We start from the raw sequence: 57,115 nt of genomic DNA on the forward strand, positions 1-57,115 counted from the left end.
CAGGCTGTTGACAGGCTGTTGAAAAAGTCTGTAGCGGGGCGGCGTTTGGCGTGATTCACTCGGCTTGAGGAGTTGGCTGGGGGCATTTGATGCGCGGGTCGGATGAGCGCTCTGGATCGCTGTTTTCCTATGTGGATCTGGAGGCTCGGGTCGGAGTGGGCCATCCGTTGCGGCCGATCCGGGAAATCGCCAATGCAGCCTTGGCGGAGCTGACGGGGGATTTTAGCGCGCTCTATGCGCAGCGGCTGGGGCGGCCGTCGATTGCGCCGGAGAAGCTGTTGCGGGCGATGCTGCTTCAGGCGTTCTACGGGCTGCGTTCGGAGCGTCAGTTGATGGACCGGCTGGAGTTCGACCTGTTGTTCCGTTGGTTCGTTGGTCTTGGGGTGGATGACCCGACCTGGGACCATTCGAGCTTCTCGAAGAACCGGGACCGGCTGCTGGCCGGAGAGATCGCAGCCAAGTTCCTGTCGGCGGTACTGGCTCAGCCGAAGGTCAAGCGGCTGTTGTCGAGCGACCATTTCTCGGTGGATGGCACGCTGATCGAGGCCTGGGCCTCGACCAAGAGCTTCCGGCGCAAGGACGGCAGCGACGGCGATGATGGCTCCAGGACGGGGCGCAACGCCGAGCGCGACTTTCATGGCAAGAAGCGATCCAACGAGACTCACCAGAGCACCACCGACCYCGAGGCCAGGCTCTATCGCAAGAGCGACGGCCAACCGGCCAGGCTCTGTTACCTCGGCCACGCCTTGATGGAGAACCGCCACGGCCTTGCGGTCGGCGGCGGAGTGACCTTGGCTACCGGCACGGCGGAACGCGAAGCGGCGCTCGCCCTGCTGGATGCGAGGCCAGGTCGCGCACGGCGGATCACACTCGGCGCCGACAAGGCCTATGACGTGAAGCAGTTCGTGGCCGATCTCAGAGCCCGATCGATCACCCCGCATATCGCCAGCAATGAACATGTCACCAAGACCGGCAAGCGGCGCCGGAGCGCCCTCGACCGGCGCGTCCAGCGCCACCCCGGCTATGAGATCAGCCAGCGCTGCCGCAAGCGGATCGAGGAGGTGTTCGGCTGGATCAAAAGCTCGGCGGGACTGGCCAAGGTGAAGGTGCGCGGCCGCCCCAAGGTCGATGCCGCGTTCACTCTGGCGCTGGCCGCCTACAACCTGATCCGTCTGCCCAAGCTTCTGGCGGCCCCGGCATGATCAAGGGCAAGTGGCGGATCGTCGAGATGGCTGTGTGGGATACCGACTTCCTCGACATGATGGAGCCGGCCTACATCCTTTTCGAGGGCAAGACAGGCGGCGAGTTCGCCTTCGGCTGCGTCACCGGCCAGTTGCACTGCCGCGAGACCGACAACGGCATCGACTTCACCTGGCAAGGCAATGATGAGATGGACGAGGTCTCGGGCGACGGATGGGCCAAACTTCAAACGGACGGCTCCCTCAAGGGCGAAATCCGCGTCCACAACGGTGACGATTCCACCTTCATCGCCCGCCCTAGGACGACTTCTTCAACAGCCTGGTCCTGCTTGCCGCCCTCGGGTTCGCCAGCGTTGCCGTTGCCCAGCCGGCTCCCGAACCTCCGGCTGCTGTTGCGGTCCCGTCGAGTCCGGCGCCCTTCGTTCTGAAGGACACCGAGGTCCGGACGATCCATGCCAAGACGCTGCAGCGCGACTACGAGATCTATGTCAGCCTGCCGGTCTCCTATCACTCCTCGCCACGCCGGCGCTTTCCCGTGCTGTTCGTCACCGATGCCGATTACGCCTTCCCGCTGGTGCGCAGCATTGCCCGCCGGGTCGGCAATCGCGGCCAGGGGCTGGAAGAGTTCATTCTGGTCGGTCTCTCCTACGCGCTCGGCGACACGCCGCAGTTCAGCCGCCGCCGGGACTACACGCCGACGCCCAATGGCGAAAAGACGAAGGATGAATCCGGCCGGACACCGATCTTCGGCGAAGCAGAGCCCTATCGCCGCTTTCTTGCCGACGAGGTGATGCCCTTCGTCGCCTCGACCTATCGCACCGACACCAATCGCACCATCTTTGCCGGCCATTCCTATGGCGGGCTGCTCGGCGTCCACATCCTGCTGACCGAGCCGAAGATGTTCTCGCATTATATCATCGGCAGCCCTTCGCTCTGGTACGACCAGAAGGTGATGCTTGCGCGCGAGCGCACCTATGCCGAGACGAACAAGGACCTGAAGGCCGATGTGCTGATGGCGATCGCTTCCTTCGAGACGATCAGCAAGGCCTCGCCGCGCTATAGCGGCAAGCTCGACATGATCGCCGACCTGCAGGAATTCGAGAAGGCGCTCCGCTCGCACAACTATCCCGGCCTGAAGCTGACCACGGAGATCATCCAGGACGAGGATCATCTCACTGTCTTCCCCGCGATCATCACGCGTGGGCTGATGTGGGCGCTGCCGGCAAAGCGGAGCTGAGCGGTCAGCCCTTCTTGTCGTCGGCCTTTCCATTCTTGGCCTTGCCGCGGCCCTTCGGCTTCGTCCGGTTCTGGTAGCTTGCATTGCCAAGGCCGGTGCCGATGGTCAGCACCGCCCAATGCTCGACATCCTGCATTGACGGCATCTCGCTCAGTCCCTGGATGACGGCGTCGTTATGCATCACGACCGTCGTCTCGTGTCCGCCGATCTCGGGGACCATCTCGCGGATGCTCTCGACCAGGTTGAACCGGCTGCTTTGCCAGTTGCCAGGCAGGTTCTGCGCGCCGCGGTCGATCGAGCCGTCCCGTTCGATCAGGCCGGGGCAGCCGACGCCGATGAAGGGAGCAACGCGGAGGCCCGCCTTGCCGGCCTGCTTGATCTGGGCATCGAGCATCTTGCCGAGCCGCTTGATTGCGTCGTCGCGATTGGTCTCCTCGTCGGCGTGGCGCCAGAGTTCGGATTGCCAGACCTTGGCCTTGGCGAGGTCAGGCGCCTTGTCCTGGCGCAGCTCGACGATGCCGGCGCGAATATTCGAGCCGCCGATATCGACGGCGACGAGGCTGTCATAGGCCTCGAAGATCCATTTCGGCGCAAGATGGGCGCTACCGACCAGCCCGGCCTCGTCGGGATGATGGCGGATCGGCACAAGGTCGATACTATGTCCGTCGGTCTGCAGGATGATGCCGGCACGCGCGATCGCAAGCTCGCCGACCCTGCTCTGGCGGAATCCGCCGCCGACCACGATACGCTCGACGGTGCTCCAGGGCTTCAGCCTGGCGAAGCGGCGAATGACGAAGGCCAGCGACTGGGCGTAGCGTTCGATGGCGCTGAGGATGAGAGCCGCCTCGCGCGGCTCGCCTTCCCCCAGCAGCGCATCGAGCTCCTTCTTGCCGATCTTGTCGGAGTCGACCGTGATGGGGTCTTCGCCGGTCCGGCGCAGGTGCTCGCGAAGGGCGTCGAGATGCTCGAGAAATGCGCCACGTTTGGCCTTGTCGCCAACGAAGCCGTCCTCGTCGCGAACCTCCAGATTATAGCTGGTGACGACAACCGAAGGCAGGTCATCCACTCCGTGAGGACCGCCCGCGCGTGCTTTCGTCGTCATTTCGGCTGCCATGTTCCGCTATCCCCCGTGTGGACTCCCGAAGGGAACGGCCTCGGTGCTCCCAGGGTTCCGTAAGCTGGCGGCATATCGCCTCCTGGGATGAACAGCGCATGGCGCCCCTGCGCGGCGCGCGCGGGGAAGACCGCCCCCTGCGATTGACCTCGCGGGGCCTCTTCCCTTCCATGGCGGCCAAGGCGCGACGGTCGATGCGCCATGGCTGGTTTCCGGGGATAGGCGATGCTTGAGTTTCTTCTGCGCGCGGTGCTGATCGGTGTCGGCGCGACAATCCTGTTCGATCTCTGGGCCCAGTTCCTGAACCGCGCCTTCGGCCTGCCGACTCCGAACTGGGCCATGACCGGGCGCTGGTTCGGCCATCTGGCGCAAGGTCGACTGGAGCATGAGGATATTGGACGCTCCGAGCCGGTGGCGAACGAACGCGCCCTCGGCTGGATCGCGCATTACCTGATCGGCATCCTGTTCGCGGCGGTCCTGCTGGCGATCTGGGGGCTCGACTGGGCCCGCAATCCGAGCCTCGCGCCTGCTCTGATCGTCGGTCTCGTCACGGTCGGCTGCGGCTGGTTCATCCTGCAGCCGGGAATGGGCGCCGGCATCGCGGCGTCGAAGAAGCCGAATGCCGGCCAGATCCGTGCCATGAACATCGCGGGCCATATCGTCTTTGGCGTGGGGCTCTATTGCTCGGCGCTCCTGCTGCGCTGAGCATGCCGGCGGCAGCTCCCCGGTTCAGGACCTTCCCCGGTTCAGGACCTGGCGAGAAGGGCCGTAAGCGCGGGCGACAGGCCGACGCTCCCGACCGGCGCCGGGAAGGCGAGATCGCCGCTCGCCGGTTTCGCCGTACCACCATTGAGAGCGGCCAAGACTGCTTTCATGCCGGTCTGGACCGAGCAGATCACCGGAATATCGAGATGTGGCTGGACGCGTGCGGCGAGGCCGGCAAGTCCGGCGCCGCCGAGAATGACGGCTCCGGCGCCGTCGCGTTCCGCCGTCTTGCGGCAGGCTGCGGCGAGCAGTGCAATCGAGCCATCCGGGTCACGGGCGATATCGGCCCCCGTCGGAGTGACTGTTTCAACCGAGGCAAGCCGGCCGTCGAGGCCGATCATCGCGACGAATTCATGCAGGATCGGTCCCCAGCGCTCGCCGCCGGTGACGATCGAGAACTGCCGCGCCATCGCCGCGGCGGCCAGGCAACTCGCCTCCGCCATGCCGACGACCGGAACGGGAGAGACCTCCTTCAGGGCGTGAAGCCCTGGGTCGCCAAAGCAGGCGAGATAGACCGCGTCGCAGCCGGCGCCATGCTCGGCATAGGCCTCGAGGGCGGCATGGGCCGCAATCACCCCCGCGCTGCGGCTCGAAATATACCGCGCGCCGAAGCGGCCTGTCACCGGATGCAGGGCGACATTGGACGGAGCATGCGGCGCCACGACCTGCATGACGAGATCCGTCATCGCCTGGGTCGTGTTGGGGTTGATCAGCAGGATACGCAAGAGAGCCTCGGGCAGGGTGCAGGCTTCAGGCTTAGCGAGCTCGAGGCCCCAGGCCAAGCGACCAGCGCGCACAAGGTCCAAGTCATGAATGTATACGGGGCGCCTCGCAGAGGCGCGGTGTGGGCGCTGCGAAGCGCCCCGATGCCTCTGGCGGGCGACCGCCACGGCCGAGAGCGCCGTTCGATGGGCCTGAGGGCGGAGGCGATGCTTGGACAAGGTGCTCAAAGTGGCGCGTTGCGATCTAAGCACGAATAGCGCTGACCAATGGGCGATGAGAGGCGTTTGTGGGTTGATAGTGGGAGAGCCCCCCTACCGTAAGGAGCGGTCGGCTTCCGGTCTGTGGCGGGGCGCGCGGACCGAAGGCGAGGATGCTGTGCGGGGCCTTTCCTTGCGCGGCACAAAACGGCTACATTCCGCGCTCATAATGCCGCAACTTTGCCACATGTCTGACAAGGGGCCAGCATGGTGAACTTAGTCTGTCGCGTGAGCCTTGCCGGCTTGCTGGTTGCTGGCTGCTCGCCACAAGCGATGCCAACGGTCGAAGCGATCACAAAGCCGACGGTCGAGACTTTTGCTCGGCTGGGGAGTTGGCGACCTTGGCAGTCTGCTCAAGCGGAGAAGCCGCAGACTGCGCCTCTCGTTCTCTCTGATCCCGCGCCGGAGGCGAACAAGCCAGATTCGATCGTGCGTGAGTCGGTAACGGTGACCAGGCCAGCGCCCAAGCTGACAGCGGTCGCTGTACGGGCCCCGAAGCCGGTCGCTCGGCCCGTTCAACCTATTGTGCCCGCTTCGATGCCCGAGGAACCCAGTAAGACCCCGCCGGCCCTCGTCTCTTGCCGCACGCATAACGAACCCGGCCAGCGCGTACACATGGAGTGTAGTCCTGTCGATTGATAGAAGGCGGTGAACAGGTAACTGGAGCTCGAGCAAATCGCGGGCTATCAAGGTCCACGAGGCATTGATTGCATTGCTGTGCGGGGCACAAACCTGAAGAAGGAGTGTCCGGTATCTCGGGTTCGGTAGGACCAATACCGGGTCATAACCATGTTTGTTCTGTTCAACCCGGTTGCCGGAAGGGCTCGTGGGTTCTCGGCTTGCGATCTCGCAAAACTCTTTCCCAACTCGACTGTCGTCGAGACCAGGATGGCAGGAGACGCGGAAAGGCTGGCGCGGCAAGCTGCCGACGATGGGCATGACTGCATCGTGGCAGTCGGCGGCGATGGCACGATATCGGAGGCCGCGTCGGGAATGATCGGATCGCGTGCCGAACTCGGTGTGTTGCCACTCGGCACTGCGAATTTGTTCGCGCAGGAACTCGGGATCCCGCTTGATATCGTGGAAGCCGCTCGCCTCATCAATGAGGGATACTCAGTGCCGGTCTATCCGGGACTGTACTCTGCTGTGGGGCGTCGAGAACGAGTATTCGTCCAAACTCTAGGAGTTGGATTCGATGGTTCGGTTGTTCGCCGCCTGAACAAAGATGCGAAGAAGATAATTGGTAAACTCGCATACGTCATCGCGGCCATACAGTGCCTGCTGGTGCATCGAGACCAAAAATTCTCCGTGCGCATTGATGGAGGCCCCGATGAACTTGTTTCGGGACTGCTGGTGATGAAGGGCCGGTTCTACGCAGGGCCCTTCATTATAAGCGAAATTGCCACGCCAAAGGCATCAGGTTTCATTGTCGCACTTCAACGTGAAGGAAGCCGTTTCGCGCAGTTGAAGTCCGCATTCTGTATCGCCACAAATAGGTTTTCGTCGCTTTCGTTCATTGAAATGAGACGCGCCGACCATGTCTCCATTCGTGGTACATCGGATGTACAAATCGATGGCGATCTGGCGCCGCCGCCCCCGGCGGACATTCGTGCCGCAGGCTCATGTGTCCATGTTCGCGTGGCCCGATCGACAGCAGCGAACAGCGTCCGTGTGTCGCGATCAGCTTCTGTGCGTTGATCTTGCGCGGTTTCAGGCCAGGGGCCTCGTTCCTGCCCAGCGATGTCACAGTCCGTGGGGACAACCGATCTGCACAGGACCATAGCTCGCGCTTTCAACACGATCGAGGCCCGCCTACTGCCTTCGCAGTGGCGGGCCAATAATGAAACGCGTGGGGGCTGCCTTGGTTATGGGGGAGTGGGCGAGCGGTGCTCGCGATCAACAAGTCGCCTGAGCTTCCTGGCGCCCTGGCGATAAGAGACCGCCGAGTTGGAGCAGTTAGGGGGGCGTTGGGATTGGTCGACGCCGCACTTGGATTAACGCGCGGAAGCCCGCGAGCATCGGCGTTTCGATGAAGCGAAAAACGACATAGGCCAGCAATACGCTCATGCCGACAGACGCGAGCATGATCGGAATGCTCTGCGCCTGATCGAGCCAGGGCAGCTTGGTGGCTACGATCCGCATTGGCTCGATCACCATCAGGTGGGTCAGGTAGAGCGAATAGGACATGCCGCCGAGCGCAAGCAGGGCTCGATTCCGACAGGCGAGGCCGGATGCTTCGGCCAAGAGTGCGGTCAAGAGAACTGCTGTGACGATGATGAGCGCCACAGCCGCTGGCGGCTCGTGCCACGCCACGCAGATCGTGACGACGCCGCCGGCAACGATCGCGGACACGACCTTCATTGTCCTGCGCAACGGAGGCATCCAGAGGCGGGCGGCAAGCCAAACATAGTAGAGAGCAATGCCGATCACGAAGAAGCCGGTCACCCTCCCCCCATAGGTCGAGCAGACCCGCCCGCATGGGGCAAAATGCTGAACCGCCTGTAAGAGCAGTAGCACAACCGCAGCGATCAGTGGCGCCCACCTCTTACTTATCGCGAGCGCGACACCAAACAGCACGTAGAAAAACATTTCATAGTTGAGGGTCCAACCGACGCGCAGCACCGGCGGCTTGTCGGCCGGAACGAACAGAAGGCTCTCGAGCAAGTGCGGCCACGTATAGGGTGTAAAAATGAAGAAAACCGCAGTTGCGATCCAGTAGAGAGGCACCACTCGGACAAGGCGCTTGAGCAGGAACCCGGTGCTATCCTGGCGTGTCACATGGGTGATGATGAAACCGCTGATCGCGAAGAAGATGGACACGCCATAGAATTCAGTTGAGATGCCGCGGACGATCTGAAAATCGCTGTGGTAGAAACTCACTCCAAGCGCCGCCAAGCCTCTGAGCAATTGCAGATTGTAGATCATCCCGGCGCAGCCCCCGATGCGCCGAATGACGCGTTGAAATTGTTCCGCGTCGCAGTTTCGACAGCCTGTGCAGATACCCTCTTCCTTCATGATGCATGACAACGCGGATCGCAATATCGCGGCCGATCGGGGCACTTGTCAGTGCAGGCCAACGCGACGCTCGGGCTTCGCCGACTCTGGATGCCGCGCGCAGGCGATCGCTGACAGAAGAGCCTCCGTGGCGATGCAGTGCTGATGGGAGGTCGTCCGCAAGAAGCGCGCGACATGGCCAGGGCGCGCCACAAGGCGGGAATACCGGGCTTGAAAGCCTTCCGAAAACGCCAGTGAGCAGGCGTATCGAGAATGAATGGTGCCCCTGGCCGGGATCGAACCAGCACTCCTTGCGGAACTCGATTTTGAGTCGAGCGCGTCTACCAATTCCGCCACAGGGGCCCAAGCACGAGGCCGCCGGTCCTTCGACCGCGGTACATGCCCTCAACGGGCCGGCGGACTATAGCGATGGCGCGCGCGCGGTCAACGGATCGTGAGCAGGCATTGTGCAGAGCTGTGAATGATGGACAGCCTGACGCCATCGGGGCTAGACAGCCTCGATAGCGAAGCCAGCCCGGTGGGTAGGCAACGCTCGCCGGAAGATGGTCTTTGCTCGCTCAGGCGCGCGGAACGGCTATCGCCCGCTCCTGAGGACTGAACAGCCGCATGTCGGCCCTCATCGGGCGGCGCGCACCGGTGCATGAGCATGTTTCGACGCCTCTATGAATGGACCATGGCGCTCGCCGCCAGCCCGCGCGCACCCTATGCGCTGGGTGCCGTCTCCTTCGCGGAAAGTTCCTTCTTCCCGATTCCGCCCGACGTGATGCTGGTGCCGATGGCGCTCGCCAAGCCCCAGAAAGCCTGGTTCTATGCCGGGATCTGCACAGTGACCTCGGTGCTCGGGGGACTGCTCGGTTACGCGATCGGTGCGTTGCTCTATGATTCGCTCGGTCAGTGGATCATCAAGCTCTACGGCCATGGCGACGGGGTCGAGGCCTTTCGGGCGGCCTATGCGCAGTATGGTGCCTGGATCATCCTGCTGAAGGGGCTGACGCCGATTCCCTACAAGCTGGTGACGATCACATCGGGCTTTGCCGGATACGATCTGCTCTGGTTTGTCGTGCTCTCGATCATCACGCGCGGGGCACGGTTCTATCTTCTGGCCGGGTTGCTCAATCGGTTCGGCGGCCCGATCCGGCGCATTCTCGACGAGCATTTCACCACGGCGATGATCGTCCTGGTCGTTGGGATCGTGGGCGGATTCTTCGCCTTCAAACATCTGTTCCCGGCGGTATGATGCAATGCCCGGCAGCGATTCCCGGCTCGATATGCTGATGCGCCCGATGCGGTTGATCCTGCTCCTCGGTCTCGGTTCGACGGCCCTGATCGCCGGAGCATGGTGGTCGCAGCTCGTCTGGCATCTCGTGCCCTGCAAGCTCTGCCTCGAGCAGCGCATTCCGCATTACGCCGCCATGGCGCTTGCCGTCGCGGCGCTGGTGGTCGCTCGTTCGCGTGCCTTGCAAATGGCGGTGCTCGCGGGCTTCGCCGTGCTGATGCTCTGGAGCGCCGGGCTCGGCGCCTATCATTCCGGTGTGGAATGGGGCTGGTTCCTCGGGCCGAATGATTGCGGCGGCGGTGCCCCGGCGGCTGCCGCAGGCGTCCAGGATTTCATGAAGCAGCTTCAGACCACGCGTGTGGTGTCCTGCGGCGAAGCAGCGTGGCGGTTTCTCGGATTGTCCCTGGCGGGCTGGAATGCTCTGGCTTCGCTGGGGCTTGCTGCCCTGGCCCTGCTGGGCCTGCTCAAGGCCTCGAAACAAGGCGGATAATCCGCACCGAGCATCTCAGGGTTCGAGTTCGGAATCCCAGTAGAGATAGTCGAGCCAGCTTTCGTGCAGGTAGTTCGGCGGGAAGAGCTTGCCGTTGCGGTGCAGGTCGTTGACCGTCGGCGCGAAGGGCCTTTGCAGCGGCAACATGCCGACGACGGTCGGCATCTTGTCGCCCTTGCGCAGATTGCAGGGCGAGCAGGCCGCGACCACATTGTCCCAGGTCGTCAGGCCGCCCTTCGAGCGCGGCACGACATGGTCGAAGGTGAGTTCGTCGCGCGTGCCGCAGTACTGGCAGGAGAAGCGGTCGCGCAGGAAGACGTTGAAGCGGGTGAAGGCAGGGGTGCGGGACGGCTTGATATAGGTCTTCAGCGAGACGACCGACGGGAGCTTCATGTTGAAGCTCGGGCTGTGCACGATCGTGTCGTATTCCGAGACGATGTTCACCCGGTCCATGAAGACCGCCTTGATGGCGTCCTGCCAGCTCCAGAGCGAGAGAGGGTAGTAGCTCAGCGGCCGAAAATCGGCATTGAGCACCAGAGCCGGACAGCCATCCGGAGAGGCCATCGGATGCATCACATGCGCCGTCAAACCCGTCGCACCTCCGCTGATCGAAGCAGGACGAATCCTGCTCACAGCTCAATGTACGCGCGAGACGACAGGAATGTGAAGATGCCGCAGTGCGAAGTTGATGTGCGTCATAGTGGCCGGCCCTGAGCCGGCCGACGCCATCCATTCCGAATTCTGGGGCGATACCGGGCTTAATGCCCGGGTCGGGATGCTGGTCAGCGGGTAGGGACCGGCTTTTCCCCGCGATAATCGTAGAAACCGCGCTTGGTCTTGCGGCCGAGCCAGCCGGCTTCGACATATTTTACCAGCAGCGGGCAGGGGCGATATTTCGAATCCGCCAGGCCATCATGGAGCACCTGCATCACGGAGAGGCAGGTATCGAGGCCGATAAAGTCGGCAAGCTGGAGCGGGCCCATCGGATGATTGGCGCCGAGCTTCATGGCGGTGTCGATCGCCTCGACCGAGCCGACGCCCTCATAGAGCGTATAGACCGCCTCGTTGATCATCGGCAGCAGGATGCGGTTGACGATGAAGGCCGGGAAATCCTCCGAGACCGTCACCGTCTTGTGCAGCTTGCTGATGAAGCTGCGGGCCGCCTCGAAGGTGTGGTCGTCGGTGGCGATGCCGCGAATCAGCTCGACGAGCTGCATCAGCGGCACGGGGTTCATGAAATGGATACCGATGAAGCGCTCCGGCCGGTCGGTCGCCGCGGCAAGCCGGGTGATCGAGATCGACGAGGTGTTGGACGCAAGCATCGTCTCCGGCTTGATATGCGGGCAGACGGCGGTGAAGATCTTGCGCTTGACCTCCTCGCTTTCGGTCGCGGCCTCGATGATCAGGTCGCAGTCGCCAAGCCCTTCCAGGGTCGGCGTCGCGACGATCTTGGCCATGGCTTCGCGCCGTAGCGAGTCATCCATGGCGCCTTTGCTGACCTGACGCGCCATATTGCCGTCGATCGTCGCCAGAGCGGCCTTGATGCGGTCCTCGGCGAGGTCGTGCAGCCGGATGTCGAAGCCAGCGACGGCCGCGACATGGGCAATGCCGTTGCCCATCTGCCCCGCGCCAATGATGCCGATCGTCTTGATCGCCTCGTCCGACATGTCCTGATCCATCTTTCGTCTGATCGCCTTCATCGTGAAAGCGACGCGGGCCGCCCAGAGCAAGCGGCCCGGATATCACATTCGTGCCGCTGGCGTCAGCGGCCGATCGGTCAGCGCCCAATCTTGGCGAGTTCGGCCGCAAGCTCGGGCATGATGGTGAAGAGGTCACCGACGAGGCCGTAATCGGCGATCTGGAAGATCGGGGCTTCCTCGTCCTTGTTGATGGCGACGATGACCTTCGAATCCTTCATGCCGGCGAGATGCTGGATCGCGCCCGAGATGCCGACGGCGATATAGAGGTCGGGCGCCACGACCTTGCCGGTCTGGCCGACCTGCCAGTCATTCGGGGCATAGCCGGCATCCACCGCGGCGCGCGAGGCGCCCATGGCGGCTCCGAGCTTGTCGGCGACGGGTTCGATCACCTTGCCGAAATTCTCGGCCGAGGCGAGCGCGCGGCCGCCCGAGATGATGATCTTGGCCGACGCGAGCTCCGGACGATCGGACTTGGCGACTTCCTCGCCCTTGAAGCTCGAGGTGCCGGCGTGCTCGGCAGCGGCAACCGCTTCGATCGGCGCGGTCGCGCTGCCGTCGCCGGTCGCCGCGAAGGACGCGCCGCGCACGGTGAGCACCTTCTTGGCCTCGCCGCTCTGCACGGTCTGGATCGCGTTGCCGGCATAGATCGGACGTTCGAAGGTGTCGGGCGAGACGACCTTGGTGATTTCCGAGATCTGCATCACATCGAGCAGGGCAGCGACGCGCGGCATCACATTCTTGCCGGTCGTGGTGCCCGGCGCGACGATCGCGTCGTAGGGGCCGGCCAGCGAGACGATGAGGGCAGACAGCGGTTCGGCAAGCCGGTGCTCGTAGGCAGCATCGTCGGCCAGCAGCACTTTCTCGACGCCGTCGAGCTTGGCTGCGGCCTCGGCAACCGCCTTGCAGCCCGTACCGGCGACCAGGATATGCACAGGCGCGCCGAGCGCCTTGGCGGCGGTCAGGGCCTTGCGGGTGGCCTCGTTGAGGCTCTTGTTGTCGTGCTTGGCGAGAAGCAGCGTCGTCATGATTCAGATAACTCCTGCTTCATTCTTCAGCTTGGAAACCAGCTCGGCGACCGAGCCGACCTTGACGCCGGCCGATCGGCTTGGCGGTTCGGTGGTCTTCAGGACCTTGAGGCGCGGCGCGATGTCGACGCCGAGCGCTTCGGCGGTGGTCTCATCAAGCGGCTTCTTCTTGGCCTTCATGATGTTGGGCAGGGAGGCGTAGCGCGGCTCGTTCAGTCGCAGATCGGTGGTCACGATCGCCGGCAGCTTGAGCCCCACGGTCTGCAGGCCGCCATCGACCTCGCGGGTGACATCGACCGAGCCATCGCCGATCACCACCTTGGAGGCGAAGGTGCCCTGCGGCCAGCCGAGCAGGGCGGCCAGCATCTGGCCGGTCTGGTTGCAGTCGTCGTCGATCGCCTGCTTGCCGAGAATGACGAGCTGAGGGCTCTCCTGCTCGACGATCTTCTTCAGGAGCTTGGCGACGGCGAGCGGCTCGACCGTGCCCTCGGCCTTCACCAGGATGCCGCGATCGGCACCCATGGCGAGACCCGTGCGGATGGTTTCCGCGGCCTGCACCGGGCCGATCGAGACGACGATGACCTCGGTCGCCTTGCCGGCCTCCTTCAGCCGCAACGCTTCCTCGACGGCGATCTCATCGAACGGATTCATCGACATCTTGACATTGGCAAGCTCGACGCCCGAGCCGTCCGCCTTCACGCGGATCTTCACATTGTAGTCGACAACCCGCTTGACGGGCACAAGGATCTTCATCGTCGCTTCACCGTTCGGGAGAGATACGATCGAGGCCGCGCCGCGCGACGCGGCAGGATGACGGCATCGTGGCTCTCGGCTGGAATGCCGGGGGACCGTAGCGATGGCTGTTTAGGCTTGTCAACGCCGCCAAAGTCGCGGGCGTCACCCTCTTGCAGCGCGCCCGAACAGCCCAACGCCGCGATGGATGAAGATCGGGGTCAGCGCCGCGCCGGTCGCAAGCCCGCCCAGATGCGCCCACCAGCCGACATTGCCCTGCGGGTCGACGAAGGCTGACATGAACTGGAAGAGGATCCAGGCGCCGAGCGCGTACATCGCCGGGACGTGCAGCGGGATCCATTTGAAGGCGAGGCCCCAGATCCGGACCTGCGGATAGAGCATCAGATAGGAGGCGATGACGCCCGAGATCGCGCCCGATGCGCCGATCAGCGGCTGCTCCGACTCAGGATTCATGATGGCATGCGCCAGCGACCCGGCCAGGCCGCAAAGAAAGAAGAAGGCCAGAAAGCGGAAATGGCCCATCGCGTCCTCGACATTGTCGCCGAAGACCCAGAGGAACAGCATGTTGCCGACGAGATGGGCGAAGCTCGCATGCAGCAGCACATTGCTGAACAGCGTCAGCCAGGCCGGAGCCTGCATGATCTCGATGGGCAGTTGCGCGGTGCCGAAGAAGACGGAAGGGATCAGGCCGAAGCCGGCCATGACGGCGATCTCGCCCGGCGGTTCGTGCAGGATCCAGATCGCGAGATGGATGCCGATGCAGGCACTGATCAGGGCATAGGTCACATAGGGCGCGCGCATGAAGCGCAGCGGAACGCCGTCATGCAGCGGTACGAACATATCCGGCCCTAGCGGTTCTGCCCGGGAACCCAGAGCACATCGCCCCCGGCCCTGGCATTGAGGAAACGTGAGGCAACGAAGAGGAAGTCCGAAAGCCGGTTGATGTATTTCAGCGCCGGCGCGGAGACGCGCTCCCCCTCGGTCTGGGCGAGCTCGACCATCAGGCGTTCGGCCCTCCGGCTGACCGTGCGGGCGAGGTGGAGATGGGCGGCTGCCGGTGTTCCGCCGGGCAGGACGAAGGAGCGCAACGGGGCGAGCGCCGCGTTCAGCTGATCGATTTCCGCTTCGAGGCGGTCGACCTGGGCCTGGACGATGCGCAGCGGCTCATAGGCGAGCGTCTCGCCGGTGTCGGGCGTCGAGAGATCGGCTCCGAGGTCGAAAAGATCGTTGGCGATCCGTCCGAGCATGGCATCGACCTCGCCATCCTCGGTTGCGGCATGCAGCCGTGCCAGTCCGACGCAGGCATTGGTCTCGTCGACGGTGCCATAGGCTGCGACGCGCAAGTCGTATTTCGGCCGGCGTGGGCCGGTTGCGAGCCCGGTCGTGCCGTTATCCCCGGTGCGCGTATAGATGCGATTCAGCTTGACCATGACGCGTTATAGCGCGTCGCGTCCGCAACGAAAGGCTTGGAGCGCCACAGCCCGCGCCCTGCCGAGATGCTTTCGATCATCGGACCGAAACTCGTATCCGGTCGCCAACCTTCTGTGTCCGCGTCGGCAGTCCCGAAAGCCGCAATCCGCTCTTCGGGCCGATGCTCCAGCGAAGGGTCAGAAGGTGTAGCCGAGCTTGGCGCCGAAATTGGCCGGGCCGCGTGGCTTGTCCTTGTCGGAGCAGCCGGTGGTGCCGAATTGCTCGAGCGTCGCGATCAGGCTCCAGCGATCACTGAGGCGAACGCCGAGCGCCGCAGCACCGCGCGTGCCGGTATCGCAGCCGACGACGAGTCGGTTCTCCGGGACGACCGCACCGGTCTTGCCGTCATTGACGGCGGCGCCGAAGCTGGCTTCGACGAAGACATTCTTCGAGAGATCGACGGTCCAGGTCGCGCCCGCATAGGCATAGCGCGTGCCATTGAAATTGATGCTGGAGCCAAGATGGAAGCGCGGCACGAAGGCCGAGGCGATGCGGTCATTAAGCGGGATGACGCGCGGCGTCACCACCTCGCCATTGAAGTTCAGCAGTCCGCTTTCGCGGCCGCCCGGATTCGCGGGAGCGATGCCGAGGCGCGCTTCCCAGGACGGAACGGGGGTTTCGGTTGCGGGGGCGTAGCTGGAAACTCCGGGAGGCAAGGCCTGCGACTGCGACAGGGCAGGCGAGGCAGCCAGGAAGCCGGCAAGGATCAGCAACGCGACGCGCGGCATGGGCTACAGGTTCTTTTTATCGTTTGAACGGACGTTAGTGAAACGCATAGACTCGTGTCCAGAATGCGGCAAGCGCGGTTGAGACCCCTGGCGGGTTTTCCAGAATATCTGATTTATCAACAGCTTACGCATCGTCAGTCAGAGATGTCGCGCCCGCTGAAAAGTGAGGCGGGCTCAGCCTCCGCGCCACCAGAGCACGCCGATGATCACTAGGATCGCGACGAATTGCAGCACCACGCGCAGTCGCATCAGGTTCTGCGATGTGTTGGCGCTGCCGCCGCGCAGCATGTTGGCGAGACCCAGCAGCAGCACCAGGGCGACGGCGCCGACTGCGATGGGGACGAGCGATCCGGAAATGGTCATGCGCGAGATTTAGAGTGCCGCCGCGCGCTTGACCAGTGGAAGCGCCACTGAGACCGGCGGCAACATGCCGCTGCGGCCGGCGGCGCCCTCAGCGATAACGCCTCTGCACGATCAGGTGGGCCGCCACGGTCAGCAGGAGCGTCGCCGTCATCAGGATGAAGGAAATCGCACCGCCGAAGGGCCAGTTGTTCTGTTGCGCGAACTGGCCATAGACGAGCGGCCCCATCGTCTGGAACTTCGGGCCTCCGAGCAGAACTGGGGTCGCATAGGCATTCATCGCCAGGATGAAGGTCAGGATCGTGCCAGCGAGAATCCCCGGGAGTGCCAGGGGCCAGAGGACGCGGCGGAACATTGCGACGGGGCCAGCGCCCAGGCTGAACGCTGCCTCCTCGACATTGCGGTTGATACCTTCGATGACGCTCTGCAGGGTCAGCACCATGAAGGGCAGGTTGACCGCGACGATGCCGATGATCACGGCCGTCTCGGTGAACATGATCTCGATCGGCTGATTGATCAGGCCGAGCCCCATCAGGGAGGCGTTGAGCGCGCCTTTGTTGCCAAAAGCGGTCATCCAGCCGGCGGCACGAACCGCGTTGCCGACGAACAGGGGGAGCACGACGGCCATGATCAGCAGGTTCTTGAACCGGCTTTCGGTGCGCGCCAGCACATAGGCCAGGGGGAAGCCCATGATCAGGCAAGCGATGGTGCAGATTACCGCGACGCGCACGGTGCGCATGAGCACGTTGAGATAATAGGTGTCGGTGAAGAACTTGACGTAGTTCTCGATGGTCAGTCCGTCGACCATGAACTGGCCCGGAATGAACTGGTTCAGCGAATAGCGGAACAGGATCGCGACCGGGCCGATCAGCCCGATCGCGACGAAGATGGTCGCCGGCACGACGAGCGCCCCGGCAAGTCCGGTGCGGCCGCCCGCAACAGCTTCGGGGGCAGTCGTGCTCATGGCCGCATCACGCCTTGAAGACCTTGTCCCACCACTCCTTCATCGCCGAATCGTTCTTGGCGAGGAAGCCGTAGTCGAGATCCTTGAGGCGCTTTTCCTCTTCGGGCGTGAAGCCGATGCGCTTCTGCAGGGCGGCCGCGACATTGAGACCGGTCACAGTGCCGTTATAGCCCATATCGACCGCGAAGGCCTCCTGAGGCGCCTTCTCGAGCATGGCGTTCATATAGGCGTAGGCATTCTCCTTGTTCGGAGCATTCTTCGGGATGACGAAACCGGAGACATAGGCCGGGATGCCTTCAACCGGGGAAACCGCCTCGCAGGGAATGCCGGCATCCTGCCACTGGACGACGCGCGCTTTCCAGATCGCGCTGATGCCAACCTCCTCGTTCTTCATCGCCTGGGCGAATGCCTCGTTCGTCGGGTAGACGCGCGCGCCCGTCTTCTTGACGGCGAGCAGAACCTCCTTCGCCTTGTCGAGGTCGTTCATGCTGGCGCCGTTCGTTGCGGCCATCGAGGCGGCGACCATGATCGACTGATACTGAATGTCGATGAAGCCGATCTTGTTGCCCCATTTCGGGTCGAGCCAATCCTTGAAACCGGTCGGCGCGGGGCTGATCAGCTTGGGATTGTAGATGACGACGTTGCCGGAATAGATGTGCCCGATGCCATAGGGGTACTTCATCGTCGGCAGCAGGTTCTTGGCGTTCGGGATCTTGGAGAAGTCGAGCTGCTCCACGACGCCGGCCTCGTTCATCTCGTACATGTTCGCGGCCGAGAGCCCGTGGATGTCGACCGTGCCGCGCGGCAGGCGACGCTCGGCGACCATCTTGGCGCGGCGTGGGGCGTCGCCGGCCTGGTCCTGCAGGACCTCGATGCCCTTGGGCTTGAGGATCGGGTCCTCGATGTTCTTGGTGAGGAGGCGGGCATAGTCGCCGCCCCAGGTTCCGACCACGACCTTGCCGCCTGACTGGGCCAAGGCCGGACCGCCCAGCGCAGCGGCGCTTGCTCCCGCCGCGAGACCTTGCAGGACATGGCGCCTGTTCATCGAGTTCATATGAGTTCTCCCCTGTTGGACGCCTGTCGAGCTAGAGACCGTGATCGAGCCATGTTCGGACGGAGAGCCGCAATGCGCCTTTCCCGATCATGGCCTTACGGCTCGCGCGGATAGACGAGCCCGGCGTCTTCGGCCCAGCCTATCGTGATAGTGTCGCCCGGCTTCGGCTCGATGCTGCCTTGGCGGTTCGGGAGCTGCAGCAGCATCCGGTCGTGCTCGGAGAGACGGACATCGATATCGAGCAGCGCGCCGAGATAGGAGACGTGCTCGACACGGGCCTCGAAGCGATTGACGCACGCTCCGGCCTCGGCTGCCACCGAGATGCGCTCTGGTCGAAGCGCGAGTGTCGCCGCTCCCGTGCCACTCGCCGCGCCGACAGTGATGTCGAGCCCGCCGAGGCTGCGGAAGCGGCCAGGCGTTGTGGTTTCCCCGTCGAGGAAGGCGCTGCGGCCAATGAAGCCCGCGACGAAGCGGTCCGCCGGCTTCTCGTAGAGTTCGCGCTGGTTGCCGATCTGCCGGACCTTGCCCTTCTCCATCACCACCAGCCGGTCAGCCATGGTGAGCGCCTCCTCCTGGTCGTGAGTGACCATGATCGTGGTGAGGCCGAGCTTGCGCTGCAGGTCGCGGATCTCGACCCGGACCTCCTGCCGGAGTTTCGCGTCGAGATTGGAGAGAGGCTCGTCGAGCAGCAGCACGTCGGGTTGCATCGCAAGCGCGCGGGCGAGCGCCACGCGCTGCTGCTGCCCCCCCGAGAGCTGGCGCGGGTAACGCTCGTCGAAGCCTGAAAGCTGCACGAGACGGAGCGCCTCCGCGACGCGCGGGGCGCGGTCGGCGGGAGGGACCTTGCGCATCTCGAGGCTGAAGGCGACGTTCTCGGCGACGGTCAGATGGGGGAACAATGCGTAGCTCTGGAAGACCAGGCCGCAATTGCGCTTCCAGGGCGGCAGCACGGTGACGTCGCGCTCGCCGATGGTGATCGTGCCGGCGCTCGGCGGCACAAAACCGGCGACCATGCGCAAGGTCGTGGTCTTGCCGCAGCCGGACGGACCGAGCAGGACCAGGAACTCGCCATCGGCGATGTCGATGGTGACGTCGTCGACGGCGTTGAAGTCGCCATAGACCTTCTGGAGATGGGTGAGCGAGAGCCGTGCCATGGGTCAGACCACCCGGCTCAGCTTGACGTAACGGTCGGTGATGATCATCGCGGTGCCGATCAGAACGATCTGGATGACGGAGGCGGCAGCAACCGTCGGATCGATCTTCCATTCGAGATATTGCAGGATCGCGATCGGCAGGGTCGTGCGGCCCGGTCCGACGAGGAACAGGCTCATTTCGAGATTGCCGAAAGAGGTGACGAAGCCGAACAGGCCGGCTGCCACGATACCCGGCCGGATGCTTGGCAAGGTGACGCGCCAGAAGGTCTTCCAGGGACCGGCGCCCAAATTCTGAGCAGCTTCCTCGATGGTGCGGTCGAAGCCGGCAAGGCTTGCCGTGACCAGCCTGACGACCCAGGGCACGACCACGAGCGTATGGGCCGCGATGAGGCCGCCCGCCGAGCCCAGGACCGGCCAGCCGGTCGCGATCTCGGTTTCGATCTGGAAGACATAGAGTGCGGTGCCGAGCACGATGCCCGGCATCACCAGCGGCAGCAGCAACAGGGTATTCACCAGCGGGCCTAGAGGGATGCGGTGGCGGACGAGCGCCAGGCTCGCCGGGACCCCGAGCGCAAGCCCGATCAAGGTCGCCAGCACGCCGACCTGCAGACTGAGAATGAAGCCGTCGACAAAGGCCTTCTGCCCGGGAACGGCCGCAAACCATTTCAGGGAGTAGCCTTCGGGCGGGAAGGACGGAATCTCCTGCCGGAAGAAGGCGAGCCAGATCACGAAGACCAGCGGCAGCAGGATGAAGCCTAACGACAGGCCGGCAGCGCCATTCAGCGCGATTCGGCCGAAGCTTGGGCGCTGGGCGGCGCTCAAGCGGCGAATCCAGCCCGGCCATCGGCCAGCCGCGATGACCACGCCGGGCGTGTTGTGTTGTGGTCGCTCTGCGATTGCCGCCGGCTCGTCACTGCCATGCCCTCCGCCCTTCGATCCGCTCCGACAGCAGGCTGCGGTTCAACTTACAAACAATCAAGCCGGTTTTTGTCGACCCATTGTCGCCGCCCGATTCTCACTGCAGGCGGTTCTTGTGGAAGTTCCCGCCCTTCATGATCGCCGACAGAGCCGCGCCCTGGTTCTGGAAGAGGCCGAGATCCTTCAACGGGTCACCATCGACCAGGATGATGTCGGCAAAGGCGCCTGCACACAGCGTGCCAAGCTTGCCCTCCATCCGCAGCAGATGGGCGCCGACGGTCGTCGCGGAGCGAATGATCTCGATCGGCGAGAGAACCTCGCTGCGCAGCAGGAACTCGCGGGATTGATCGACCTGGAGCTGGCCGAGCAGATCGCTGCCATAGGCGACGGGAACCCCGGCGCGCTTGCAGATCTCGAGCGAACGCAGGCCGCCATCGATGACCAGATCGTTCTTGGCCAGCATATCCCCCGTCATGCCGAACTCGGCGGCACGCTCCTTCATGGCGTAATAGGCGACGAGATTGGCGGTGAGCACCATATTGTTCTCCGCCATCAGTTTGGCGGAGGCCTCGTCGATCAGATTGCCGTGCTCGATGGCACGAACGCCACATTGCGCGGCACGGGTGATCGCTTCAGGCGTGTAGGCATGGGCACAGACATAGCGGCCAAATGCCTTGGCCTCCTCGACGGCCGCCTTCACCTCGTCGACGCTGAACTGCATCGAATCCAGTGGATCATAGGGCGACGCGACTCCGCCCGACATCATGATCTTGATGTGGTCGGCACCGAGCCGCATCTGCTCGCGCGCGGACTTCTTCACTGCGGAAACGCCGTCGGAGACGTTCATCGTATAGGCCATGGCGTTGCAGCAATGGCAGCGGGCGCCGAAATCCGTGCGCCGGCGCGGGTCGCTGTGGCCTCCGGTCGGGCCGATCGCCTGGCCGGCGATGAACAGGCGCGGAGCCGAGATATCGCCCTTTTCGACGGCTTCCTTGATGCCCCAATCGGCGCCGCCGGTGTCGCGCACCGAGGTGAAGCCGCGATCGATCATGCCCTTCATCAGCCGGACAGAGCGGGCCGTCATCAGGGTCAGCGGCATGCTTTCCATGGCGCGGATATAGACTTCCGAGAGGAAGACATGGACATGGCTGTCGATCAGGCCGGGCATCAGGGTACGCCCGCCACAATCGATCACATCAGCCTTGGCCGTCTTGATCGGCTTGTCGGAGACCTCGCGGATCGTATCGCCTTCGACCAGCAATTCGTAGCCGCGGCGCAATTCGCCATGGTCGGGCTCGAGCATGGCGAAATTCTTGAACAGCAGCTGCGCCATCGAGAACGATCTCCCATGAAGAGGCGCCGGTGCGGCACCGTCATTCTCCCTGGCTGATATATTACGAAGTTTCCGCAGCCTTGTCAGCCCATTTTCTCAAGCGAATTCGGGCGCTCTTTGCGGCCGTGGAGCACGGCCCGCGCAAGCTCAGCTGACCGCCGCGCTGTTCTGGGCCAGCGCCCGGCCGCGGATCGGCATCGAGAGATCGTCGGCAAGCGCGCGGTTGATGGCGGGCAGGCCGTCGAGCAGGCTCGGGACGAAGGCCTGAGACGGCGGCATGCGCTTGGGCAGGGCGTGAAGGGCGGCAGCCATGATCGCCGGATCGCGCGTAGCCTGACCATCCTGAAGCGGGTCGTGCAGCATGGTGGCAAGCTTGAGGCTGTCGGCGCGTTCGGCGCGGATGCTCTGCTCCCGCCGTGGCCGGACGCGTGGCACGATCAGCGCCGGCTTGTCGAAGGAGAGGATCTCGCAAAAGGTGTTGTAGCCGCCCATGGCGACCACGCAGTGAGCGCGATTCATCAGGAGTTCGAGGCGCGGCTCGAAACCGAGGCTTTCGAGCTTCGGGATGCGAGCGATCCGCTCGGCGAAATCCTTGCGCTTCTCGCGCGACATGAACGGGCCGAACACGATCAGCGCCGGCAGCTCGATCGTCGGGTCGGATTCGTAGGCCGAAATCACCCAGTCGGTCAGGCCCATGCCGTCCCCGCCGCCGCCGGGGGTGACCAGGATGAAAGGGCCCTTGGTGATCTTCGGGTGACGGGTCGGCGGCATCGGGCTTGGCACGGCGCGCTTGAGATAGCCGGTATAGCGGATCTTGTCGGCGAAGAGATGCTGGTCGGGCAGGCCCTGAAGCGGCTGATAGACGCTTTCCAGCCCATAGACGAAGATATCGTCATAGACCGAACCCAGTGCCTCGAGCGCGCCGCTATGTCGCCACTCCTCGAGGACCTTGCTCGGCTCGTCGAGCACGTCGCGCAGACCGAGCACGATGCGGGCACCGCGCCGGCGCAGGATCTCGAGTGAAGACAAGAGTTCGCCGCGCAAGCCCACGGGCTCCTTGTCGACGATCACGACGTCCGGATCGAAGGACAGCACGGTCTGTCTGATCAGGTCGGCGCGCAGGCGCAGCGTGTCGCCGAGATCGAGATTGAGATGATGCGGGGCGTAGCCCCCGTCATCCTGTTTCTCGACGCCGGGAACGCGGACATAGTCGACGCCGTCGCCGAACTGAAAGCTCGAGATCATCGACGAGCCCGAGACGATGATCACTGATATATGAGAATAGCTGGCGACCAGGGAATTGGCGATCGCGCGGCAGCGGCGGATATGGCCGAGCCCGAAGGTGTCGTGGCTGTAGATCAGCACCCTCGGGGCCTGAGGGCTGCGCGGCGCGCGGTCGGCACCGCCGATGTCGATGACGTTATACGGCATAGACGGCTCGCCCTCCGCGAAACGGCCAAACGACCTCGAGCGAGGGCGAACGCACCTAGAATTGTTCGGATTCGGATATAGCGCCACACGCGCGTCCATCCAAGTCCGGCTTCGCTAGGTGGCGGACGCTCACCCAGCGTCGCAGCTTCACTCTAGGCAGTGTTCGAGCCTGAAAACAACTGTCGAGGGCCGACCAACTCCACGGCGGGGTGATGGACCATTGAGCCGAGCAAGGCATCGAGAACGGCCCAGGCCCCGTCATCATGGTCGCGGTGATGCAGCAACAGGCCAAGTGGGCTGTTGCCTATTCCAGCCTCACGTCTTCGTGTGAGTTCCGTGACGATCTCCTCGGAAATGGCGGGGGCCGGGCGACCGATGCGCCCGCCATGCCAGTCGATGATGTCGATCTGGGTGTTGACGACGGAAAAACCGCGGGGCGCCGCGAAGCCGAAATGGCGGAAGCAGGAGAGCCCGCTGAAGCCGAGCTCCGGCAAGCCTGCCGCGATATCGCTGTCGATCCGGTTCCACGGGGGGACGAAGACCGGCAGCAGGGTCGGGCCAAACAGATCCATAAGCCGGCGTCGCCCAGCCGCGATCTCTGCGCCAATGATGTCCCGAGACCGGTGGCTTCCGAACTCCGACTTCTTCTCGCCCTGGGGAGCGTGATTGCGATGCCATACGCCATGCTGGCAGGGCTGCAGGAGCGGGGCGCTCCGCAAGCGCTCGCAGAGAGCGGGTTGCGCCAGGAAGGGGATGACCGCGAGTAGCACGGGCGCATCGAAATGTTCGGCCAGGGCTGCCAGCCTGTCGAGCTGCGGGCTTGGGGCGATCGCGTCGTCATCGCGAAGCCAGAGCTGCAGGCGCCGGCCCTGCGTGCTCCAGCGGTCGAGTTCGGCGAGAAGCAGAGCCCAGAGCGGGTTGCTCATGGCCCGGTCGATTCCGCGCGCGCGACCCGATGTGCGGCGCGAGCCGCCTGCGCCAATGCGAGACCGTGCGAGATGATCTCGCTCGTCCGGTTGAGCGTCCGTTCCCGCAGGACGAAGTTTCGCGCGGCGCGACCCATATCTTCGCGCCGGTTCGTGTTCTCGACGAGCTCCACCAACGCTGTTGCCAAAGCCGCGAGATCGCCATCCTGCACCAGGATCGCGGTCTCTCCATTCCGGACGGTGGCTGCAACGCCGCCGCTGTCGAAGGCGACGACCGGGAGACCCGCAGCCTGGGCCTCGAGATAGACCAGGCCATAGGCTTCGCCGATGCCGGGCCACACGAATATGTCATGCTCCGCCAGCGCCGCGCCGACGGCAGGGCGATCCAGCGCACCGCGCCATTCGATGCGCTCGCGCGGGAGAGGCGCGAAGGCCGCTTCGACCTGATCGCGCACGGGTCCATCGCCAATGATGGTGAGCGTCCAGGGACGATCGATCAGGCGGGCGAGGCTGGCGGCAAGCGCTTGATAGCTTTCGAGCTTAACGCCTGGGCGCATCATCGCGACGGTGATCAGGCGCGTGGCCGCGGCACCGGATCGGCGGTGGGGAGTGGAGGGCTCCAACGCGACGAAGGGGGGCAGCTCGAGGAATTGCGTGCTGTCCGAGGAGCGGGCCTCGACGCCACCACGATCACGCTCGGTGAAACAAAAATGCAGATCGGCGGCGCGGAAGCCGCGCCTTGCAAGTGCGACATGCCGGGCCCATTCCCCTTCGGAGCGCCGGCCGGAATCGCTTGCCTCGGCGACGACATAGGGAATGTCGAGCCGCTTCGTGATCTCGGGCCCCAGGAGGTCGGGGGCCTTGTAATAGCTGTGATAGGTGAACCAGAGCCCCGGCCGGTTGCCATTGGTCTCCCAGGCGGCCAGCAAGGCATCGCGCCGGCCGGCCGCCTCGGCGAGGCGCTGATCCAGGAGCGCGGGCTCCGCGCTGCGCATATAGGAGCGCGCATCCGCTATCGGGGCGACGGCATGGCCGAGGCGCGTCATCGCCTCGACGAGCTGGTGCGCCATGCGCCGGTCACCGGAAATCCTGCCGTCCTCATACGCATTGAGCGGCGTGTGAAATGCGATCCGCACAGGATGTCAGGTCCGCGAGCAGGAGGTGGCGGCGCGCTCAGCGGTAGGGATCGGCCGCATCGCGCAAGCCGTCGCCAAGGAAGTTGAAGGCCAGGATGATCAGGATCACCGGAACGACCGGATAGAGCAACCAGGGATAGAGCGCCACCACATTGACGTTCTGCGCCTCGTTCAGCATCACGCCCCAACTGGTGATCGGTGGCCTGAGTCCAAGTCCGAGGAAGCTGAGCGCCGTCTCGCCCAGGATCGTTTTCGGCACGGTGATGGTGGCCGAGGCGATGAGATGGCTCATGAAGCCCGGCACGAGGTGCAGGCCGATGATCCGCGCAGGCTTGGCGCCCATCAGCTGGGCGGCAACGACATAGTCTTCCTCGCGCAGCGAGAGCAGTTTCGAGCGGACCGCGCGGGCAAGGCCGGTCCAGTCCATCAGGCCGAGAATCATCGTGATGCCGAAATAGACGAGCAGCGGGCTCCAGGATGGCGGCATGATCGAGGCCAGCGCGAGCCAGAGCGGGATATGCGGCAGGGACTGCACGATTTCGATCACGCGCTGGATGAAGAGATCTATCTTGCCGCCGTAATAGCCGGCGATACCGCCGATGATGACGCCGAGTATGAAGCTGACACCGACCCCGAGCAGGCCGATGCTGAGCGAGATCCGGCCGCCATAGATGATGCGCGAGAGCATGTCGCGCCCGAGCCGATCGGTGCCGAGGAGAAACAGGGTGCCGTCCTTGGGAGGGCAGACGAGGTGAAGGCTGCCCGGTACCAGGCGCCAGAAATCGTAGTCGTCGCCCCGGCAGAAGAAGCGTATCGGCTGCGGCCGGCTGCGGTCGACATCGTATTCGCGCTTCAGGTTCTCCATGTTGAGGCGCTGCGTGTAGGGATAGACGAAGGGGCCGAGGAAGCGACCTTCGTGGAAGAGATGCACCTCCTGCCGCGGGGCGCGGATGAATTCGGTATTGCGGGTGGTGTAATGGTAGGGCGCCAGGAACTCGGCGAATATCACCGTCAGATACATGAGGATGATGAAGACGCCGGAGATCACCGCGAGCCGATGCTTGCGGAATTTCCACCACATCAACTGCCATTGTGACGCGAGATAGACGCGCTCCTGCTCAGGCGTCATGCGTTCGACGGCGTAGGGTTCGAACGGCGCGGTCGAGGCCGTATGCAGCAGCGGCGCGCCGTCTGGCGGGAGAGCGGGCTTCACTTGGTGGCCGCTCCCTGGAGGCGGATGCGCGGATCGAGGATCGCCAGCGCGATGTCCGAGATCAGCACCCCGATCACGGTGAGGAACGAGAGGAACATCAGGAAGGAACCAGCGAGGTACATGTCCTGCGCCTGCAGGGCGCGGATCAGCAGCGGACCGGTCGTCTGAAGCGAGAGCACGATCGCGACGATCTCCGCGCCGGAGACGATCGAGGGCAGAATGTCGCCGATATCGGAAATGAAGAAATTCAGCGACATGCGCAGCGGATATTTGCGCAACGCCTTGCCGGGCGGCAGCCCCTTGGCGCGGGCGGTGACGTAGTACTGCTTCTGGAGTTCGTCGAGCAGGTTGGCGCGCACGGCGCGGATCATGCCGGCGGTGCCGCCGGCGCCGATGATGATGACGGGAATCCAGAGATGCTCCAGCACCGAGCGGAGCTTTGCCCAGCTCATCGGCTGGTTGAGATATTGTGGATCGACGAGCCCCCCGATCGAGGTGCCGAACCAGACATTGGCGAAATACATGAAGACCAGCGCCAGCAGGAAATGCGGCACGGCAAGCCCGATCAGCCCGAGGAATGTGAGGCCGTAGTCACCCCAGCTGTATTGATGGGTGGCGGAATAGATGCCGATCGGGAAGGCGACGACCCAGGTGAAGATGATGGTGACGAAGGAGACGATCATCGTCAGCAGCAATCGATCCCCGACGATCTCGCTTACCGGGCGCTGATATTCGAAGGAATAGCCCATGTCGCCGCGCATGAGCCCGGTGACCCAGTGGAAATAGCGCTCGATCGGCGGCTTGTCGAAGCCATACTCCGTCTTCAGGAACTCGATGCGGCTGAGGTCGGCCTTTTCGCCCTGGGCCTGCATCTCGGCGGCAAGCGTCTCGAAATAGTCGCCCTCGGGCAGGTTGATGACGGTGAAGATCAACGCGCTGGTTACCAGCAGCGTCGGTATCATCAGCAGGATGCGCTTGAGGATGTATTTCAGCAGCATCGGTCAGCTCTTCACCTGAGCATCGTCGAACCAGAAGGTATCGGGCAGGTAGCGACCGAAAAAGGCACCCGGCTCGAAGCTGTAAAGGCCCTTTTCGGGAACATTGCGCAGATTGCGCGAGACCACGACCGGCTGGAGCGTGCCATTGACCACGCCGATGGTGAAGAGCTGCTCGGCATTGATCCTCAGCATCGCGCGCCAGATCGCTCTGCGCTCGTCATGGGTCACGCTTACGCGCCAGGCCTGGTAGAGCCTGACCAGTTCCTGCGCTTCGGCCAGGTCAGGCTCTTCGCCTTCGCGGCCGCCGCTTTCCAGGAACTGGCCCCAACGCGGCCAGTTGAACTGCATCGACGACGTTGGGGCGAGCGCATCGGGTTCCATCTCGGCCGCGACCAGCGCGTTATCCATGCCCGCCCAGGCCGACATCACGGTCTGGCCGGCCAGGATGCGGCGGCGAAAGACGTCGCGCTGGGTCGAGCGGGGATAGATCTTGATCCCGACCTCCTGCAGATCCTGTTTGATCAGGTCGAGGATGTCCGTCTCTTCGGTGCTCTCGCCTGCGGTTTCCACGGTAAATTCGAGGCGCTGGCCATTGGGAAGGAGCCGTATGCCGTCCGGGGCACGTTTGGTCAGCCCGATCTCGTCGAGCAGGCGGTTGGCCAGCGCCCGGTCAGCCTGCATCCACATATTGGCGTTGGCGGCGTCATAAAGTGGGCTCTCGGGCAGCGCCGTATTGCCGCTTTCCTTGGCAAGGCCAAAGAAGATCACCTGGTTGATGTCCTTGCGATTGATCGCGACGGAGAGGGCGCGGCGGTAACGGACATCGCGATTGAGATCGCGCCAGATCGGATCGATGGCATTCAGGTTCGGCATCAGCGCAAACCAGGAGCCTTCGGCCCGCTTCCAGAGCCTGACGTCGAAATTCATCCGCTTCGAGGCGTCCTTCAGGAAGGTGTAGTTGTCGAAACGGAGATAGCGCGCCTGGAGGTCGCTCTCGCCGGCTGCGGTCTTCGCGGGGATCAGCGAATTCGTGCCAATCGTGATTGTCACTTCGTCGGCATAGGGCAACTGCCGCCCGGCCTGGTCGACGCGGTGGAAATAGGGGTTGCGCTGGAAAGCGAACTGCTCGGCGGGGAGCGATGTCAGATTGCGCCAGGGGTCGAGCGTCGGCAGATCGGGGTTCTCGGGCCTGTACATGCGCGAGAACCGCTCGTGCAGCGAGCCCCAGTCCTTGACGCGCGCCGTCTTGACGCGGGCATAGAGCGTGACCTTGTCGGCGTAGCGCTCGTGGAACTGCTTCAGGTAGCCCGAAGGCATGTAGATATAGGTCGGTTGGGCGTCGGCGAGCGAGGGCAGGAAGACCGGGTTCGGCTTGCTCCAGCTGTAGCGGACCTCGGTCTCGCTCAGCACTTCGAAGACCGGCTTCTCGCCGCCCGCGAGCATCGCCTGGGGCGGCCCGCCAGGTGAGAGGCGCCGGTTATTGGCGAAATCCTCCCACCAGTAGCGGAAATCCTCCGTGGTGAAGGGGCTGCCGTCCGACCAGCGATGCCCCTTGCGCAGCTTCAGCGTGAAGACACGGCCGTCCTTGACGTCGACCGCCTCCAGGATGTCCGGCGCGAGTTCGAGGTTGTCGTCATAGACGAGAAGCCGGGTATAGCTGTAGAGCGTCATCATCCTGATGTCGCGCTGGTCGCCCATCAGCATGCGCATCGTGCCACCATGCCGCCCGGGAACACGGTCGGGGCCGGACACTTCGATCACGCGGGGCTCTTCCGGCAGGCGAAGCGCGATCACCGGCATGGTGCCTGCCGCCACCTTCTCGGCCCAGAATGGGCTGTCGATGAAATCCATCGGGTTGGGTTCGCGTGCGAGCACGCCGCGCGGCAGGCCCTGAACGGCGAGAGCGCCGGCTCCGAGCAAGAGAGCGGTACGGCGTGTGGGATGCTGCCGGCGGGATGTCATCAGACCAACTCCCTGTGGTTTGCTTCCGGACGGGCCAGGACGTAGTGGCCTTCGCCCAGGGATAGCGGCTCGAGGCTGACGCCGGGTTCCGGTCTGAAGGCCGGCGCCCAATGGCTGTAATCGGAGGCGCCGCCGGGTGCGACGAGCTTGAAATCGAGCTTGCGGTCGAGATCGGCGAAGGGCACCGAGCGCAGCAGGGCTTTCGTATAGGGGTGAGCTGGCGAGGCAAAGAGGGCGTGGCGCGGCGCGAGTTCGACGATGTGGCCATTGGCCATGACCGCGATCCGGTCCGCCATGTAGTTCACGACGGCGAGATTGTGCGAGATGAACAGGAAGGTGAGGCCGCGCTCGGCCTGCAGGTCCTTGAGCAGGTTGAGGATCTGCGCCTGTACCGAGACATCGAGCGCCGATACCGGTTCGTCGCAAACGATCAGGTCCGGGTCGAGCGCGAGCGCGCGCGCAATGCCGATGCGCTGACGTTGGCCACCGGAGAAGGAATGCGGGTAGCGGCTGAGGAAGCGCGGATCGAGCCCGACGCTCTCCATCAGGCTGCGCACGCGGGCCGTCTGCTCGGCGCCGTCACCGCGCTCGTGAATCACCAGCGGCTCGCGCAGGATGTTCATGACGGTCATGCGCGGCGACAGAGACGAGACCGGGTCCTGGAAGATCATCTGGACTCGCTGACGGAAGCGCCGCAGCTCCTCGCCCTGCAGGGAGAGGACGTCTGTCGGGCCGAAACCGTCATTGAAGGTCACCGCCCCGGCATCGGGCGTGATCGCGCGCATGATGATCTTGCTGACGGTGGTCTTGCCGCAGCCGCTCTCGCCGACAAGACCGAGACATTCGCCGCGTGCGATGTCGAACCCGACATCGTCGACCGCAAGCACCGTAGCCTGGGTGCCCTTGCCGAAGAAACCGCGTGACCCGGTCGTGTAGGTCTTGCGCAGGTGGCGCACGCTCAGCAATGGCGGCGCATTGGCAGGCCGGGAGATGAGCGGGGCGGCACGCGGCGTTGCCACAGGCTGGGCACGTGCCTCGCGCAATGCGACCAGCCGCTCGCCCTCCTGCATGTCGAAATGCGGCGAGGCTTTCAGCAGCGCTTTGAGATAGGGGTGTCGCGGACGTCGGAAGATATCCTCGACAGGACCGCTTTCCATGATCTCGCCGTGATAGATCACCACAACCTCGTCGGCCATGTTGGCAACGACGCCGAGATCATGGGTGATGAGCAGGATCGCCATGCCCATCTCGGCCTGGAGATCTCGCATCAGGTCGAGCACCTGGGCCTGGATGGTGACGTCAAGAGCAGTGGTCGGCTCGTCCGCGATGAGCAGGGCGGGCTGGCAGATCAGGGCCATGGCGAGCATGGCGCGCTGACGCAGACCGCCGGAAAGCTCGAACGGGTAATAGCCGTAGGCGCGCACCGGGTCCTTGAAGCCGACGCGCCGAAGCATCGTCTCGATCTGCCGGCGTGCCGAAGCATCATCGGTCGGGCGATGCAGTTGCAGGGCTTCCTCGATCTGGTTGCCGATGGTGTGCACCGGTGAGAGCGAGGACATCGGCTCCTGGAAGATCATGCCGATACGGCCGCCGCGCAGCGCGCGTATCGCTTCGCCTTCGGCGGTCAGGCCCGCAATGTCGATCACGGTGCTCCGGTCGAGCGGATCGCGAAACAGGATCTCTCCGCCGGTGACGGCGCCCGCGCGAGGCAGGAGCCCCATGATCGCCTGCGAGATCACCGATTTGCCGGATCCGGACTCGCCGACAAGGGCAACTGTCTTCCCCGCGGGGACACGCAGACTGACCCCCTTCACGACATCCCGGGCGAACCCGTGCACCGTGAAGCCGATCCGCAAATCGCTGATCCGCAAGATATCCATGAGCTGCTAGCGCCTGAACCCCGTATTCACTCCCGGGTCACCGGGTCCCCTGGCACTAGACGTGGAAAGTTGCGTCTTGCCAATCTCTGTCTTGCGCGCGCTCATTCCGGCGGACATTGCCCACTCCGGATGACATCCGCGCAACGCGGCCCGCGCCGGAAATCGTCGTAACTTACGCTCCACGAGCCTGTGTTGGCGGCGCGGTAAGGTCCGAACTTGAAATACTGCTTCTTTCCGAGGCCCGGGCCGCGATGGCCGATCGGGCCCTTGATCGTGGCGACGTGTCGGCCGTTCGCCACGATCTCGACATGGCCGTTGCCCTGCGGGCCGGGGCTCGAGCGAAAAACGAAGTCGATCCAGCCCGCGCGAGCAGGCGGCAGTCCGGCGTGATGGGTCACCTGGATTCCTGGCGCGCAGGCATTGAAATAGGCGGGGTAGTCGGCCCGCGTGCTGCCGGTCTCAAGCGCCACCAGAGCGCGGGTCTGCCGCGCGACACGACGGTTCACGGCCAGGGCCTCTCCGGGGAGGCAGCCGTCTGGGCGTTCTGCACCGCCGATCGGAAAGACCTCGATCATGTCGGTCTCTACGGTGACACCAAGCCGCCCCTGAAACAGCCTGAGCGCCAGAAAGGGCGAATAATCTCCCTCTGCTCCGGGCGTGATCTGGCGCTTCCACTGCGCCATGACATAGCGGGCATCGTCCTGCGGCACGGGATCGTCGAGGCGCATGGCGAAGCCGTGCCAGACCGTCTGATCGTAGCTTGCCAGGACCTCGGGCTTCTCCCAGACCTCGGCCCTTTCGCTGCAATTGCGCGCGCCCTTCGCGCAGAGCGGCTTGACCGACAGGGTGAGCGCGCCCCTGCCATCCAGGGCGCCTTTCTCCTGAAATGTCACCTGTCCGGCGCGCTGTTCGGCATTGTCCTTATAATAGAGCCCGCCTTCGAGGGCGAAGCGCCCGGCATCGAACGCATCCCTCAGGAGCAGCGAAGATCCGTCCTGTGCCGCAGCCAATGACGGCGGTGTCAGCGCGAGCAGGGCAATCCCTGACATCCCTGCCAACCGCCGTCCGACACCTCTCAGCCGCATCGTCGTTCCTCCGCGCATTGTGATCGAAACATGCGGCCGGGCGCCAAGCAAGCCGTGGGCATGCCGCATTGCGACATTGCGCAAGGGCCGTGACTGACACACATATGACGCGAAACTCAATAAGCGGTGCACCATCCGGTTCGCCAGACAGGACGTCCCTTGGAGACGAACCTCTTTCGTTACATCTGGCAGAAGAGCCGTGGCGAACAGATCGTCGTCCTGCTGATCATCCTTGCCTCAATTCCATTCAACTGGGCCTCGTTCGTCGTGCCGAAGCGCATCGTCAACGATGCGATCCAGGGCGGAGCCTTCAAGGACGGCCAGACCAGCGCGACGCTGATGGACATCACGCTGCATTGGCCGGACATCTTCGGCGGCGGCAGCGTCCACCTGTTCGACGGCTTCCAGGTCGGCCAGCTCGGGCTGCTCTTCGGGCTGAGCTTCTATTTCCTTGTGCTGGTGCTGATCAACGGCGTCTTCAAATACGTGATCAACGTGCGCAAGGGCATCCTCGGCGAGCGGATGCTGAGGCGCATGCGCTACGACCTGTTCAGCCAGCTCATGCGCTTCCAGCCGGAGGATATCAGGGCGGTCAAGCCGGCCGAAGTGGCAAGCATGATCAAGGACGAGGTCGAGCCGATCGGCGGTTTCGTCGGTGATGCCTTCATCCAGCCGGTCTTCCTGCTTAGCCAGGCGTTGACGGCGCTGGTTTTCATCATGGTGCAAAGCGTCTGGCTGGGCTCGATCGCACTGTTCATCGTGATCGCCCAGGCGATCATCATCCCGATCCTGCGGCGGGAGCAGTTACGGCTTGGCCGCGAAAGGCAGATCGCATCGCGCCTGCTCGCGGGGAGGATCGGCGAGATCGTGGATGCCGGTCCGACCATTCAGGGGCATGGCGTCACCAACTATATGCAGTCGGATATTGCCGGGCGTCTCGGCAACCTTTTCGACATCCGCTACGCGCTCTACAAGCGCAAATTCGCGGTCAAGTTCCTCAACAACCTGCTGGCCCAGATCACGCCATTCTTCTTCTACGCAGTCGGGGGCTATTTTGCCCTGCAGGGCCGGCTCGATATCGGCCAGCTCGTTGCCGTGATCGCGGCCTATCGCGATCTGCCGCCGCCGATCAAGGAACTGATCGACTGGGATCAGCAGCGCAACGACGTCACCATCAAGTACGAACAGGTCGTCGGCCAGTTCAACCCTGACGAGACAATGGTGCTCGACGAGGAGGAGGATTGTTCGAACCTGCCCGACAAGGGCGAGATCAGGCTCGACAGCGTCCAGATGCTCGATAACCGCGGCCAGCCGCTGCTGTCGCCCTTGTCGTTTCAGGTGCCCCGTCCCAGCGTCGTTGCCGTCATCGGGCCGCCGGGGGGAGCGCGCGACGTCTTCGGCCGCATCCTCGGCCGCCAGATCATGTCCTATTCGGGACGGGTCCTGATCGACAGGGCCAGCCTCGCGCGATTTTCGGTCGAGAAGGCAAGCCATCTGATCGGTTATGCCGGCCAGGAGGTCGAGATCATCAACGGCACGCTGCGCGACAACATCCTGCTGCCCCTCAGGCGCCGGCGGCCGAGCCTGAAGCCAAAGGAACCGATCACGCCGCAAGAGCACAGGCGGCTGATCGAAGCGGTCCGCTCCGGCAATACGCCCTTCTCGTTTGCGGCCGACTGGACCGACTATGAAGGGGTGGGGCTCGCCGACGCCGCCGAGCTTGAAGCGCATGTCCAGCGGATTCTGGAGGTCCTTGGCTGCGACGAGGACGTCTACGAGCTCGGACTGGACGGCAAGGTCGTCCTGCCGCTCGACCAGTCGATCATCGACAGGATCACCGAAGCCCGCAAGGTCGTGGCGGCGGAACTGTCCAAGAGCAAGCTTGCCGGACTGGTCGAGACATTCGATCCCAAACGCTACAATGCCAACGCGACCATTGCGGAGAACCTGATCTTCGGGGCGCGCAAGGGGGCGCGTTTCGCCAATGATACCCTGCTGGCGGAGCCCTATGCGCGCGCCCTGATGCAGGCCGAAGCGCTGATCGAGCCGCTCGTCGAAGTGGGTGCGCGCATCGTCTCGACGGTGGTCGAGATCTTCGAGGGACTGCCGGCCGGCCATGCCTTGTTCGAAAGGTATTCCTTTGGCACGAACTTCGACCTCGAGATACTGAAGAGCCTGGCCTCGGTTCTTGCCAAGCACGATATGCGCAGCCCGCTCGATCCGGAAACGGAGCGAAACCTGATGGCGCTCGCGCTCGGCTATATCGAACCGAAGCACCGCCTCAACTTGCTGGACGATGCCCTGCGGCGGCGGATTTTGCGTGCGCGGGCAAGTTTCAAGGCCCATTTGCCGGCGGATGCTGCCAGTTCGGTCGATTTCTATGACCCGGACCGCGTCATGGATGGGGCCAGCATCCGCGACAATCTTCTGTTCGGGCGCATCGGCTTCGGCATCAGCGATGCCGGCCGCAAGGTTGCCGACATCATGCGAACGGCGCTGTCTCGCGCAGGTCTGGACGGCTCGCTCTATCGCGTCGGACTCAACACCGATTGCGGGCTGCGCGGCCGCTATCTGCCGGCCCGGATCCGGCTCGCGATCCCGCTCGCCCAAGCCTTGATCAAGACGCCGCAGATCGCGATTCTCGATCCGAGTGCGCTGCTTGCCACGACAAACAAGGGTGGTGAAATCATCAGCCGCCTGCGCAAGCATTGTGCCGGCATGACACTGTTTCTACTTCTTGGTGATGGTAGTCTCGCCAGGGACATTTCGCCGAGGCTCGTGTTCAACGGATCCTTCGGCGTGATTGAAGACGGCGACAGCGATGGCGAGGACGAAACGGAACATCGGGCCGTTTCATCTCCGTTGCGGGTCGCCGAGGGGGTAGAGGTGCGACAATGACGCTCGAAAGCGATATCGCCTGCCTGCGGAGCATACCGCTCTTTCGCAGCCTGCCGGCGCCACGGCTCAAGCTTGTGGCCTTGATGGGTGAACGCCTGCATTTCGAGCCGGGGACCGTCATCATCCGGGAAGGAGAGAGGCCGCAAGGCGTCTACTTCATCCTGGAGGGAGAGGTGGAGCTCCTCCACATGGAAGGTGAACGCCCCGCCAAGCGCTTCCAGTTCGAGACGGGAAGTATCTTCGGAGACGTGCCGATGCTGAGCGACCAGGCCTATCTCGGCGAAGCTGTCGCCAAGACCGAGGTCTGCGCGCTCCGCCTGCCGAAGGATCTGTTCTTCGAACTGCTCGGCACCGTTCCCGATTTCAGCGTTGCGCTGTCACGTGATCTGGCCTCGCGCCTGTACCGATTGGCCAATTACGTCCTGCATAGCGAGAAGGTCCATTGAGGACACGGGAAAACTCATGAGTCTGCCGCAGACCGGCACGAAGCGTTCGCCTGGATTCGATGCCGGCATGAGCCAGGTTTCGTCCTGGAGCCGGGATATCCGCCTGGTGTCAGGGTTCGTCCTGCTCGTCTTCGCGACGACCCATTTCCTCAACCATGCCGTTGGGATCGCCGGTGTTGCGGCGATGGAGCAGGTGCAGGAATGGCGCTACGCTGTCTGGCATTCCTGGCCGGGAACCGTCGCGCTCTATGGCGCTCTGATCGTTCACCCGCTCTTTGCCCTGGTGCGAGTCGCCCAGCGCCGGACCTTCCGCATGCCGGTGCGCGAAATCCTGCAGATCGCGCTGGGCCTCGCCATCCCCCTGCTGCTCGTCGACCATATCGTCAGCACCCGGATCATCGGGCATTATTTCCATATCGACGAGAGCTACCACGCGGTGCTGCGACGGCTCTGGCCCGGGCACGCCTTGGCGCAGTCGCTGCTCCTGCTCCTGGTCTGGACGCATGGCATGATCGGCCTGCACTTCATCCTGCGCAGCCGGGATAGCTATGCGCGGTGGCGCGATCCCTTTCTTCTGGTCGCGATCCTCATTCCGGTTCTTGCCCTGATCGGCTTCTCCGTCGCCGCGCGCGAGGCCGTGCAAATGGCCCTGCCGCCGGAGGCGCGCAACGACGCCCGTTCGGCGATGTCCAACTGGCATGAGATGTGGGTGAAGAGTGGCTTCTTCGGGCTCGTCGGCGCCTTCGCGATCTTCGTTGCGTTTCGCGAGTTCCGGGTGCGGACGACCCGTGCGATCACGGTGCGCTTCGTCGGCCATGGCGTGCGCAAGGTCGTGCCCGGCCCGACCGTGCTTGAGCTGTTCCGGCGCTTCAATATTCCGCATGCGGCGCTTTGCGGTGGGCGGGCGCGCTGTGCCACCTGCCGCGTGCTGGTCCTCGATGGTGCGGATGGGCTTCCGGCGCCAGGGCCGAACGAGGCGAAGCTGCTGCGTCGGATTTCGGCGCCGCCGCGTGTCCGCCTCGCCTGCCAGATCCGACCGCGCGACGACCTGCAGGTGCAGTTGTTGCTCGCATCCAAACTGGGATCGGCCATACGAGCCGTCGAACTGGATAGTTCCATTGCCCGGCGCGGCCTGACCGTGATGGTGGCCGATCTGCGCGCTTTCTCGGCGCTGTCGGAGCGTCAACTGCCGCATGAGCTGATCGGATTGCTCAATCGCTTCTTCGACGAGATGGCGCAGGCGATCATCGCTCATGGCGGGCGCATCGATGCTCTCTATGGCGATGGCTTCATGGCGGTGTTCGGCCTGGAAGCCAGCCCGGCCAAGGCGGCACTGGCTTCGATCGCGGCCGCTGGCGACATCGTGCGGGCGGTCGACGCCCTGAATCGTGAGTTCAGCGCGGCCCTGCCGCTGCCGCTGCGGATCGGCATCGGCATCCATACCGGCCAGGCTGTCGTCGGCGCGGTCGAGAATGACAGCCTCGGCCGGCATGAGATCACGGTCGGCGAGACGGTGGCGATCGCGAGCCAGTTCGAGGCCGCGACACGGCGTGTTCTCGCCGATATCGTGGTTTCGGAGACGACTGTTGCAGTGACCGGCCGGAGCTTTGCCGAAGCCGTTCCGCTGAAGGTGATGATCAAGGGCCGGGATGCGCCGATGGCGGCCTATGGCTTCGCCAGGACGCCACGCATCGACGCTGCGGATGAGGCTGACGCGGTGGACGCCAGCGCAGTGGCGACGCAAGGCGCGACGCAGGATGCTGGCAATGGCGAGCAGCGGGCTCCCACCGCGACGCCCACCCCCGCGAATCCGGCTGGACGGCGCTCCAAGACGCAGGCTGACCAGAAGCCCGAAAATCAGGACGTCTGAGGCTCAGGGCGGGCCATAGACCAGGAAGCGGCGGCGGTCGTATCCGGCGCTGCGCAATGCCGGATCGTCGATCGTCATGGCGAGATCGATAAGCGGCGGAGCCGGCCGCGTCGCCGTGATCGCGCCGATCTGGCCGCAGGCGCGTTCCAGATCGAGCGCGTAGTCGATCACAAGGGTCTCGGCTGCTTCCGCAAGGGCGAGCAGTTCGGGCGGGGTCGCCGCGGTTCCCCCGAAGGGCTTGAGCGACAGGCCGAGCAGCACCAATGCATAGGGCTTCGGCGGGGCAAGCGCGATGGCCTGAAGCTTGGCGGCCCGATGCAGGACCGTGCAGGGCTTTCCGTTCAGTATATCTGCTTTGAAAGCCGGTATTTTCGGGTCGATCACCGTCACCGATTGCGGGGAATGGGTGAGAAAGCCGGTGATCGGCAGCCCGGCGCCCCCGATCTCCACGATATGCGGGCAGTGCCGCACCGCGTGCGCGGCGAGCACCTGTCTCAAGCAGGCGCCGGGGCCGGCGAGATGGGGCAACAAGGTTCCCGAAGGGGCCATTGCGCCGTCATTCTCGTGACTGGCCTTTATATCCGGGCTTGCATATGGTCCGGCCGAATTCATCCCATCCCTTCGCGATATGGCATGACCACGGACACGCCTTCGGACGCCTTCTACGACATTCTGCGCGGTGTCGCAGCCCTGACCGGAAACAGGGTCGTGGCCGATCTCGCGCGGCTGATCGGCCAGGGGATGCCGCCGGAACTCTGGATCGCCTTCAACCACAAGCAGATCGCGTCCAAGCGCTGGCTGGTCGATGCGCTGGCCGAGACTTTGCCGCGACCGGAGGGGCCGGTCTGGGTGCTCGGGGCGTGGTATGGCGTGCTCGGCGCTTTGTTGCTGGATGATCCGCGGCTCGACCTCGGCAGGGTGGTCAGCCTCGACCGCGATCCCGCGTGTGCGGAGATCGCCGAACGCCTGAATCGCCGCCATGTTGCGGAAGAGCGCTTCGGCGCTGTCACTGCCGATATGATGCAGCTTGATTTCACGAGGGAGCCGGAGCGGCCCGGCCTAGTGATCAACACGAGCTGCGAGCATCTTGCCGATGTGCCCGGCTGGGTCGCATCGCTGCCGCCCGGTCTGCCGGTGCTGTTGCAGTCGAACGATTATTATCGCGAGCCGGACCACAAAAGCTGCGTCGCCAGTCTTGAAGCGTTCAAGGAGCAGGTCGGACTGTCCGAGATCCATTTCTCCGGCGCGCTGCCGGGCAGGAACTATACGCGCTTCATGCTGATCGGCCGGCGATGAACGAGGCGAAGGAGCCGCGGATCGCGATTGCGATGAAGGGCTATCCGCGCCTGTCGGAGACGTTCATCGCGCAGGAATTGCTGGGCCTGCAGCAGCGCGCACTGCCCTTTTCGATCTGGTCGCTGCGTCAGCCGACGGATGGCGCACGCCACCTCATGCACAAGCAGATCACGGCAACCGTGACATACCTGCCGGAGTATCTGCACGAGGAGCCGGGGCGTGTGCTGCGCGGCATCGGGCGGGCTCTGTTCCGGCCAGGATTCCTTCGGCTCCTGCCGGTTTTCCTGCGCGATCTTGCCCGTGATCCGACGCGCAACAGGGTGCGCCGCTTCGGCCAGGCCTGCGTGATGGCGCGGGAACTTCCGGGGAGTATCGACCATCTGCACGTTCACTATCTGCACACGCCGGCCTCGGTGATCCGTTACGCGGCGCTGCTGCGTGGCTTGAGCTGGTCCTTTTCGGCCCATGCCAAGGATATCTGGACGACCCCGGACTGGGAGAAGCGCGAAAAGATCGCCGACGCGGCATGGGGCGTCACCTGCACTCGTGATGGACATGCGGAGCTGACGCGGCTTGCGGATCGCACCGACAAGGTCGCTCTGCTCTATCATGGGCTCGACCTGGCGCGGTTTCCCGCGCCTCCGGTCGCGCGGATCATGCGCGATGGTCGCGACCCTGCCGATCCGGTTCGTTTCATCACCATTGGTCGGGCGGTGGAGAAGAAGGGCTTCGACGATCTGCTCGCAGCTCTGGCGGCGCTGCCGGCTGAGCTTCACTGGCGGCTGACCCATATCGGCGGCGGCGAGAAGCTCTCTGCGCTGAAGGCGTTGTCCGCGGATCTCGGACTGGCGGAGCGGGTCACCTGGTCGGGGCCGAAGGCGCAGCAGGACGTGATTGCGGCCCTGCGCGATGCGGATCTCTTCGTATTGCCCTCGAAGCAGGCGGGCGATGGCGATCGCGATGGCCTGCCCAATGTCGTGATGGAGGCCGCAAGCCAAGCCCTGCCGATCGTTGCGACCGATTTCGCGGGCATTCCCGAATTCGTACGCGAAGGCGTCGAAGGTGTGCTCGTGGCGCCGGGCGATCGGGAGGCCCTGGCGCGGCAATTGGCCGATCTGGCGTCGTCCCCGACACGGCGCGTCGCCCTTGGGGAGGCCGCCTTCCAGAGATTGGCGCAGGCGTTTTCGGCAGCGGCGGGACTCGACCGGGTCCAGGCGATGCTGTTGGACGCGGCGAACCGGCGGCGATCATGACGCCCCGCGTCCTGATCGCCGTCACGCACCTCCTCGGCAGCGGCCATCTTGTCAGGGCCGCTCATCTTGCGCGCGCCCTTGGGGCCGCCGGATTCGAAACCGTGCTGGTCAGTGGCGGGGCCGCGCCGCGATCCGTCCCGGACGGTTCGTTCACCTTTGCCCAGTTGCCGCCGGTCAAGGTCGAGGGTGTTGACTTCCGGAACCTGCTCGACCCGGAGGGGAGACCGGTTTCGCAGGACTATCGCGCCTTGCGCCGGAAGATGCTCTGCGATCTCACGGCGCAGCACCGGCCCGATGTCGTCATCACCGAGCATTTTCCGTTCGGACGCCGACAATTGGGCGATGAGTTTCTGGGCCTCATCAGCGTGGCGGCGGCGGCCAATCCACGGGCACTGGTCCTGTCCTCGGTGCGCGATGTCCTGGTGACGCCGCGCGCCGATCGCATCCGTGAGGCCGAAGCGCGCATCGCGGCACATTTCGACGCGGTCCTCGTCCATGGCGACAGAGCCTTCCTGCCGCTGGAGCGGTCCTGGCCGGTTGCGCCAGAGCTGGCGCGAAAGCTGCGCTATACCGGTTACCTGACTGGCCCCGAGGAGTGCGCCGCTCCCTTGGAGCCTGGCGAGATCGTGGTGTCCGGAGGCGGTTCGGCTGCTGGCTTGCCGCTGTTCGAGCTTGCCATCGCGACCGCGACCCTGATGGGCAATCGCAGGCGTTGGCGTATCCTTGGCGGTCAGGGCATCGGCGCAGAGGAATTCGCCGACCTGGAGGGCAAGGCGCCGGCGCATGTCTGCGTCGAACGTGCGAGACCGGATTTCCCCGGACTGCTTGCAGGCTGTGCGCTTTCGATCAGCCAGGCCGGCTACAACACGGTGCTCGACCTGGTCCGCGCCGGGCGGCCGGCGATCGTGGTGCCCTTCGATGCCGGAAACGAGACCGAGCAGGCGATCCGCGCCGAGGCGATGGAGCATGCAGGCCTCGCACGTTGTCTGCGCCTGACCGGACCTGATTCGCTGACACCGAGCAGGTTGGAGAAAGCGGTGACGGAGATGCTGGGGGCAGATGCGCCCCCACCGCTCACGATCGACAGGGCAGGGGCCGAAACCTCCGTCGCGATCATTGCGAAGCTGCTGGCCGAACGCGCCTGAACGCTCGGCATGTCTTTTGCGACATGCCTCCTGCGTATTGCCGTTGCGGCGGTTTGCGAATTGCCGCTCCGACGCTTTCGCACTAATTAGGTTTCGTACGCCTCCCCTTTCGGTCGGCAGTGGGACAACCGGTGGTTCGCCCGGCACTGTTCTGCGCCCGGAGACAAGACAATGACGACGACGATTGCCCAGGGCCTTCCCGATATGAAGCTGTCGGTGCGCCAGACTTTTGGGATCGACTCCGATCTCGAAGTGCCGGCCTACTCGCAGGCCGACGCCCATGTGCCCGATCTCGACGTCGACTACCGATTTGACCGTGACACCACGATCGCGATTCTCGCGGGCTTCGCGCATAATCGACGCGTCATGATCTCGGGCTATCACGGCACAGGCAAATCGACCCATATCGAACAGGTCGCGGCCCGCCTGAACTGGCCTTGCGTGCGCGTCAACCTCGACAGCCACGTCTCGCGCCTCGATCTCGTCGGCAAGGACGCGATCGTGCTGAAGGAAGGCAAGCAGATCACCGAGTTCCAGGACGGCATCCTGCCCTGGGCGCTGCAGAACAACATCGCGCTCGTCTTCGACGAGTACGACGCCGGTCGCCCGGACGTGATGTTCGTGATCCAGCGCGTGCTCGAGCAGTCCGGCAAGCTGACGCTGCTCGATCAGAAGCGCGTCATCCGCCCTCACCCTGCCTTCCGCATGTTCGCCACGGCGAACACGGTCGGCCTCGGCGACACGTCGGGCCTCTATCACGGCACCCAGCAGATCAACCAGGGCCAGATGGACCGCTGGTCGATCGTGACGACGCTGAACTACCTGCCGCACGACAACGAAGTCGCGATCGTGCTCGCCAAGTCGAAGCATTATCAGGCCTCGCCCGAGGGCAAGGACATCGTCAACAAGATGGTCCGCGTCGCCGACCTGACACGCAACGCCTTCATGAACGGCGATCTCTCGACCGTCATGAGCCCGCGCACGGTCATCACCTGGGCCGAGAATGCCGCGATCTTCGGCGATATCGGCTTCGCTTTCCGGGTGACGTTCCTGAACAAGTGCGACGAGATGGAGCGCACGCTCGTGGCGGAGTTCTTCCAGCGCTCCTTCGGCAAGGAATTGCCGGAGAGCGCGGTCAACGTCGTTCTGAGCTGAGGGGAAACGGGTCATGGCGAGCGCGCGCTATCAAGGGAGCTGCCATTGCGGGCGGATCGGGTTCACGGTCGAGGCCAGCCTCGAGCGGACGATCACCTGCAACTGTTCCTATTGCCAGCGTCGCGGCTCGATCCTGACCTTTTCGCCAGCGACGGCCTTTACCCTTGAAAAGGGGGAGGATGCGCTGACCGAATACCGTTTCCACACGCAGAAGATCCAGCACCTGTTCTGCGAAACCTGCGGCATCGAATCCTTCGCTCGCGGCTCGATGCCGGACGGCACGCCGATGGTCGCGGTGAATGTACGCTGCCTCGAGGGTGTCGAGCCCGCCGAACTCGATTCGACGATGTTCGACGGGCGCTCGCGCTAGCATCAAGTCAAAGGACGGCTCCGCCTTGTCCATCTCCAATCGTAAGCCGGGTCAGCCCAAGGAAGCACCAGCCGAGCCGCTGAAGCGCGCCATTTCCGGTGCGATGAAGGCGATCGCGCGCAAGCCCGAGATGGAAATCGTCTTCGCGGCGGACAAGCCATCGCTCGTTGGCGAACGGGCCCGTCTGCCCGAACCGCCGCGCAAGCTGACGGTCCAGGATGTCGCGATCCTGCGCGGCCACTCGGATTCGATGGCACTCAGGCTCGCCTGCCATGACGCCTCGATTCACCGCCGCGCCGCGCCGGAGGGCGATGCGGCGCGCGCTGTCTTCGACGCCGTCGAGCAGGCCCGGGTCGAATGCGTCGGCTCGCGCCGGATGAGCGGCATGGCCGGCAACATCACCGCCATGCTGGAAGACCGCTATCATCGCGGTGGCCGCTACGAGGAAATCTCCGATCGGGCCGACGCCCCACTGGAAGACGCACTCGCGTTGATGGTGCGTGAGCGCCTGACGGGGCTGAAGCCGCCGCAGGCCGCGACCAAGATCGTCGATCTCTGGCGCGACGTGATCGAGGCGAAGGCCGGTGCCGATCTCGACCGGCTGTCGCAGTCGGTCGAGGATCAGCGCGCCTTTTCGCGGACGGTTCGCGATATGCTGGCTTCACTCGACATGGCCGAGCAGAGTTCGCAGGGCCAGGACGAGGAAGAGGACGAGGACAACCAGGACCAGTCCTCCGAGGATCAGCAGCAGCAGGATGGCGAGGCCGAGCAGGAAAGCGGCGGCGAGCGCTCGGAGGTCGAGGTCAGCGAGGATGCGACCGACGAGTTGCAGGAGGGTGCGTCGGAAGCGACCGATGCTCCGGCCGGCGACTGGGACGAGGAGGACGATTCCTCTGAATCCGAGGAGGCGGGCGAGGCGCCGCGCCCCCGCGAGGGGCGCCAGAACGACCGGCCGCAAACGGACTACAAGCCCTACACCGTCAAGTTCGACGAGACGGTCACGGCCGAGGAGCTCTGCGACGCCGAGGAGTTGACCCGGCTGCGGGCCTATCTCGACAAGCAGCTCGCCCATCTCCAGGGCGTGGTGGCACGGCTTGCCAACCGGTTGCAGCGCCGCCTGATGGCGCAGCAGAACCGGTCCTGGCAGTTCGATCTCGAAGAGGGTTCGCTCGATCCTTCGCGCCTGCCGCGGATCATCATCGACCCGTTCCAGCCGCTCTCCTTCCGGCAGGAATCGGACACGAATTTCCGCGATACGGTCGTGACGCTGCTGATCGACAATTCCGGCTCGATGCGCGGCCGGCCGATCACGGTTGCCGCGACCTGCGCGGACATCCTGGCGCGGACGCTGGAGCGCTGCGGCGTCAAGGTCGAGCTGCTCGGCTTCACCACGCGTGCCTGGAAGGGCGGGCTGTCGCGCGAGGCCTGGCTGCAATCCGGCAAGCCGGCCAATCCGGGCCGGCTGAACGATCTCAGGCACATCATCTACAAGGCGGCGGACGCTCCTTGGCGCCGGGCTCGCAAGAATCTCGGGTTGATGATGCGCGAAGGCCTGCTCAAGGAGAATATCGACGGCGAGGCGCTCGACTGGGCCCATAAGCGGCTGCTCGCGCGGCCCGAGCAGCGCAAGATCCTCATGGTGATCTCCGATGGCGCGCCGGTCGACGATTCGACGCTGTCGGTCAATGCCGGCAACTACCTCGAGCGGCATCTGCGCCATATCATCGCCGAGATCGAGACGCGCTCGCCGGTCGAACTGATCGCCATCGGCATCGGCCATGACGTGACGCGCTACTATCGCCGCGCCGTCACCATCGTCGATGCGGAGGAACTCGGCGGGGTGATGACGGAGAAGCTGGCCGAGCTCTTCGAGGAGGATGGCCCCACCGGCAAGGCTCCGGTTTCTCGTCGCATGCAATGAGGCTGACCAGACGCGGCGTCCTCCAGGGGCTGGGCGCCGCTAGCTTGGGCTTGCCTGCCGCTCAGGCTCAGAGCATCGAGCCGGGCCGCATACCGCTCACCATCAGCGTGCGCGGCTTCGATGCCTTCGAGCCGCGCAATCCCGGCAAGACACACTTCGGCCAGCTCAGCTTCCGGGGCGGGCTGGTGTTGCGCGGCGACCATCCGCGCTTCGGCGGGTTTTCCGGCCTCTGGCGCTCGCGCAACGGCGTCGATCTGGTTGCGATCACCGATAACGGCTTCTGGTTGACGGCGAAGACTGTCTTCGAGAAGGGGCGGATCGTTCGCTTCGAGCAGGCCGAACTCGCACCGATCCTCGGCGCCTCCGGGCGGCCGCTGCATCGTTCGCGCTATTTCGACACGGAGAGCCTGACGATCGCCGATGGCGTCGCCTATATCGGCGTCGAGCGGACGCATGACGTCCTGCGTTTCGAATGGGCGCGGTATGGAGTCGAAGCGCGTGCCCGCATCGTCCCGGTACCGCGCGAGGTGAAGCGCCTGCCGAGCAATCGCGGGCTGGAGGCGATTGGTGTCGTTCCTGCCGGGCAGCCGCTTGCGGGCGCGCTCGTCGCCATTGCCGAGCGCTCGGGCGGGGAAGACGAACCGACGCTCGGCGTGATCATCGGGGGGCGGCAGCCCGGCCTGTTTCAGGTGCGGCACCATGGCGGCTTCGATATCACCGATCTGGCCTTCCTGCCCGGCGGAGACATGCTTCTGCTGGAGCGCTGGTACAAGCCTCTGCGTGGTGTCGGCATGCGGATTCGCCGCGTTCCCGGCGCAAGCCTCCGGCCGGGTGCGATGCTTGACGGCCCCTCCCTGATCGAGGCCGATCTCGGCCAGGAGATCGACAATATGGAAGGGCTTTGCGTCCATCAGGATCATGGCAGGACGATCCTGACCCTGATCTCGGACGACAACTTCTCTTTCCTGCAGCGCACCGTGCTGCTGGAATTCGAGTTGGGATAAGGGGACGAGCGTGACTTCAAGCTCGCTCTTGCGGCGAGCACAAGTCCTGAATGTGCCGGCGATCAAGCACCGAGAACGGATGATACGGGGCTGGCCACTGCGTCCTATGCAAACGAAAAAAGCGGCCTTGCGGCCGCTTCATTCATTCCGTGAAGGAGCCGCGCGATCAGTTGGTCGCGAGCTTCTTCTCGATGTCACGCTTCAGCGTGAGTGCGCCGGTCGAGAGGTTGCCTGCCGGCTCCTTGACCAGGAAGGCGTCAAGTCCGCCACGGTGATCGACCGTACGCAGGGCGTTCGCCGAGACACGCAGGCGCACGGAGCGGCCGAGCGCGTCCGAACGGAGCGTAACATTGACGAGATTCGGCCGGAAGACGGTCTTCGTCTTGCGGTTCGAGTGGCTGACGAGGTGCCCGGTGAGGGTGGCTTTCCCGGTCAGTTCGCAACGGCGAGCCATGATATCGTTCCCTTGGAACCGGTTGTCTCAAACAAAAATGCCGACACGCGACGTGCCGGCCCACGAGCACCGGAAGTCAAATTGAAGTCGCGGGTCTATAGCCAAGGCCGGCTGCTGCGTCAAGGACCGCGACTGATTCCATAGCACGATCGGGGCGGCCGCAGCGTGGCGGCATTGCCACTCGCCAAATTCGGTAAAAGGGGTCACGATTCGGACCGATTCGCAGTGCATGCCGGTGCGAAGCATGCCGTCCGGAGGAGTTGGATGAAGCCCGCCATCGCGTCGTCCCTGGCCGGACGTGGTCTCGCTGCGCTGGCCCTGGCCTCCGGCTTTGGAGCGTCTTCGGCCGCGGCGGCCTCGTTGGAGGCCAAATATGATGTCTCCCTGCTCGGCCTGACGCTCGGCACCGCCCATCTCAGTGGCGGCATCGACGGCAGCAGCTACAAGCTCGATATCGTCGCCAAGATGACGGGCCTGGTCGGCAGCTTCACGGGCGGACGCGGCTCAGGTGCCGCAACCGGCAATCTTCATGGCGGGCGCCTGTCGCCTGCGACCTTCGCGGTTTCGTCGGCGAACTCAAGCGAGAGTCGCACTGTGCGCATGGCGCTCGACGGCGGCACGGTGCAGGCCGTGGATATTGCGCCGCCGATCGACGACAAGCCCGATCGCGTGCCGCTCAACGAGAGCCACAAGCGCAATGTGGTCGATCCGATCAGCGCCTTCCTGATGCCCGTGGAGGGCAAGGGCGGGAATGGTGCCGCCTGCAACCGGACGCTGCCAATCTTCGACGGCGCTGCGCGCTATGATATCAAGTTGAGCTATTCCGGTTCGCGGCAGGTGAAGCTCGAGGGCTATAGCGGCCCGGTCACGATCTGCCAGGCGCGGTATGTGCCGATCGCAGGGCATCGGGCCCTGCGGCCGAGCACCAAGTTCATGACCGAGAATCGCGAGATCAACACCTGGCTCGCCCCCGTCAACGGCACCAATGTGATGGTGCCGATCCGCATCTCGGTGAAGACCATGATCGGGACGGCGGTCATCGAGGCCTCGAGCTTCAGGGTCGATCCGACCACCACCACGGCCGCGCGGCAGAACTAAGCCGCAGCGCGTTCACTCGCTTTTGTCGTTGCAGTAATCTCACCCAGCCAGTCACGGATCGCCGTCCCGATTGCACTGGGGTGATCCTCCTGCAGGTAATGCGCGCCGGGGCCGAGATTGATCAGGCGGCAATCATGCAGCCCCGCCGCGAACCGATCCGCCTCGGCCGGAGAGATCAGCGCCCCCGGATCGCCGCAGAACAATAGCTTCGGATAGGTGGACGCACGTAATGCTGCGTGGTCGCGCTCGCTGACGGCATGGACATCGGCCGGGGCGCCCGCAATGGGGAGCTCGTTGGGCAGTCGGAGGATCGGCCTGCGCGATTCGGGTGTTGGAAACGGCGCTCGATAGGCATCCAGCTCTTCATCGCTCAAGGCCCGCAGGACGGCAGCGGGCAGGACCCTCTCGATAAAGACATTGTCCTCGAGAATCAGCTTCTCGCCCTGTCCCGGCGTCCGGAACGCCCTGAACAGCTCACGCGCCTGCGGCCGCTGATGGAATGCATCCCAGCTTGCAAAGGGCTGGATGAATTCCATGAAGGCCAGGCCGATCATGTCGCTGGGGTTACGGGAGGCATGGTGGAAGGCGAGTGCCGTGCCCCAGTCCTGGGCGACGATGACCATCCGTTCTAGGCCCAGTTCTGCGATGAAGGCGTCGAGATAGCGGACCTGGTCGGTGAAGCGATAGGCGATGTCTGGCTTGCCGGACTGACCGTAGCCGATCAGGTCGGGGGCAATGCAGCGCGCCAGCGGCGCGACGTGCGGAATGATATGGCGCCAGATATAGGAGGAGGTCGGGTTGCCGTGCAGGAAGAGTACGGTCGGCCCCGCAGAGCCGGCCTCGACATAGGACATGGTCGAGCCGAGGACGGGAATCTCCCGGCGCAGCCATTCGGATGCGAGTCCAGGTGACTGGGTCATGGCGATGCCCTTCTTCCAAACAGCGTTGCGAAAAGGATGGCCTTGAAGCGTTCGAGCGGAACCGGGCTGCGATCGACCTTCATGCGCAGGATCGCGCCCTGCCAGGCGGTGAGCAGGAAATCAGCGAGGTCGTCGGCGCTGAAATCCGTCGCGATCTCGCCGGTGGCCTGGCCTTCGGCAATGCATGCCGCAAAGGGCTCTCGCCAAAGGACGAAGATCTCCGAGAGTCGCTGCCGCAACCGTTCGCTATTGGGAGAGGTCTCGACGCTGAAATTGCCGATCATGCAGCCGCGCGACCAATCGCCGGCTTCGAGCTTGGTCGTGATCGCGTCCAGATAGCGCCGCAACCGCGCGGCTGCGGGCAGGGAGCGGTCGGCTAGGGCTTCATCGACGAGGCCGCCGACATAGGCGAAATAGCGATCGAGCACTTCCTCGGCGAATTCCTCCTTCGATCCGAAATGATTGGTGAATGAGCCAGGGCTCGCTCCGGCTGCAGCGACGATCTCGCGTATGCCGGTGGCGGAATAGCCGCTTCTCCAGAGTAGATCGCGGCCAGCGGCGAGGAGATTTTCACGAAGGGATGGCTTGCTCATGAAGATAAAATACGTACGTACGTATTATTGTCAACGCTCCGGGAAACGCCCGATCGCCAAGGTGTCGGACGGGAGGCGGGTCTCGTCCGAACGGCCCGCTGAGGCGATGGCTCAGGCTGGTTCCGCGCCGTTGCGTACGCAGAAATCACACGGCGGCCCCTCGTTTCGCCGTGAGCACGACATAAATAGCGCGGAGGACTGTCGGCGCCCGGCTGTTTACGCTGGTCGCGAAAATGAGTGGATCAAGCTCGTGTCACGATTCCAGATATGGTGGTGCGTGCGGCCGTCCCCGCGATATCTTGCCGTGAACGAATCCCGATTCTGCCGGAGTCAGCGATTCGGGCTTGCTTCGTTCAGGACTCGTTCCGCAGCTTAATTTCGGCGCTCCAGCTTGTGCCAAGGTAGGACGCTTTCCCCGGCGTCTGCTGCCGGCAAGGGCCCAAAGGAAACGATCGGTCGCGTCTTGATTTCAGCACGCTCTCTTCCGCCCTCGGTTCGTGCGCAGGGTGTCACAGCAGTTCTCGGGCCCACCAATACCGGCAAGACGCATCTGGCGATCGAGCGGATGGTGGCGCACCCGACCGGAATGATCGGCCTGCCGTTGCGCCTGCTGGCGCGCGAGGTCTATGGCCGCGTGGTCGAGAAGGTCGGCCCCGAGGCGGTGGCGCTGGTCACCGGCGAGGAAAAGATCAAGCCGCAGCGGCCCCGCTTCTGGGTCTGCACCGTCGAGGCCATGCCGCGCGATCTCGCCGTCGATTTCGTCGCGATCGACGAGATTCAACTCGCGGCCGACCTCGACCGCGGTCACGTCTTCACCGACCGCCTGCTGAACCGGCGCGGACGGGCCGAGACGATGCTGATCGGCGCGGGCACCATGAAGCCGCTGATCGAGCAGCTCATTCCCGGGGTGAACGTCGTCACGCGTCCACGCCTGTCGCAGCTCACATTTGCCGGCGACAAGAAGATCACCCGCCTGCCACGACGCAGCGCGATCGTCGCCTTCTCCGTCGAGGAGGTTTATGCGATCGCTGAACTGATCCGTCGGCAGAAGGGGGGAGCCGCCGTCGTGCTCGGCGCGCTCTCGCCGCGCACGCGCAATGCCCAGGTCGAGATCTACCAGTCGGGCGACGTTGACTATCTCGTCGCGACGGACGCCATCGGCATGGGGCTCAATCTCGATGTCGATCACATCGCCTTCGCGTCGGACCGGAAATTCGACGGCCATCATTTCCGCAAGCTGAACCCCGCGGAGTTCGGCCAGGTCGCCGGGCGCGCCGGCCGCCATCTGCGCGACGGCACCTTTGGCACGAGCGGGCGTTGCCCGCCCTTCGACGCCGAACTGGTTGAGGCGATCGAGAATCATCGTTTTGAATCGGTGCGGCAGCTGCAATGGCGCAATTCCGATCTCGATCTGCGCTCCGTCGACGGGCTGATCGCCAGCCTGAACGTCCAGCCAACCGAGCAGGGGCTGACCCGTGCGCTGATCGCAGAGGACATGACGACGCTGGAGGTTCTGGCCCGCGATGCCGATGTCAGGCCGCTGGCGCAGGGCCGTGCAGCAGTCGAGCGGCTCTGGGAGGTGTGTGGCCTACCTGATTATCGCAAGATCGCGCCGATGCAGCACGCTGATCTCGCCACCACGCTGTATCTGCGCCTGATGCGCCACGGACGGCTCGATCCGGCCTGGTATCGCGCCCAACTCGATGCGCTTGACCGGACCGATGGCGAGATCGACACGCTGTCTGCCCGCATTGCGCAGGTCCGAACTTGGACCTATGTCGCAAACCGTCCTGACTGGTTACCTGATCCAGAGCATTGGCAGGGGGTGGCGCGTCTTGTAGAGGACAAGCTGTCGGACGCTTTGCACGAGCGGCTAGCCAGCCGTTTCGTCGATCGGCGCACGAGCGTGCTGATGCGTCGTTTGCGGGAGAATGCAATGTTGGAGGCTGAGGTCACCACGACGGGCGATGTGCTCGTCGAGGGACAGCATGTCGGGATGCTTCAGGGATTTCGCTTCACGGCGGATCCCAAGGCTGGCGGGCCCGAGGCGAAAGCCTTGAACATGGCCGCGATGAAGGCGCTTGCCAGCGAGATCGAAGCGCGCGCCGCGCGTGTCGTGCTCGCGGCTGATGATGCCTTCGTGCTTTCGCATGACGGGCTGGTGCGCTGGATCGGTGAGCCGGTCGCGCGGCTTGTCGCCGGCGACAAGGTTCTGGAGCCGCGCCTGCGCCTGCTGGTCGAGGAGCACCTGACCGGACCGGCGCGCGAGCAGGTCGACGCGCGCCTCACTCTCTGGCTCAAGAATCACATCGCCCGTCTGCTTGGTGCCTTGCAGCTGCTCGAGAATGCCGAGAATGTCACCGGTATCGCGCGCGGCATCGCCTATCAGGCCGGGGAGTCGCTGGGCGTGCTGGAGCGCGCCAAGGTCGGCGAGGAGATGAAGACGCTGGATCAGGAGGGCCGCGCGGCACTCCGTCAGCTCGGCATCCGCTTCGGAGCCTTTCATCTTTACGTCCCGGCCCTGCTGAAGCCGGCACCACGTGCGCTGGCTGCCCAGCTCTGGGCGCTGAAGCATGGCGGGCCCGATACGTCGGGCCTCGACGATATTGCCCATCTCGCAGCCTCGGGTCGGACATCCTTTGCCGTCGACAAGGCGGTGCCGAAGGGCCTTTACCGTGCTGCCGGCTATCGCGTCTGCGGCGAGCGCGCCGTGCGTGTCGATATCCTCGAGCGGCTTGCTGACCTGATCCGGCCGGCTATCGCCTATCGCCCGGGCCTGACCCAGGGCCAGCCGCCCACCGGCGCGGCCGATCAGGACGGTTTTGTCGTCACCGGTGCCATGACCTCGCTGGTCGGTTGTGCGGGCGAGGATTTCGCCTCGATCCTGCGCTCGCTCGGCTATGTCTCGGCCAAGCGTCCGGGACCGGCGATCACCGTGCCGCTGGCGCAGCCACCGGTCGCGGCTACCGCTCCGGTTGCCGACGCGCCGACCGCGAAAACTACGGACGTCCCGGCTGGGCACGAGGCCGATCCGGCGGTGGTGGCCGATGAGGTCGGCGCCGGTATTGTCGACGAGCCTTTGGCCGCCACTGACATCGAGACCGCCGAGGCTGCCTCTTCGGAGGCCGCCGCGCCTGAAACGGCCGACGCCCCGATCGCGGCGGAGACCGAGTTCGAGCAAGCCGCACATCCGGTGCCAGCCGATGCCATGTCTGCTCTGCCGGCGCCTGCCGACGAGACAGCTGTCTCCGAGACGCTTGCCGCGGAAGCTCTTGCCCCTGAGGCAGCGGTTGATGTGGTTGCTGCGGCCGAGGTGCAGGAAATCGAGGTCTGGCGGCCGCATCGTCACCAGGGTGGGCGCAGGCCGGAGCATGCCGGCCGCGGTCGCCGCGACGGCGCTCAGGGCGAGCGTCAGCCTGGCGCAGGGCGTGGTGAACGTCCGAACCGTGACAGCCGGCCCGACGAGCGTCGCCGCCAGGGCGATCGTGGCCGTCCGGCTGCCGCCAATGCGTCTCAAGGTGATGCTCCCCGACAGGATGCGCAGCCGCGCGAGGGTGATCAGAAGCGCAGCGGCCGGCCGCAGCGTAATGGCCGCCCCGAGCAGGGGCGCGGCCCGCGGCCGGACTTCAAGCGCGATGGACGCCCAGGTGGCCCACGCCGCGAGGAGCGCGGCAACGAGCGTTTCCAGCAGGCGTCAAAGCCGCGTCCGGCCGAGCGCGAGCCTGATCCGGATTCGCCCTTTGCCAAGCTTGCGGCTCTCAAGGCCCAGCTCGAGGGCGGCGGGCGCAAGACCTGACATGGGGCTCAACTGACCTGGGGCTGAGCGGAAAGGCTGTCCTTGCGGGAAGATCGCCAGCGTCTCGATAAGTGGCTCTGGTTCGCGCGTTTCGCCAAGACGCGCTCGGTCGCTGTGCGTCTGGTGGATGACGGCCATGTCCGCGTGAATGGTCGGCGTGCAGGGAATGCAGCGCTTGGGCTCAAGCTCGGCGACGTGCTGACACTGGCGCTGGTGCATGAGACCATGGTGGTGCGCCTGCTCGCCCTGGGCAGCAGGCGCGGTCCCTATGAGGAGGCGCAACTGCTCTATGAGCGCTTGGGGGAGAGCACGCGCGGCGACGCGCCGCTTGCGGAGGACGATCCGAGCGGATAGAGCGCGGGAGCGGTTCGATAGGCCTGCCTGGGCAGGCTTGGGTGCTTCAGGAGGAGTTTCCTTCCGGAGCTGGCCGGAAGAGATTTTTCTTTCTGCCGCAGCCCGGATATCGACCTTGAAATACCCGCCTTCCGGGTCTTTATGATCCGGCAGGATGGACCGGGAAGGACTGGCGACATGACCTATGTGGTCACCGAAAACTGCATCAAGTGCAAGTACATGGACTGCGTCGAGGTCTGTCCCGTCGACTGTTTCTACGAAGGCGAGAACATGCTCGTCATCCATCCCGACGAGTGCATCGATTGCGGTGTCTGCGAGCCCGAATGCCCGGCCGAGGCGATCAAGCCCGATACAGAACCCGGCCTTGAGAGCTGGTTGCAGCTCAACTCGAAATATGCGTCGAGCTGGCCGAACCTGACCCAGAAGAAGGACCCGCCGGCCGACGCCAAGGACTTTGATGGCGTGGCTGGAAAGCTCGAAGAACATTTCTCGCCGAACCCCGGCGAAGGCGACTGAATTTCACCCAAGGGGAAGAGGCTGAGCGATGAGCACACCGGCGCTGCGACATGCAGTTCCGGTGTTAATCGGCGTTTACCTTTGATTCGGCGTGTTTTTTGTGATACACCTTTTCGTGCAGTCGAATTGGTTCCGCCTGCCCCTGCGAGGATTCATAAACGGGGCACCCCCATAGATACGGGATGACCAGGGCTTCCGGCAGAAGGCCGGAGCGTGGTGATTTTCGTGTTCGGTGGTCAAGTAGCAATCGGCTGAGGGAGCGTGAGGCTGCGGGTCCGTGACCGCTCGGTCGGGATTGCAACGCATCAGGCAGAGTGTCTCCGGTCATTCCGGCCGGGGACGTGTCATCGTGGGCCGTGTCAAGCGGTCCCGTCAGGAGTCGTAACGGCATGTCCACTGCGAAGAAAGCTGTTGTGCGCCAGGGTTTCAAGACGGGCGAGTTCGTCGTCTACCCGTCCCATGGCGTCGGCCAGATCACGGCGATCGAAGAGCAGGAGGTTGCCGGCTTCAAGCTTGAACTCTTCGTCGTCAGCTTTGCCAAGGACAAGATGACGCTGCGTGTTCCCACCGCCAAGGCTGTGAGCGTCGGCCTGCGCAAGCTTGCCGATACCGATATCGTCAGCAAGGCGCTGACGACGTTGACCGGCCGGGCCCGGATCAAGCGCACCATGTGGTCGCGCCGCGCCCAGGAATATGAAGCGAAGATCAATTCGGGCGATCTTGTCGCCATCGCGGAGGTCGTCCGCGATCTCTACCGCTCCGAGGCGCAGCCCGAGCAGTCCTATTCCGAGCGTCAGCTTTACGAGGCTGCGGTTGACCGCATGACCCGTGAGATCGCGGTCGTCGACGACGTGACCGAGACCGAAGCGCTGAAGAAGATCGAGGGCCAGCTCGCCAAGTCGCCGCGTCGTGCGGCCAAGGGCACCGAGGTCGACCCGGCTGATGCCGATCTCGAAAGCGACAATGACGATCTGCAGGAAGAAGCCGCCTGAGGCGATTCCTCCGGCATGATGCCAATCAACCCGGCGGGCAACCGCCGGGTTTTTTCTTGGCCAGACGGCTCCGGTTTTTGCGCGGGAGAAGGGCGACTAAGCGCTCCCAGGCTGGCTTGGCGGCCCTGAGCGTCTTCTCGTGATCCGGCAGCTGCTGGACCGGCCGCCCATCGCGCGCGGTCCGGTGGATCAGCAGGCGGGCCTTGATCTGCGTGACCCCACGGGACCTGGGCCAGATCGGGCGAGCGCCCATGGAGAACCTTGCGGCCAGTCAGTTCGGAAGCGGCGCCGGCAAGGTTGTTGCCGGTGCAGGGGGCGCCTGCAGAAGCCGATCACGCCGGTTCCGTCGGTGGCGCCTGATGCTGTAGCAAGGAAAGCCAGGGCTGCCCGCGCGGGCAGCCCCTATTCGGCGACGATCTTGTAGCGCTGGCCGGGCGTCAGCTTGCTGTTACGATCGAGCCCGTTCAGCAGCAGGAAGAGGTCGAACGCGCGCTCATGTGTCGCCATGCGGGCGGCCAGCGTTGCAGGCGTGTCGCCTTCGGAGGCGCTGACGATCCGCAATTGCAGAGGCTTCGTGGCCTGTGCTTCCGCTGCAGTCAGGACCCGGAAGCTGCTGAGCACGGCGCGCATCGGGCGCTCCGGATCGCTGCTGCCGCGGGCCGCCAGGATGAAGCGATAGACGCGATTGCCTGCCTGGATGGCGGCGAGCCTGAAGGTCCAGTCGGTCCCCTTGCCGCTGGCCAGGACGGCGGACTGGCCCTCAAGGTCGAGCTTTTCGACGGGGCCGGTCTCGACCCCGTCGATCCAGCCGGAGGCGACATAGGATTCGAGGGTCTGGCCGGGCTTGAGCGTGACCGAATCAAAACGCAGCGCCTGGGCACCGTTGCCGCTGACACCGATGACCATGTCGCGCGCCGCCTCGAGGTCGAACCCGTCGGGGGCATCGAAGGTGATGCGCAAGGTGCTGTTGAGATAGCGCCGGCCTCGTACCACGCCATCGCTCGGGTCGTCGCCATAGGCGATGCCGTCGATCGCAGCGAGCCAGCGGGCCGCATCGCGCTCGCCAAGCCCGGGTGCACCGATCTGGCGGGCGGACGCCGTGACGGCGGCGACGCGCTCCGGGGTCGAGGGATGGCTGGAGAGAATATCGAGCCGCTTCTCGCTGCCGCTCTGGCCCTGGCCGCTGTTGCGGAAGCTGGTATTGCGGCCGAGCGCGCCCAGGAAACGGCCCGCTCCATAAGGGTCGTAGCCGGCGCGCGCGATGTTGCGGACGCTGATCTGGTCGGCAATCAGCTCCTGCTGTCGCGAGAAGCGGGCGAGCGAGATCTTGGAGCCGGCCTGAACGGAGGCACCGGCAGCCGGATCGTTGAGCACCTGTGTGACGACTTGCGTGACAAGCGCAGATTCGGCTTCGGCCTCAGCCCGCTCGACGGCGTGATGGGCGGTTACATGGGCGATCTCGTGGGCGAGCACCGAAGCGATCTCGCTGGTGTCGTTGGCGAGCGCCAGCAGCCCGCGCGTGACGTAGAGCCGGCCATTCGGCAGGGCAAACGCGTTCACCGCCGGCGAGTTCAGGATGGTGATCTCGTAGCTGCCGATCTGCCCTTCGCCAGCCTTGACCAGCCGCGCCACGACTTCGTTGAGCTGGGCCCGAGCGTTTGGCGCGCGGTACTCGCCGCCGAAGGCGGCCAGCAGCCGCAAATGCTCGCGGTCCGACGCGCGCTGGAACGTGCTCAGCCGCGGGGCAAGCTCGCCATCGGCCGGTTGTGGGGGCAGGACGCTCTGGTCGCCGAAGCAGCCGGAAAGCAGCAGGGCGGGCAGGAGCAGGGCGCCTAGTCGCGCCATGGGGCGTGACACAGTCTGTCGGCGAAAGGCCAGCATGGTTCTAATCGATCAGTTCCAGGGCTGCGCGGGAGGGGAGTTCGAGCGACAATCCATCCGGCCCGCTCAGTACGCCGCGCGCCCACACGCGTTTACCCGTCAGTGTCCTGGCGGTCCAGCCGACCTCCCGCATCTCCCGCCAGAGCCTCCTCGACACAACGACCGACGCACCGGCTCCCCGCCGGCGCGAAAAATTCAGATAGGAACGCTGCGGTCGCTCGCCGATCGATGCGATCCGCCCCTCCAGCACGATGACGCGACCGGCGTGCACCTTCAACGCGGCAATATCGTGACCATCGACGAGATTGGCTGGTTTTGGGCCAGTTTGTCGCGCGGATGGGGTGGTATTCGGGGCAGATGCCCGCAAGAACGCGTCGCAGGGGCTGCTGACGGAATCGGGTAGATGCCAGGCTGCGCCGCTTCGGATGAGGGCGACCGACAGGTCCAGCGGTGCGGTGGCCTGGGTATCCGGATCGGCCAGCAGGCGCGCCGCGATGCGGCCCCAGCGATCGGGCTCGGCCAGGATGACGATCCGGAGATCGCGGCCTTGCCACGCTGCCAGGGCTGCGACGAAACGCGCGGTCTCCGCGTCGTCCTGCCGAGGGGCCAGCCCGACGAGGCGTATCCGCCGGCCATCGTCGAGCAGCAGATCGCCGCTGGTGTCGGTGCCAGCCAAACGAACCGTCGGCGTCTCGGCGGCCGGGGCCGGACAGGAGTCGTTCGCCAGCGCCTTGCCCGACGCGGCAACGAGACTCAGTATGACTGCAACAAGAGGCTTCACCCGCATGCGCTTTATGCTAAACGCATTCACGTGCGTCCCGGTAGCTCAGCAGGATAGAGCAACGGTTTCCTAAACCGTAGGTCAGGGGTTCGAATCCCTTCCGGGACGCCAGTTCTCCCACAGCAATCTGAGACTGGACGGGGTGACCCGTCTGGCTGGGCTTCTGACCATAGGTTAGGCTTGGCTCAGGCGCCGTTGCTGGCTTG

General features: G+C 64.5%; 52 protein-coding genes and 2 tRNA genes. 23 read left to right on the top strand and 31 right to left on the bottom strand.

Annotated elements, in window-relative coordinates:
• The first annotated feature begins 89 nt into the window (after positions 1 to 89).
• Genes AB4118_RS29895 through AB4118_RS29905 form a run of 3 tightly spaced genes read left to right on the top strand, consistent with a single transcriptional unit; the run spans position 90 to position 2,436 of the window.
• Positions 90 to 1,202 (top strand): IS5 family transposase, encoded by a 1,113-nt coding sequence (locus AB4118_RS29895; protein ID WP_441493176.1) that lies wholly within the window; start codon positions 90 to 92, stop codon positions 1,200 to 1,202.
• On the top strand, positions 1,199 to 1,627 hold the full coding sequence (locus AB4118_RS29900) for a hypothetical protein (protein WP_441493177.1): 429 nt from the start codon (positions 1,199 to 1,201) through the stop codon (positions 1,625 to 1,627). The genes AB4118_RS29895 and AB4118_RS29900 overlap by 4 nt, the downstream gene beginning before the upstream one ends.
• A gap of 35 nt (positions 1,628 to 1,662) precedes the next feature.
• On the top strand, positions 1,663 to 2,436 hold the full coding sequence (locus AB4118_RS29905; RefSeq protein WP_441493231.1) for an alpha/beta hydrolase: 774 nt from the start codon (positions 1,663 to 1,665) through the stop codon (positions 2,434 to 2,436).
• A 4-nt stretch (positions 2,437 to 2,440) separates the two neighbouring features.
• Here AB4118_RS29905 and AB4118_RS29910 read toward each other — a convergent pair whose 3' ends face one another.
• The gene (locus AB4118_RS29910) at positions 2,441 to 3,550 is read right to left on the bottom strand and encodes an ROK family protein (protein ID WP_441493178.1); all 1,110 of its coding nucleotides are present in this window, start codon (positions 3,548 to 3,550) and stop codon (positions 2,441 to 2,443) included.
• 225 nt (positions 3,551 to 3,775) lie between these two features.
• Here AB4118_RS29910 and AB4118_RS29915 point away from each other — a divergent pair, with 225 nt between their 5' ends.
• On the top strand, positions 3,776 to 4,255 hold the full coding sequence (locus AB4118_RS29915; protein WP_441493179.1) for a DUF2938 domain-containing protein: 480 nt from the start codon (positions 3,776 to 3,778) through the stop codon (positions 4,253 to 4,255).
• Between the two features lie 41 nt (positions 4,256 to 4,296).
• On the opposite strand, the gene AB4118_RS29920 is transcribed toward AB4118_RS29915, so the two are convergent.
• The gene (locus tag AB4118_RS29920; protein ID WP_441493180.1) at positions 4,297 to 5,040 is read right to left on the bottom strand and encodes an aspartate/glutamate racemase family protein; all 744 of its coding nucleotides are present in this window, start codon (positions 5,038 to 5,040) and stop codon (positions 4,297 to 4,299) included.
• 1,044 nt (positions 5,041 to 6,084) lie between these two features.
• Here AB4118_RS29920 and AB4118_RS29925 point away from each other — a divergent pair.
• Positions 6,085 to 6,993: a diacylglycerol/lipid kinase family protein gene (locus AB4118_RS29925; protein ID WP_441493181.1), complete on the top strand. Its 909-nt coding sequence runs from the start codon at positions 6,085 to 6,087 to the stop codon at positions 6,991 to 6,993.
• Positions 6,994 to 7,251: 258 nt separating this feature from the next.
• Here the strand turns inward: AB4118_RS29925 and AB4118_RS29930 are convergent, their stop codons facing one another.
• Both AB4118_RS29930 and AB4118_RS29935 read right to left on the bottom strand, forming a co-directional pair.
• Positions 7,252 to 8,220, bottom strand: coding sequence for an acyltransferase family protein (locus AB4118_RS29930; protein ID WP_441493182.1), 969 nt, complete (start codon positions 8,218 to 8,220; stop codon positions 7,252 to 7,254).
• A 347-nt stretch (positions 8,221 to 8,567) separates the two neighbouring features.
• Positions 8,568 to 8,652: transfer RNA gene (locus tag AB4118_RS29935), tRNA-Leu, on the bottom strand.
• A gap of 304 nt (positions 8,653 to 8,956) precedes the next feature.
• On the opposite strand from AB4118_RS29935, the gene AB4118_RS29940 reads away from it, so the two are divergent.
• A complete protein-coding gene (locus tag AB4118_RS29940) occupies positions 8,957 to 9,547 on the top strand; it encodes a YqaA family protein (protein WP_441493183.1) in 591 nt (196 codons plus the stop codon).
• A 4-nt stretch (positions 9,548 to 9,551) separates the two neighbouring features.
• Complete coding sequence (locus AB4118_RS29945; protein WP_441493184.1) at positions 9,552 to 10,076, top strand: disulfide bond formation protein B; 525 nt, start codon at positions 9,552 to 9,554, stop codon at positions 10,074 to 10,076.
• 15 nt (positions 10,077 to 10,091) lie between these two features.
• Here the strand turns inward: AB4118_RS29945 and AB4118_RS29950 are convergent, their stop codons facing one another.
• The 21 genes from AB4118_RS29950 to AB4118_RS30050 all read right to left on the bottom strand — a co-directional run bounded on the left by AB4118_RS29950 (position 10,092) and on the right by AB4118_RS30050 (position 32,130).
• On the bottom strand, positions 10,092 to 10,649 hold the full coding sequence (locus AB4118_RS29950; RefSeq protein ID WP_069882394.1) for an HNH endonuclease: 558 nt from the start codon (positions 10,647 to 10,649) through the stop codon (positions 10,092 to 10,094).
• 209 nt (positions 10,650 to 10,858) lie between these two features.
• On the bottom strand, positions 10,859 to 11,743 hold the full coding sequence (locus tag AB4118_RS29955) for a 3-hydroxybutyryl-CoA dehydrogenase (RefSeq protein WP_441493185.1): 885 nt from the start codon (positions 11,741 to 11,743) through the stop codon (positions 10,859 to 10,861).
• 110 nt (positions 11,744 to 11,853) lie between these two features.
• A complete protein-coding gene (locus tag AB4118_RS29960) occupies positions 11,854 to 12,801 on the bottom strand; it encodes an electron transfer flavoprotein subunit alpha/FixB family protein (protein WP_441493186.1) in 948 nt (315 codons plus the stop codon).
• A 3-nt stretch (positions 12,802 to 12,804) separates the two neighbouring features.
• A complete protein-coding gene (locus AB4118_RS29965; protein WP_441493187.1) occupies positions 12,805 to 13,554 on the bottom strand; it encodes an electron transfer flavoprotein subunit beta/FixA family protein in 750 nt (249 codons plus the stop codon).
• 144 nt (positions 13,555 to 13,698) lie between these two features.
• A complete protein-coding gene (locus AB4118_RS29970; protein ID WP_441493188.1) occupies positions 13,699 to 14,394 on the bottom strand; it encodes a rhomboid family intramembrane serine protease in 696 nt (231 codons plus the stop codon).
• Between the two features lie 8 nt (positions 14,395 to 14,402).
• On the bottom strand, positions 14,403 to 14,984 hold the full coding sequence (locus AB4118_RS29975) for a cob(I)yrinic acid a,c-diamide adenosyltransferase (protein WP_441493189.1): 582 nt from the start codon (positions 14,982 to 14,984) through the stop codon (positions 14,403 to 14,405).
• 177 nt (positions 14,985 to 15,161) lie between these two features.
• A complete protein-coding gene (locus AB4118_RS29980; RefSeq protein WP_441493190.1) occupies positions 15,162 to 15,752 on the bottom strand; it encodes an acyloxyacyl hydrolase in 591 nt (196 codons plus the stop codon).
• A 174-nt stretch (positions 15,753 to 15,926) separates the two neighbouring features.
• Positions 15,927 to 16,115 carry a twin transmembrane helix small protein gene (locus AB4118_RS29985; RefSeq protein WP_043233987.1) on the bottom strand — a complete coding sequence of 63 codons (189 nt, stop codon included), beginning with the start codon at positions 16,113 to 16,115 and terminating at the stop codon, positions 15,927 to 15,929.
• Between the two features lie 88 nt (positions 16,116 to 16,203).
• Positions 16,204 to 17,076, bottom strand: coding sequence for an ABC transporter permease (locus tag AB4118_RS29990; protein WP_441493191.1), 873 nt, complete (start codon positions 17,074 to 17,076; stop codon positions 16,204 to 16,206).
• A gap of 7 nt (positions 17,077 to 17,083) precedes the next feature.
• Positions 17,084 to 18,130, bottom strand: a complete 1,047-nt coding sequence (locus tag AB4118_RS29995; RefSeq protein WP_441493192.1) for an ABC transporter substrate-binding protein — start codon at positions 18,128 to 18,130, stop codon at positions 17,084 to 17,086.
• A gap of 95 nt (positions 18,131 to 18,225) precedes the next feature.
• Positions 18,226 to 19,284, bottom strand: a complete 1,059-nt coding sequence (locus AB4118_RS30000; RefSeq protein WP_441493193.1) for an ABC transporter ATP-binding protein — start codon at positions 19,282 to 19,284, stop codon at positions 18,226 to 18,228.
• Positions 19,285 to 19,287: 3 nt separating this feature from the next.
• Positions 19,288 to 20,106: an ABC transporter permease gene (locus tag AB4118_RS30005; RefSeq protein WP_244523418.1), complete on the bottom strand. Its 819-nt coding sequence runs from the start codon at positions 20,104 to 20,106 to the stop codon at positions 19,288 to 19,290.
• Positions 20,107 to 20,299: 193 nt separating this feature from the next.
• The gene (locus AB4118_RS30010; protein WP_441493194.1) at positions 20,300 to 21,535 is read right to left on the bottom strand and encodes a metal-dependent hydrolase family protein; all 1,236 of its coding nucleotides are present in this window, start codon (positions 21,533 to 21,535) and stop codon (positions 20,300 to 20,302) included.
• 147 nt (positions 21,536 to 21,682) lie between these two features.
• On the bottom strand, positions 21,683 to 22,966 hold the full coding sequence (locus AB4118_RS30015) for a glycosyltransferase family protein (protein ID WP_441493195.1): 1,284 nt from the start codon (positions 22,964 to 22,966) through the stop codon (positions 21,683 to 21,685).
• A 152-nt stretch (positions 22,967 to 23,118) separates the two neighbouring features.
• Complete coding sequence (locus AB4118_RS30020) at positions 23,119 to 23,892, bottom strand: polysaccharide deacetylase family protein (RefSeq protein ID WP_441493196.1); 774 nt, start codon at positions 23,890 to 23,892, stop codon at positions 23,119 to 23,121.
• The gene (locus AB4118_RS30025) at positions 23,889 to 24,962 is read right to left on the bottom strand and encodes a glycosyltransferase family 4 protein (RefSeq protein ID WP_441493197.1); all 1,074 of its coding nucleotides are present in this window, start codon (positions 24,960 to 24,962) and stop codon (positions 23,889 to 23,891) included. Before AB4118_RS30025 ends, AB4118_RS30020 begins: the two co-directional genes overlap by 4 nt.
• A 103-nt stretch (positions 24,963 to 25,065) precedes the next feature.
• Positions 25,066 to 26,241 (bottom strand): ABC transporter permease, encoded by a 1,176-nt coding sequence (locus AB4118_RS30030; protein ID WP_441493198.1) that lies wholly within the window; start codon positions 26,239 to 26,241, stop codon positions 25,066 to 25,068.
• Complete coding sequence (locus AB4118_RS30035; protein ID WP_441493232.1) at positions 26,238 to 27,236, bottom strand: ABC transporter permease; 999 nt, start codon at positions 27,234 to 27,236, stop codon at positions 26,238 to 26,240. Before AB4118_RS30035 ends, AB4118_RS30030 begins: the two co-directional genes overlap by 4 nt.
• A 6-nt stretch (positions 27,237 to 27,242) precedes the next feature.
• On the bottom strand, positions 27,243 to 29,201 hold the full coding sequence (locus tag AB4118_RS30040) for an ABC transporter substrate-binding protein (RefSeq protein ID WP_441493199.1): 1,959 nt from the start codon (positions 29,199 to 29,201) through the stop codon (positions 27,243 to 27,245).
• Positions 29,201 to 31,081 (bottom strand): ABC transporter ATP-binding protein, encoded by a 1,881-nt coding sequence (locus AB4118_RS30045; protein ID WP_441493200.1) that lies wholly within the window; start codon positions 31,079 to 31,081, stop codon positions 29,201 to 29,203. The genes AB4118_RS30040 and AB4118_RS30045 overlap by 1 nt, the downstream gene beginning before the upstream one ends.
• Positions 31,082 to 31,182: 101 nt before the next feature.
• On the bottom strand, positions 31,183 to 32,130 hold the full coding sequence (locus tag AB4118_RS30050; RefSeq protein ID WP_441493201.1) for a polysaccharide lyase family 20 protein: 948 nt from the start codon (positions 32,128 to 32,130) through the stop codon (positions 31,183 to 31,185).
• Positions 32,131 to 32,325: 195 nt separating this feature from the next.
• Here AB4118_RS30050 and AB4118_RS30055 point away from each other — a divergent pair, with 195 nt between their 5' ends.
• Genes AB4118_RS30055 through AB4118_RS30065 form a run of 3 tightly spaced genes read left to right on the top strand, consistent with a single transcriptional unit; the run spans position 32,326 to position 37,380 of the window.
• Complete coding sequence (locus tag AB4118_RS30055) at positions 32,326 to 35,064, top strand: ABC transporter transmembrane domain-containing protein (protein ID WP_441493202.1); 2,739 nt, start codon at positions 32,326 to 32,328, stop codon at positions 35,062 to 35,064.
• Positions 35,061 to 35,510 (top strand): cyclic nucleotide-binding domain-containing protein, encoded by a 450-nt coding sequence (locus AB4118_RS30060; protein WP_441493203.1) that lies wholly within the window; start codon positions 35,061 to 35,063, stop codon positions 35,508 to 35,510. Before AB4118_RS30055 ends, AB4118_RS30060 begins: the two co-directional genes overlap by 4 nt.
• A 16-nt stretch (positions 35,511 to 35,526) precedes the next feature.
• Positions 35,527 to 37,380 (top strand): adenylate/guanylate cyclase domain-containing protein, encoded by a 1,854-nt coding sequence (locus AB4118_RS30065; protein ID WP_441493204.1) that lies wholly within the window; start codon positions 35,527 to 35,529, stop codon positions 37,378 to 37,380.
• A 3-nt stretch (positions 37,381 to 37,383) separates the two neighbouring features.
• Here the strand turns inward: AB4118_RS30065 and AB4118_RS30070 are convergent, their stop codons facing one another.
• Entirely contained in the window at positions 37,384 to 37,992 is a 609-nt protein-coding gene (locus tag AB4118_RS30070) for a hypothetical protein (RefSeq protein ID WP_441493205.1), read from the bottom strand.
• Positions 37,993 to 38,013: 21 nt separating this feature from the next.
• Between AB4118_RS30070 and AB4118_RS30075 the strand changes: the two genes are divergently transcribed.
• The 7 genes from AB4118_RS30075 to AB4118_RS30105 all read left to right on the top strand — a co-directional run bounded on the left by AB4118_RS30075 (position 38,014) and on the right by AB4118_RS30105 (position 45,524).
• Positions 38,014 to 38,676, top strand: a complete 663-nt coding sequence (locus AB4118_RS30075) for a class I SAM-dependent methyltransferase (protein ID WP_441493206.1) — start codon at positions 38,014 to 38,016, stop codon at positions 38,674 to 38,676.
• Entirely contained in the window at positions 38,673 to 39,929 is a 1,257-nt protein-coding gene (locus tag AB4118_RS30080; protein ID WP_441493207.1) for a glycosyltransferase, read from the top strand. Before AB4118_RS30075 ends, AB4118_RS30080 begins: the two co-directional genes overlap by 4 nt.
• The gene (locus tag AB4118_RS30085; RefSeq protein ID WP_441493208.1) at positions 39,926 to 41,074 is read left to right on the top strand and encodes a glycosyltransferase family protein; all 1,149 of its coding nucleotides are present in this window, start codon (positions 39,926 to 39,928) and stop codon (positions 41,072 to 41,074) included. The genes AB4118_RS30080 and AB4118_RS30085 overlap by 4 nt, the downstream gene beginning before the upstream one ends.
• 171 nt (positions 41,075 to 41,245) lie before the next feature.
• Positions 41,246 to 42,229, top strand: coding sequence for a cobaltochelatase subunit CobS (cobS, locus tag AB4118_RS30090; protein WP_069878864.1), 984 nt, complete (start codon positions 41,246 to 41,248; stop codon positions 42,227 to 42,229).
• Between the two features lie 13 nt (positions 42,230 to 42,242).
• Positions 42,243 to 42,599, top strand: coding sequence for a GFA family protein (locus AB4118_RS30095; RefSeq protein WP_441493209.1), 357 nt, complete (start codon positions 42,243 to 42,245; stop codon positions 42,597 to 42,599).
• 25 nt (positions 42,600 to 42,624) lie between these two features.
• A complete protein-coding gene (gene cobT, locus AB4118_RS30100) occupies positions 42,625 to 44,520 on the top strand; it encodes a cobaltochelatase subunit CobT (protein WP_441493210.1) in 1,896 nt (631 codons plus the stop codon).
• Positions 44,521 to 44,564: 44 nt separating this feature from the next.
• On the top strand, positions 44,565 to 45,524 hold the full coding sequence (locus tag AB4118_RS30105; protein WP_441493211.1) for an esterase-like activity of phytase family protein: 960 nt from the start codon (positions 44,565 to 44,567) through the stop codon (positions 45,522 to 45,524).
• 166 nt (positions 45,525 to 45,690) lie between these two features.
• On the opposite strand, the gene rpmB is transcribed toward AB4118_RS30105, so the two are convergent.
• Positions 45,691 to 45,978, bottom strand: a complete 288-nt coding sequence (rpmB, locus tag AB4118_RS30110) for a 50S ribosomal protein L28 (protein ID WP_113516050.1) — start codon at positions 45,976 to 45,978, stop codon at positions 45,691 to 45,693.
• A 264-nt stretch (positions 45,979 to 46,242) separates the two neighbouring features.
• Between rpmB and AB4118_RS30115 the strand changes: the two genes are divergently transcribed.
• On the top strand, positions 46,243 to 47,076 hold the full coding sequence (locus AB4118_RS30115; RefSeq protein WP_441493212.1) for a DUF3108 domain-containing protein: 834 nt from the start codon (positions 46,243 to 46,245) through the stop codon (positions 47,074 to 47,076).
• Here AB4118_RS30115 and AB4118_RS30120 read toward each other — a convergent pair.
• Together AB4118_RS30120 and AB4118_RS30125 are read right to left on the bottom strand one after the other, a co-directional pair.
• Entirely contained in the window at positions 47,073 to 47,996 is a 924-nt protein-coding gene (locus tag AB4118_RS30120) for a haloalkane dehalogenase (RefSeq protein ID WP_441493213.1), read from the bottom strand. The two genes, AB4118_RS30115 and AB4118_RS30120, sit on opposite strands and share 4 nt — an antisense overlap.
• Entirely contained in the window at positions 47,993 to 48,589 is a 597-nt protein-coding gene (locus AB4118_RS30125) for a TetR/AcrR family transcriptional regulator (protein WP_441493214.1), read from the bottom strand. Before AB4118_RS30125 ends, AB4118_RS30120 begins: the two co-directional genes overlap by 4 nt.
• 466 nt (positions 48,590 to 49,055) lie before the next feature.
• On the opposite strand from AB4118_RS30125, the gene AB4118_RS30130 reads away from it, so the two are divergent.
• From AB4118_RS30130 to AB4118_RS30145, 4 genes are all read left to right on the top strand, one after another.
• Positions 49,056 to 52,385 carry a helicase-related protein gene (locus AB4118_RS30130; protein ID WP_441493233.1) on the top strand — a complete coding sequence of 1,110 codons (3,330 nt, stop codon included), beginning with the start codon at positions 49,056 to 49,058 and terminating at the stop codon, positions 52,383 to 52,385.
• A gap of 42 nt (positions 52,386 to 52,427) precedes the next feature.
• Positions 52,428 to 52,739: an RNA-binding S4 domain-containing protein gene (locus AB4118_RS30135; protein WP_441493215.1), complete on the top strand. Its 312-nt coding sequence runs from the start codon at positions 52,428 to 52,430 to the stop codon at positions 52,737 to 52,739.
• Between the two features lie 177 nt (positions 52,740 to 52,916).
• Complete coding sequence (gene fdxA, locus AB4118_RS30140) at positions 52,917 to 53,255, top strand: ferredoxin FdxA (protein ID WP_069878872.1); 339 nt, start codon at positions 52,917 to 52,919, stop codon at positions 53,253 to 53,255.
• 389 nt (positions 53,256 to 53,644) lie between these two features.
• Entirely contained in the window at positions 53,645 to 54,247 is a 603-nt protein-coding gene (locus AB4118_RS30145; protein ID WP_069878873.1) for a CarD family transcriptional regulator, read from the top strand.
• 402 nt (positions 54,248 to 54,649) lie between these two features.
• Here AB4118_RS30145 and AB4118_RS30150 read toward each other — a convergent pair whose 3' ends face one another.
• Positions 54,650 to 56,092: a M48 family metalloprotease gene (locus tag AB4118_RS30150; protein ID WP_441493216.1), complete on the bottom strand. Its 1,443-nt coding sequence runs from the start codon at positions 56,090 to 56,092 to the stop codon at positions 54,650 to 54,652.
• Between the two features lie 40 nt (positions 56,093 to 56,132).
• A complete protein-coding gene (locus AB4118_RS30155) occupies positions 56,133 to 56,915 on the bottom strand; it encodes a hypothetical protein (RefSeq protein ID WP_441493217.1) in 783 nt (260 codons plus the stop codon).
• Positions 56,916 to 56,943: 28 nt separating this feature from the next.
• Here AB4118_RS30155 and AB4118_RS30160 point away from each other — a divergent pair.
• Positions 56,944 to 57,020: transfer RNA gene (locus AB4118_RS30160), tRNA-Arg, on the top strand.
• The last annotated feature ends 95 nt before the right edge of the window (positions 57,021 to 57,115 follow it).

This window comes from Allobosea sp. 2RAB26 (assembly GCF_052115465.1).
Classification (GTDB): Bacteria; Pseudomonadota; Alphaproteobacteria; order Rhizobiales; family Beijerinckiaceae; genus Allobosea.

Coding starts and splice junctions, on each gene's coding strand:
- AB4118_RS30075 (WP_441493206.1), top strand. CDS start 38,014: ATGACCACGGACACGCCTTCGGACGCCTTCTACGACATTCTGCGCGGT.
- AB4118_RS30010 (WP_441493194.1), bottom strand. CDS start 21,535: ATGGCGCAGCTGCTGTTCAAGAATTTCGCCATGCTCGAGCCCGACCAT.
- AB4118_RS29960 (WP_441493186.1), bottom strand. CDS start 12,801: ATGACGACGCTGCTTCTCGCCAAGCACGACAACAAGAGCCTCAACGAG.
- AB4118_RS30070 (WP_441493205.1), bottom strand. CDS start 37,992: ATGAATTCGGCCGGACCATATGCAAGCCCGGATATAAAGGCCAGTCAC.
- AB4118_RS29915 (WP_441493179.1), top strand. CDS start 3,776: ATGCTTGAGTTTCTTCTGCGCGCGGTGCTGATCGGTGTCGGCGCGACA.
- AB4118_RS29980 (WP_441493190.1), bottom strand. CDS start 15,752: ATGCCGCGCGTCGCGTTGCTGATCCTTGCCGGCTTCCTGGCTGCCTCG.
- AB4118_RS30045 (WP_441493200.1), bottom strand. CDS start 31,081: ATGGATATCTTGCGGATCAGCGATTTGCGGATCGGCTTCACGGTGCAC.
- AB4118_RS29930 (WP_441493182.1), bottom strand. CDS start 8,220: ATGATCTACAATCTGCAATTGCTCAGAGGCTTGGCGGCGCTTGGAGTG.
- AB4118_RS30145 (WP_069878873.1), top strand. CDS start 53,645: ATGTCCACTGCGAAGAAAGCTGTTGTGCGCCAGGGTTTCAAGACGGGC.
- AB4118_RS29925 (WP_441493181.1), top strand. CDS start 6,085: ATGTTTGTTCTGTTCAACCCGGTTGCCGGAAGGGCTCGTGGGTTCTCG.
- AB4118_RS30020 (WP_441493196.1), bottom strand. CDS start 23,892: ATGAGCAACCCGCTCTGGGCTCTGCTTCTCGCCGAACTCGACCGCTGG.
- AB4118_RS29945 (WP_441493184.1), top strand. CDS start 9,552: ATGCCCGGCAGCGATTCCCGGCTCGATATGCTGATGCGCCCGATGCGG.
- AB4118_RS29990 (WP_441493191.1), bottom strand. CDS start 17,076: ATGAGCACGACTGCCCCCGAAGCTGTTGCGGGCGGCCGCACCGGACTT.
- AB4118_RS30115 (WP_441493212.1), top strand. CDS start 46,243: ATGAAGCCCGCCATCGCGTCGTCCCTGGCCGGACGTGGTCTCGCTGCG.
- rpmB (WP_113516050.1), bottom strand. CDS start 45,978: ATGGCTCGCCGTTGCGAACTGACCGGGAAAGCCACCCTCACCGGGCAC.
- AB4118_RS29950 (WP_069882394.1), bottom strand. CDS start 10,649: ATGCATCCGATGGCCTCTCCGGATGGCTGTCCGGCTCTGGTGCTCAAT.
- AB4118_RS29910 (WP_441493178.1), bottom strand. CDS start 3,550: ATGGCAGCCGAAATGACGACGAAAGCACGCGCGGGCGGTCCTCACGGA.
- fdxA (WP_069878872.1), top strand. CDS start 52,917: ATGACCTATGTGGTCACCGAAAACTGCATCAAGTGCAAGTACATGGAC.
- AB4118_RS30050 (WP_441493201.1), bottom strand. CDS start 32,130: ATGTCAGGGATTGCCCTGCTCGCGCTGACACCGCCGTCATTGGCTGCG.
- AB4118_RS30015 (WP_441493195.1), bottom strand. CDS start 22,966: ATGCCGTATAACGTCATCGACATCGGCGGTGCCGACCGCGCGCCGCGC.
- AB4118_RS30060 (WP_441493203.1), top strand. CDS start 35,061: ATGACGCTCGAAAGCGATATCGCCTGCCTGCGGAGCATACCGCTCTTT.
- AB4118_RS30120 (WP_441493213.1), bottom strand. CDS start 47,996: ATGACCCAGTCACCTGGACTCGCATCCGAATGGCTGCGCCGGGAGATT.
- AB4118_RS30080 (WP_441493207.1), top strand. CDS start 38,673: ATGAACGAGGCGAAGGAGCCGCGGATCGCGATTGCGATGAAGGGCTAT.
- AB4118_RS29975 (WP_441493189.1), bottom strand. CDS start 14,984: ATGGTCAAGCTGAATCGCATCTATACGCGCACCGGGGATAACGGCACG.
- AB4118_RS30095 (WP_441493209.1), top strand. CDS start 42,243: ATGGCGAGCGCGCGCTATCAAGGGAGCTGCCATTGCGGGCGGATCGGG.
- AB4118_RS30025 (WP_441493197.1), bottom strand. CDS start 24,962: ATGGCGCACCAGCTCGTCGAGGCGATGACGCGCCTCGGCCATGCCGTC.
- AB4118_RS30040 (WP_441493199.1), bottom strand. CDS start 29,201: ATGACATCCCGCCGGCAGCATCCCACACGCCGTACCGCTCTCTTGCTC.
- AB4118_RS29900 (WP_441493177.1), top strand. CDS start 1,199: ATGATCAAGGGCAAGTGGCGGATCGTCGAGATGGCTGTGTGGGATACC.
- AB4118_RS30065 (WP_441493204.1), top strand. CDS start 35,527: ATGAGTCTGCCGCAGACCGGCACGAAGCGTTCGCCTGGATTCGATGCC.
- AB4118_RS30085 (WP_441493208.1), top strand. CDS start 39,926: ATGACGCCCCGCGTCCTGATCGCCGTCACGCACCTCCTCGGCAGCGGC.
- AB4118_RS30150 (WP_441493216.1), bottom strand. CDS start 56,092: ATGGCGCGACTAGGCGCCCTGCTCCTGCCCGCCCTGCTGCTTTCCGGC.
- cobS (WP_069878864.1), top strand. CDS start 41,246: ATGACGACGACGATTGCCCAGGGCCTTCCCGATATGAAGCTGTCGGTG.
- AB4118_RS29970 (WP_441493188.1), bottom strand. CDS start 14,394: ATGTTCGTACCGCTGCATGACGGCGTTCCGCTGCGCTTCATGCGCGCG.
- AB4118_RS30125 (WP_441493214.1), bottom strand. CDS start 48,589: ATGAGCAAGCCATCCCTTCGTGAAAATCTCCTCGCCGCTGGCCGCGAT.
- AB4118_RS30155 (WP_441493217.1), bottom strand. CDS start 56,915: ATGCGGGTGAAGCCTCTTGTTGCAGTCATACTGAGTCTCGTTGCCGCG.
- AB4118_RS29995 (WP_441493192.1), bottom strand. CDS start 18,130: ATGAACTCGATGAACAGGCGCCATGTCCTGCAAGGTCTCGCGGCGGGA.
- AB4118_RS30000 (WP_441493193.1), bottom strand. CDS start 19,284: ATGGCACGGCTCTCGCTCACCCATCTCCAGAAGGTCTATGGCGACTTC.
- AB4118_RS29965 (WP_441493187.1), bottom strand. CDS start 13,554: ATGAAGATCCTTGTGCCCGTCAAGCGGGTTGTCGACTACAATGTGAAG.
- AB4118_RS29955 (WP_441493185.1), bottom strand. CDS start 11,743: ATGTCGGACGAGGCGATCAAGACGATCGGCATCATTGGCGCGGGGCAG.
- AB4118_RS29985 (WP_043233987.1), bottom strand. CDS start 16,115: ATGACCATTTCCGGATCGCTCGTCCCCATCGCAGTCGGCGCCGTCGCC.
- AB4118_RS29940 (WP_441493183.1), top strand. CDS start 8,957: ATGTTTCGACGCCTCTATGAATGGACCATGGCGCTCGCCGCCAGCCCG.